The organism is Microbulbifer variabilis (assembly GCF_020524905.1).
In the GTDB taxonomy this organism is placed as follows: Bacteria; Pseudomonadota; Gammaproteobacteria; order Pseudomonadales; family Cellvibrionaceae; genus Microbulbifer; species Microbulbifer variabilis_A.
Genome location: NZ_JAIVKI010000002.1, coordinates 57,672 through 115,342, shown reverse-complemented (window position 1 = coordinate 115,342; position 57,671 = coordinate 57,672). Strand labels below are relative to the sequence as shown.

Below are 57,671 nucleotides of genomic sequence, written 5' to 3'. Positions count from 1 at the left end.
GGTTACCGTGCGCTTTTCTTCCACCACGCGCACTGGATCGCATCTGGCGCAGTGTTAGACTTTTATACTAACGATTACCGGCCCGTCTCTTTTGAGTGGCCTGGGCCGGTAGCCTGCAGAGTATAAATAACAAGAACACTGTGAAATGGAAGACGCACTCCTACGCCAACATATCTCTGAGTACGACCGCTGGAAGAAGAATCTGGATCGGCAGTTCGCCCAGTTCAGTCAGTGGTTACAGCAACATTTCCCCAACTCTGCCGGCGCCTGCCAGGTTGTGCAGCAGGCCCGAGCGCTACTAACCGACGATCAGTTTACTCTGGTATTTGTCGGCGAGTTTTCCCGCGGCAAAACCGAGCTGATCAATGCGCTGTTGGCGCAGACCTATGGTCAGCGTCTGCTGCCCTCAAAGCCTGGTCGCACTACTATGTGCCCAACGGAGATTTTTAGTGATGGCGGAGAGCGCGCCAGCCTGCGCCTGTTGCCTATAGAGACCTTGGCAACCAATACCAGCCTCGAGAGCTTCCGGCGAATTCCGCAGAAGTGGGTCACACACGAGTTCGACGCCAACAACCCCGAGGCGACCCGCGAAGCGCTGTTAAAAGTGGCCGCCACCAAGTCGGTATTGCCGGAGGAGGCCGCCCGTTATGGCTTCGATCGCCGCCACCTGGATGACAAAGGCAACTTGGTAGAGATACCCGCCTGGCGTTACGCACTGATCTGCCTGCCACACCCACTTTTGGACCAGGGCTTACGGATTATTGATACACCGGGGCTCAATGCCCTGGGCAATGAGCCGGAGCTCACCCTCAGCACGCTGCCCGGTGCCCAGGCCGTGGCATTCCTACTGGCAGCCGATGCCGGTGTCAGCGGCACCGATATGAATATGTGGGAGACTCACCTGGCTCCCCTGCGCGAACATCGCGGCACCGCGGTTATGGCGCTGTTGAATAAGATGGATGTGCTCTGGGATGACCCAGACGAAGATGCGCAACAACTACTGCGGCGCATGCGTGCGCAGGTCGCTAAATTGCTATCCCTTCCGCAGGAAAGTGTCGCCGGAGTCTCGGCAAAAATGGCCTTGCTGGCGCGCCAGCAGCAAGATGCTGAACTGCTACGCAAAAGTTGCTTTACTGATTTTGAGAAACTGCTGGTTCAACGCCTGTTGGAGCATCGTCAAAAAGTAGCGGAACACCGTTCGCTGCACCAGGTCCTGACGCTGATGGCGGATACCCGCGATCTACTTAAGCGCCGCCTTAATAGCGGCCGTGCGGCGCTGATGCATTTGCAGCGCAATAGTGCCAGCACTGAGGAGCAGTTGGCCGAGTTGGACCAGTTGCACCAGACTGTGCGCGAACAGCACAAACTCTGCCATCAGGAGTTGCTCACCCTGAAATCCAGTCAGCGTATGCTGATGCGGCAGAGTACTTCGCTGCTGGCGCCTATAACCTTGCAACAGTTACAACTATTGATCGATGAAACCAGCAAAGCATTGCATAAACGCTGGACACCGATGGGCCTCGCCAAGGCAATAGACACTTTTATGGAGGGCGTCGATTGCCAGCTTGCCAATTTGGAGCGGGAAGTGGATCAGGCCAACCGTCTGCTGGACGCAATTTTTGAGCGCTCCAGCTTGAAGAAGGTGGACAGTGCCGAGCAATATTTCACCATTCGCCAATTCCGTATCACCCTGCGTGGCCTGCATCGCCAAGCTGCCCAGTTGCGACGTTCTCCACAGCTTTTGTTGGCACGGCGTAATCGTTTGAGCGAGCGCTTTATCACTACACTGGCCAGCGAGGTAGGGCGCCTCTATACAGAGATGAGTAAGGCTGCGGAAAATTGGCTGGAGCAGGCCCTGGAACCGCTCAAGCAGCACACCCAATACCAAAAACACCTGCTGAACCGTCACTTGATCAAGTTGACCGAGTTGAAGCAGAAGACCCGAAGCCGGCACACGGATTTGCGCACACTTGAGGATGAAGTGCTGCGCAATGATCGGGCGCTGTCGGGGCTGGAGGATTTGCTGCGCCACAACACCTCGGCGCCACAGCCTCTGGCACCGGCGCCTCGCGCGCATAATGTCACTCCGCTGAAACCGGCCCTCACGACTTAAGGTCCTCGCTGGCGGTTGGCAATTGTCATAAGTTGCAGCACTCCCGTACACTTGCTGCAGAGGCAATAGCCGACCGCCAAATAACCCACAGATATTATTACTTTGTCCACGGAAAACCCCAGCGCCTCCTGCGAGGCACCGAATTCAGCTGAAAAGGGCTCTGTAGGTCTTGTAACAGCAAAGAGCCACAAGTTTTGTGAACCTCTGCAGTTGGCCTGCGGGCGTGTTTTACAGGACTACACCCTGGTCTATGAAACCTATGGCGAATTGAATACTGATAAAACCAACGCGGTATTGATTTGCCACGCGCTATCCGGTCATCACCACGCCGCAGGTAGGCACAGCCCCGAGGACAAGCGCCCAGGGTGGTGGGACCAGTATATCGGTCCCGGCAAGCCCATCGACACCAATAGATTTTTCGTGGTGGCGGTCAATAACCTCGGCGGTTGCCACGGATCTACCGGGCCGGTTTCTATCAATCCCGCTACGGGTAAACCCTGGGGCCCGGATTTTCCCTCCTTGCGGGTGCGCGACTGGGTGCATAGCCAAGCCCGCCTGGCGGATACTCTTGGCATAGAGCAGTGGGCTTCGGTAATCGGTGGCAGCCTGGGGGGGATGCAGGCGATGCGCTGGTCTTTGGAGTATCCGGAGCGTTTGCGCCATTGCGTGGTGATTGCCTCGGCGATGAAACTCTCGGCACAGAATATCGCTTTCAATGAGACTGCGCGCCAGGCGATAACCTCGGACCCGGATTTCTGCGGGGGGCGCTACCTGGAGGAAGGTAAACTCCCCCGCGGAGGCCTGGCCGTCGCACGTATGATTGGCCACATTACCTATCTCTCCGACGATGGTTTGGCGCATAAATTTGGCCGCGAACTGCGCTCCGGCAGTTTTCAGCAGGGTGCCGACGAGGAAGTTGAATTCCAGATCCAGAGCTATCTGCGTTATCAGGGCGATAGTTTTTCCAGCAGTTTTGATCCTAATACCTATGTCCTTATGACTCGCGCGCTGGATTATTTCGACCTCGCACGGGAATATAACGACGATCCGGTGGCCGCTTTCTCCCATGCGCGCTGCCGCTTCTTGTTGATCTCCTTCACCTCGGATTGGCGTTTTGCCCCCAGTCGCTCTCGGGAAATTGCCGATGCGTTGATGCACGCCAATCGAGCAGTGAGTTATGCAGAAATTGAGTCGGCCATGGGACACGATGCCTTCCTGCTGCCAAACAAGCGCTACGAGAGTATTTTTCGCAGCTATATGCAGCGGGTGGCGGCGGAACATAAAGAAGGGCAGTCCGCATGCGTATAGACCTCAATGTAATTCAGGAATGGATAACTCCTGCTAGCCGGGTTCTCGACCTGGGCTGCGGTGACGGCGAACTACTGGAGCAGCTTCAACAGAACAAGAACGTTGTGGGTTACGGTCTGGAGATAGATTCAGAACAGATAGAGCGCTGTGTGCAACGTGGAGTCAATGTCGTCGAGCAAAACCTAGATGCGGGGCTTACCAATTTCGCCGATGCCAGTTTCGACACAGTGGTGATGACTCAGGCCCTGCAAACGTTGAGGCATCCACACCTGGTGGTGGGCGAAATGTTGCGGGTAGGTCGCGATTGCATTATCACTTTCCCCAATTTTGGCCAGTGGAAAGCGCGCTGGCACCTGGCTTTTTCCGGGCGTATGCCAGTATCCGATCTATTACCATTCGAATGGTATGACACACCTAATATTCACTTTTGTACTTTCAGGGACTTTGAGGTGCTGTGCAGGCAGAACGATTGGACTATTTTGCACCGACAGGTAGTATCTGAGTCGAAATTAGGGGTGGCCTTTAAAGACTTTTTGCCAAATTTATTCGGTGAGACCGCGATATACCACCTGACTCGCTAAACTAATATCTGCGCCAAGTTTTTGACCCTGGTCTATGGGCAAACAGCAGCTTTGGGTGATTATCGCTCTGGGTTTACCACCAGATCTATACCTTCTGCCCAGCTGAACGGTGCTCATAACAATTGGAGGTGACCCGTGAACCGTATCTTTAATGCCATTGCCGCTCTGGCACTGTTCTTCCTGACCGCTGGCGCCATGGCGCAAGAGGCCCGCATTATTAAGAATTACGAGGACTTCGGTGATTATCGGGTGATTTACTCAGTATTCAACAGTGACTTTATCCAGCCGGATATCGCTCAGCAGTACCAGTTGGTGAGGGCTAAAGATCGCGCCTACGTCAATGTCTCGGTAGTGAAAAAAGATGGTGGCACCAAGGGCCTCAGTGCGGAGATGTCCGGCAATGCGACAAACCTGATTCAACAATCGCGGCCACTGAAGTTTAAAGAAATTCGGGAGGGCGATGCGGTTTATTACCTGGCGCCCTTGCGCTATGAGAATGAGGAAACGCTCACGTTCAACGTAGATGTGACCCTACCCAATGGCAAGACAGAGACGATTTCCTTTCGCCGCAAACTCTAGCCTGTTGCGAGTGATCTGAGTGAGTGACCCTCTCTATCTGTATGGCTGTCAGTGGCGCTGTCAGAGGGGCGCTCTTAAAGTGAATCCTTTGCGGGCCCAGGGCCCGTTTTTTAATTGATACGGCATGTTAAAAAAAATTGTTCTGGCCAGCGGCAACGTCGGCAAATTGCGTGAATTTTCCCAGCTCTTCAACAGCTGGGATATCGAGGTCCTTCCCCAATCCGAGTTCGGCGTAAGCGATGCAGAGGAGACCGGGCTCAGCTTTATTGAAAATGCTCTGATCAAGGCACGCCATGCCAGCCGGATTAGTGGTCTACCGGCGCTGGCCGATGATTCTGGGTTGGCGGTGGATGTGCTCGACGGTGCGCCGGGAATCTATTCCGCGCGATATTCCGGCGAGGGGGCTACGGATGCACGTAATAACAGCAAACTACTTGAGGCTTTAAAAGGGGTTGAAAAAGCGCGCCGCAATGCCAGCTTCCATTGTGCCCTGGCCTTTGTGCGCAGTTTCGATGATCCCGTACCCCTGGTGTGTAGTGCCCAGTGGCGTGGCCGTATACTCGACGAGCCGGCCGGTGAGCAGGGCTTTGGCTACGATCCGCTGTTCTTTGTGGATAATGAAGGTATGACTTCTGCGCAGATGCCGAGAGAGTTAAAAAACCGTATCAGCCACCGCGCTCAGGCAATGGAGGTGTTTGAGGCGATGTGGCGGGAAACGATGTTGGGTGCCGATCTTGCCAAGTAATAACCGTGGCCTGCAGTTGCCGCCACTCAGCCTCTACGTACATATCCCCTGGTGTGTGCGCAAATGTCCCTACTGTGACTTCAACTCCCATCAGGCGACTAGGGATCATACAGATACGGAGTATGCCCTACCGCAGGCGGATTATGTGGCACAGCTGCGTCGCGATTTGATCAGTCAACTGCCTTGGGTGCAGGGGCGCAAGCTCCAGTCCATTTTTTTTGGTGGTGGTACCCCGAGCCTGTTCTCTCCGGAGGCGATCGGCCAAATCCTGGTGATGGCCGAGGAGTTGGTGGGTTTCAGCGAGAATATTGAAGTTACCTTGGAAGCAAACCCTGGCACTTTCGAGCAGGCAAAGTTCACCGGCTATCGGGCTGCAGGGGTCAACCGACTTTCGATCGGTGTGCAGAGTTTTAGCAATAGCCAGTTGCACAATCTGGGCCGTATCCACAGTGGCGAAGAGGCCAGTGGGGCTTTGCAGATGGCGCGGCGGGCCGGCTTCGACAATATCAACCTCGATCTCATGCACGGCCTGCCCGGCCAGACTGAAGCCGAGGCCCTGGAGGATCTGCAGCGTGCTGTCTCCCTGGCGCCGGAGCATATCTCCTGGTACCAATTGACCATTGAGCCCAATACGGCGTTCTATAGTGCTCCCCCCTCAACACCGGGATCACAGCTGATTGCCAGTATGCAGGGTCATGGTCGCGCGTTTCTTGCTTCAGAGGGATACTTTCGCTACGAGGTCTCCGCCTACAGTGGCAGGGGCTTGGAGTCACGTCACAACGTCAATTACTGGGGATTCGGAGATTATCTGGGTATCGGTGCCGGTGCCCACGGTAAGGTTAGTTTGCCTGCGGAGGGCCGGATACTGCGCAGTCGACGCACACGGACTCCAAGAGATTACTTGTCGATCGGGCCCCAGCAGGGAGAGCTGCTCCACCGGGCACTGGCTGAACCCCATACTGATCCGATCGAAGCCAGCGATTTGCCTTTAGAGTTCCTGATGAACGCCCTACGATTGATGGAGGGTGTTCCGGTGGATACTTTCGAGCGTTATACCGGCCTATCATTGGAGGCCTTAAGGCGTCACTGGCCGGGCCTGATGGCCATGGATCTGGTGCAGCCACTGGATCGGCGTATAGCCGCCAGCGCCTTTGGATTTGACTATCTCGATGAGATTCTACAGCGCTTTTTGGAACAGGCCTGATGTCACGGCTGGGCTTGAAAACGGTATCGATGCCCCAAACTCTGGGCTGACCGGCGCAGTACAGCTGTATTCTCACAGCCGGCATCGTGAGAAGATGCGCCTGCGGTGTCCCCGCATCGAGTAACTAAAGAACAGGAAAGCAATATGAGCGAGCACGCAATCATCAACGTAACCGACGCTGAGTTCGAAGCTGAGGTCCTCAAGGCTGAAGGCCCGGTGCTAGTGGACTTCTGGGCGCAATGGTGCGGTCCGTGCAAAATGATCGCTCCGGTCCTGGAAGACCTCGCAAGTCACTATGGCGAAAAGCTGAAAATCGTCAAAGTTGACGTGGATGCCAACAAGGAAACCCCGGCGAAGTACAATGTGCGCGGCATTCCTACCCTGTTGCTGTTTAAAGGCGGCAATGTGGAAGGTACCAAGGTTGGTGCCCTGTCTCGCGCTCAGTTGACCGAATTTATCGATAGCCAGCTTTAATCCCGGTTATTTCATCCTGCAAAGGAGGCAAATTTCTTTGCAGGATGAGAAACAGCCGTTATACTGGCTGTAATTCTGTAATAGTTCAGTCAGCTGAGAATCCAATGACGACCAGCTGAAGAAAACGCCCCTCCATAGGTCCCTGACCATTCCCGGCGTATTTATTCCTCGAATTGAGCTTAATTGAGACGGCTTTTCCATAGCTTTATCGCTGGAAAGCTAAAGCCAATGAGTATTACGCTTTTGAAAGGCATGGAGTCCTGGAGTACCGGGCAAATAGACGAGCAAATCTCTGATTTTCAAACCCCTCCTCAAATTATTTCCGGCGTGTCCGCGCCAATGACAACAGAAACCTTAATAAGCAATTGGTATGAATCTCTCCGAATTAAAAACTAAACCCATTGAAGAGTTGATTGAAATAGCCAAAGCCATGGGCCTGGAAAACGTGGCCCGATCGCGTAAACAGGATGTTATTTTCAATATTCTTAAGCGCCACGCCAAAAGCGGTGAAGATATTTACGGTGACGGCGTATTGGAAATCCTTCAAGATGGTTTTGGATTTTTGCGCTCCGCTGATTCTTCTTATCTCGCGGGTCCGGACGATATCTATGTTTCCCCCAGTCAGATTCGTCGATTTAATTTACGCACGGGTGACTCAATTTCCGGAAAAATTCGCCCACCAAAAGAAGGTGAGAGATATTTCGCTCTATTAAAGGTTAACGAAATTAATTTCGATAAACCGGAAAATGCCCGTAATAAGATTCTTTTTGAAAACCTCACCCCACTTTTCCCCAATGATCGCTTAACACTGGAATGTGGTAACGGCTCTTCCGAAGACCTGATTGGCCGTATTATCGACCTGATTGCACCTATCGGTAAGGGGCAGCGTGGCTTGATCGTGGCACCGCCAAAGGCCGGTAAAACGATTATGCTGCAGAATATGGCCCAGGCCATTACGCGCAACAACCCGGAATGCCACCTTATCGTCTTGCTGATCGATGAGCGCCCGGAGGAGGTTACCGAAATGCAGCGCTCCGTGCGTGGAGAAGTGGTTGCCTCTACATTTGACGAGCCACCGGCACGCCATGTTCAGGTTGCTGAAATGGTTATCGAAAAAGCCAAGCGCCTGGTAGAGCACAAGAAAGACGTGGTGATCCTGCTCGATTCTATCACCCGTCTGGCTCGAGCTTACAACACCACGGTGCCCAGCTCCGGTAAGGTTTTGACCGGTGGTGTGGATGCCCACGCTCTCGAAAGGCCCAAGCGTTTCTTTGGTGCTGCACGAAATATTGAAGAAGGCGGAAGTCTGTCTATTATTGCTACTGCACTGATCGATACCGGCTCGAAGATGGACGAAGTGATTTTCGAGGAATTTAAAGGCACAGGTAATATGGAATTACAGTTGGATCGTAAGATCGCTGAAAAACGTGTTTACCCGGCAATTAATGTACGACGTTCAGGAACCCGCCGCGAAGAGCTGCTGATGCCCGAGGGTGAGCTGCAGCGGGTGTGGATCTTACGCAAGCTGCTACACGATATGGAAGATGTTGCGGCAACCGAGTTCCTAGTGGACAAGTTGAAAGATTTCAAGACAAATGACGAATTCTTCCTGTCCATGAAACGGAAATAATTTTTATATATAAAAGGCGCCCACATCGGCGCCTTTTATATTCAGGTTTGTACAAATTGATTATTTGCGCGAATTAATGTTGAAAAGGCGAGCTATAAGGCATATAAAGTTCCACATCGTGGCGCTGGGTATGAAATTTATAGTAAGGCGCCCGACCGAATTGACCCAGGGGTAACTCCGTAAAAGGGTCAATCTCAAATGGATAATCTGGTGGAGCTGGTTATTCATTTGTGACTGCACGACAGCCCACACATCTAGTGAGAACCTTTTGTGAATATCTATATCGGAAATCTGGCCTACGGCGTAACCTCTGACGACCTGCACGAAGCTTTCGGCGCATTCGGAGAGATCTCTCGGGCTACTGTAATTACTGACCGTGAGACTGGCCGCTCTAAGGGCTTCGGTTTCGTAGAAATGCCTAACGACAACGAAGCGCGCAAAGCGATCGAAGAGATGAACGACCAGCCTCTGTCTGGCCGTAACATCCGCGTGAACGAAGCTAAGCCTCGCGAAGATCGTCCGCGTCGCCCCCGCTTCTAAGCTACGGCTAGCTTAAGATTTTTTCGGCCCGCGGCAAATAGTTTGCGGGCCGTTTCTTCTCCCCTTCTTTTTAGCACCCTTCTCCAGGGGGCCATTCCCTATTTTGTAATTTCTGTTTTACACTGCACGTTGGATTTTTCTTCTCGACCGGCAGCCCATGAAATACAGAGACCTGCGTGATTTTATCCAGTTATTGGAAAAGCGCGGCCAACTCAAACGGATTAAATTCCCCGTAGACCCCAAATTGGAAATGACGGAAATCTCTGATCGCGTATTGCGCGCAGGGGGTCCGGCATTGCTATTTGAAAGCCCTATCGGTTTCGATACCCCGGTACTCGCTAACCTATTCGGCACCACCGAGCGTGTGGCGTTGGGGATGGGGCGTGAGAGTATTGATGAATTGCGTGAGGTCGGCGAGTTGCTCGCTTTTCTTAAGGAGCCACAACCGCCGGAGAATCTCCGCGATGCTTGGGAAAAGCTGCCGGTTTTCAAGCAGGTGCTCAATATGGGGCCTAAGGTCGTCAAGGGAGCGGCCTGTCAGCAGGTGATAGTGGATAAAGCTCAGGTAGACCTCACCAAACTCCCAATCCAGACCTGCTGGCCGGGAGATGCCGCCCCATTGGTAACCTGGCCACTGGTGATTACCCGAGGGCCTGAGAAGAAGCGCCAGAACCTCGGTATTTATCGCATGCAGCTGATCGGTAAAAACCGCCTCATTATGCGCTGGCTCAGCCACCGGGGCGGTGCTCTGGATTACCGCGATTGGTGCCAGAAGCACCCCGGGGAGCCCTATCCAGTGGCTGTTGCACTTGGTGCTGACCCGGCAACCATATTGGGGGCCGTTACCCCTGTACCGGATACACTCTCTGAATACGCTTTTGCCGGTCTGTTACGAGGTGACAAAACAGAAGTGACAGGCGCTCTGCTCAGTGATCTACAGGTTCCGGCCAGTGCTGAATATGTATTGGAAGGTTTTATCTATCCCGATGATATGGCCGATGAAGGCCCCTATGGAGATCACACTGGCTATTACAATGAGGTGGATAGTTTTCCGGTATTTACCGTAGAGAAAATTACCCATCGTAAAAAACCTATTTATCACAGTACTTACACCGGACGTCCGCCGGATGAACCGGCAATTTTGGGGGAGGCACTCAATGAAGTATTTGTGCCCATTTTACAGAAGCAATTCCCAGAAATTGTCGATTTTTATCTGCCCCCCGAAGGCTGCTCTTACCGGCTCGCCGTAGTGACTATGAAAAAGCAGTATCCGGGTCATGCTAAGCGAGTGATGATGGGAGTCTGGTCTTTTCTACGTCAGTTTATGTACACCAAGTTTGTTATCGTCACCGATGATGACGTCAATGCAAGGGACTGGAAAGATGTTATCTGGGCCATGACCACCCGTATGGACCCAGCGCGTGATACGGTAATGGTGGAAAATACCCCGATTGATTATCTGGATTTTGCCTCGCCGGTATCTGGCCTCGGTTCAAAAATTGGTTTTGATGCTACCAATAAATGGCAGGGAGAAACCAATAGAGAGTGGGGTAATCCTATCGAGAAAGATCCTCGGGTGGTCCAAAAGGTCGATGAAATTTGGTCCAAGCTGGGTCTTGAATAATTACTGTCCCAGTATTTTATTTTAATTATTCTCCTATAGAGCGTCCCAATAGACGCTCTGGTTTATGATTTCTTTGCCGTGAATCATTTTTCCCTAGTCCCGCATCTATAAATAAGACTGATGGCGTCGAATCCCGGTATCGGCTTTATTATCGTCTTTGATGGGTTTTTAGGGAGATTCAAATGAAAGTATTTTATGCCGTCGGCCTAATCATTATTGGCGTTTTCGGATTTTGGGCTATATTGCCAAGTCAGCAGGAGAAAAGCGCCGAAATTGCCAATATAGAAGGATTCATACCCGCAATTATGAGAGAGGCGGCCATTCCTGGTATGGCCGTCTCAAGAATAAAAGACGGTAGACTTGTTTTTCAGCAAGTCTATGGAATGGCGGACGTAGAAGCTGGTAAGGCGGTTACCCTGGATACCCCTTTTAATATTGCATCGATTAGCAAGCCGATTATGGGCGTAACGCTATTGCAGTTGGTCGACGATGGAAAGTTGGAGCTCGATCGGGATATCAATGCCTATTTACCATTTAAGGTAGATAATCCACATACAAAGGATGAAAAAATTACGTTAAGAAATCTGGCAAGTCATTCTGCAGGTATTGCAGATTATTATGACGAAGCCACTTACTCTGAAAACCGCGACCCAGAACTCAGCCTTGAGCAACATCTCCGCTCTCTCCTTACCGATGACGGTAGTCTGTACAATAATGGCGAACATTATCTGAAAACTATACCAGGGGAAAGTCGGCGATACAGTAATTTGTCTGCAGGCTTGGCAGGTTTTCTGGTGGAGTCCGTAACAGGCCAAACCTTTGCTGACTATAGCAAGGATACCCTTTTTCACAGCCTGGAAATGGAAAGTGCAAGCTGGAAACTTAATGGAATGGATCTGGATTCTATCGCTGTACCGTATAAAGTAGAGCAATGTGTGCCATTCGTCGGTTTGTGTGCTGATAGTGAATCAAGCAAAATAAATTATTTGGTAGGAAAATATATTAATCCGCCTTTCGAATACAAAAAATTTCATCCATATCCTCACAGTGGAAATCCACAGTATCCGGATGGTGGTGTTCGTGTAAGTATTGTCGATCTCAGTGATTTTCTATTGGCAGTTCTTCATAACCGCAATAAGTCTGGAGCGAAGCTCCTGTCTGATGCTATGTATCAGGAAATGTTTCGTTTACAGTTGCCCAAGTCGGTTTCTGATTCCCAGCGCTTTTTTTGGAGAGATCGAAACGGCCTTGTTGGGCATATGGGATCCGATTTGGGGGTTTTTACTGCTTTGTATTTTGACCCAAATCGTAAGGATGGCTTTATTATCCTGATGAATCGTGACGTGGATAGTAAATCTGCCGGTGCGATGAGGCGTATTGCCAAACGCTTAATGCAAATATGATAATAAACTTTATTGGGTATTCCTGGATTGAATCTGAGACCCCTGAAAGTCCCTCAGAGGATTTTTTGAAGTGATTTCAAAGGCTCTATAGAATATCAATATCTATTTTTTATAGGAAAAGGAGTACCTATTATGATTAAAGTAAAACAAGCCTTTGCTAACTGTTTTTCAATTGTCTTATGTTGTTTTTCGTTGGCAGTGAATGCAGGGGATCTCAATCTGAAGAGTGGGGAAGTATTCGAGCAAATGAAATCACTTCGAGGAGACTGGAAAAAAGAAGGAGACACTGCTGGAAATTTTTATATTAATTTTTCTCAGACGGCTAGAGATACCGTTATGGTGGAGAATTGGTTGTATAAGGGGGAATCTCATTCACTGACTATCTACCATATGGATAAAGGCAACTTATTGGCTACCCACTATTGCCCTCAGGGCAACCAGCCTCATTTGCAGCTTACCTCAAGTGATAAAAGTGGGCAGATTGAGTTTTCCTTTAAGGATGCTACTAACCTTGAGGATTTAAACGAGAACCATCAGCATAGCTTGGCTTTCGAGTGGCTAGAGGATGACAAAATCCTTCGCACAGAGAGCTATATGGAAAATGGAGAGTTAAAGCCTTCAAGCATACGCCTAGTACGCAAATAAACTGTCAGATCTACATTTTCTGCATATCAATCTGTTCTACTCTGAATAAAAGCTGGCAAAGATTTTTATGCCAGCTTTTTTTGTGCGGCTAACTCAACGAGATGTAGCTTAAGTAGTATGATGTAATGTCATCTATACTTCGATGCTATGTTGTAGGTTAATTATACAAATAGTCATAAAAGTTAACATTAGGTGACATTTCCATTTGGCTCAAAACGGCCGATATATTCTGCATCATGATGGCCTTGGGGATTAGGCCAAATAACTACAAAATGAGGGAGGGGTGAACAATGGAGTTGATTCTTTTTGTAATCATAATGGTAGCGGTTTTGGTTCTGCCATTAAAGATGGCTGCTGCCATGATGGGGGCAAGAAATACTGGGGTTTTTTACTGTCTGTTTGCACTTTTACTGGCGCTGATTGTACAGAGAATTGTGGGGGGAATGCTGCCCGGTGTAAGTGACAGTGCCGGGATTCTTTTGACTATTCCACTGGCTGCAATCGCTTATATGCTAGTACTGGGAACGGGATTTTTGAAGGCGATTATTATTGCCATCCTGCAGGGGATTATTACTTTTTTGGCCATGTTACTTTTTGCCGGTATGTTTGCAAATATCTAATATTCCCAGACATAGTGTTTCTGAATTATCTGGATCAGGTACTGCTTAGTGAATTCTATTTAATAGCCCTCCCTGTACCTGATCCAAATCAGTCGTTTCGTTTTTAGAAAGCTTCTCTTAAATTTTCCTTACTGTATCTCACCTTCAAATCTAACCATGCAAGTCGGGTGTCACTCGTACAAGTCTTAAGAACACTCTTTGTGCAGAGGGTTTGGCTGTAATTTGTGAAAATATATTAATCCTAGCCTTGTGCTTGTTTGAAAGAGGTATGATTAATAGCAGGCTTGCAAAGGTTGAATTAATGAAAAACCGGCTGGGTTTCTTCATTGAGGAATTGGACTAGAGCCTTGAAATAATCATTGAAGGCCTCGAACTGTGGCAAATGTCCGACACCATCGAGCTCTATTAGCTTCGCATTTGGAATTACGGCGGCTGTCTTTTTGCCCAATAGATCGTAACGCCCCAGATTTTTTCTGATAGGTTCAGCGGCGCGGGCACGGCCAACCGCGGTTCGATCCCGCGTACCGATAATCAGGAGAGTGGGTACTTTGAGGTCGGGAAACCCATACAAAACCGGCTGAGTAAATACCATTTCTGAGGTGAGGGCATCAATCTTGGCTATATGTTTGGAATCTGGACCCAGGATCCATCCGGCCTGGATATCCAGTAGTGGGTTATAGGATTCCTGCCATTTCCCATCAAAATAGGTTCTAGACATATAGTTCCTAATCCCTTCCGGCGTTTGTGCCTGTTCCCTGAGTATCGCTTGTTCCAGAGGCTCATAGGGTACGAGGCGTTTCCAATCCTCCAGACCGATAGGATTTATTAAAACGAGCTTCTCTATCATCTCTGGGAACATAAGTGAGAAGCGTGTCGCCAGCATACCTCCCATGGAGTGGCCAACCACAGATACTTGACCCACTTTAAGCCTTTTGAGAAGTGCTTTGGTATCTGCAGCCATACCGTGAAGGTTGTACTGCATTAATGGTTTATCCGATTTGCCGAAGCCGATTTGGTCCGGTGCAATCACCCGGTAACCCTGTTCCGTGAGCGCGACGATGCTGTCTTTCCAGTAGGCGGCGGAAAAATTCTTTCCATGTAGAAGTAGCACCGTGCCTCTGGCAGGTGCAAGCGTGCCTGAGGGGACATCCATATAGGCCATGGCGGCAGGTTGCCCTAATTTGGACAGTCCCAAAGTCTTAACTGGATAGGGATACTCGTAGCCGCTCAGTAACTTATCCTGTGGCTGGATAGGGGGAGCAGCGGCTAGTGTAAAACTCGAAAGTAGAGCCGAAAAGATTATGGTGATAGCTGAGAGGCATTGTGGCGGCAGTGTCATGGAGCGAGCCTCAAAACGGATGCGGAAGCTCACTATGGGCCAAAGAGTGTTAAGGTGAAAGGGCCCAGGCTATCTGGGCCACAAGAAAGCCAATTAGGCATGCACTCCTAGAAGGGGTTTGTCCTGGCTGGGCATGGGTACAGGCGGCAGGTCTGGAACTGCCTGCAACAGTCCCTCCTCAAAGAGGCGTGCGGCTTTGTCTTTTTCACCGAGAGCCTGGAACAGTCGTGCTAATTCCGCGGAGGTCACTGGATCCTGACGCAGTAACAGGCTTTTCTCAAAATATTGCTGTGCTTTGCCCCAAAGCTCATTGCGCATGCTCAGGCGTCCGAGACAGGTGAGTAGGTCGGCGCTCTCACCGTATTCCTTTAGCCAGCCCTCTGCGGCGGAGAGCTGTGCAGCGGCATCTGCTCCTGTGAGGCGGCCATACAGGCTGGCCAGCTTGGGAGCCCACTCGCGGTTAAGCAACCAACGCAGGTGCTTTTCTGCTTCGATGTCATCGCCACTTTGATGCAACAGGTGAGCGTAGAGGCTGCGGAGTTCCACGTTGCGCTGCCAGCGGCCATTCAGGCCGTGCCAGATACTGTGTAGCCTCTCTCTATCGTTGCGATTTGCGGCTTCGTTGAGTTGATGTTCGTAGACTTCCCGCTCCAGTTTTTGCAGGTCTTCCTCGGGCATATTGGCGCTTTTTTCCAACTCAGGTAGCAGCTCCCTCAAACTGCTCCAGTCACCCAGAGAGTAGTAGGCCTGTTTGAGCATTTGCAGCAGGGCCGGATGCTTGGGCTCCAGCTGCTTAGCCCGCTTGAGACTGGCGATACACTGTTCGTAGTGCTTGTCCTGCAGCTGCATGCGGGCCTGGCTCAAGGCCACTGCCAGGCGGGTGTCTTCGCCACAGGCCTCAGCTTTTGCCAGTAACTCGTTGGCTTCCTCGCGAAACCCTAGTTCGTGAGCACTGCGTGCGGCGGCGAGGTAATTAATCAGCGGCGCTTCTGAGCGTGGTGCGCTTTTCAGGAGTTGCCGACGCGCTCGAGACCAGTTGCCCTCCATAAACTCTACCAGGCCACTGGTAAGGCGTCGGCGGGCGACTCTTTGGCGGCCGAAGCGCAGGCGATCGACGCTGCCGCGTACAGCGCGAAACAGGCTGCGGGCTATCCAGGTGAGAACAAATATGGCGAGTAACAGGGCAACGAGTGCGACTATCGCGAACCAAAGGTTCATCTCATAACCTTTATTCAACTCACCGCCGAAGCCGATCACCAGATACCCCGGATAATTCTGGTTGATCTGCGGCAGCAGAGCGCCGAGAAGGAGCAGGGCAACGGCGGCAAAAAGGACTTTCCTCACTGGGTGACCTCCTCCATAGTGCCGGCATCAAGCCCGGAGGTTTTGTGAAGCCGCTCAATATAATTGTACAGGGCGACTTGTGAGGCACTTAGGTCTGGCATTTGGACTTGAATGGGCTGTTCACTGAGTTCCGCCAATTGCTGTGCCAGTGCGTTACGCTGGGCATTGGCAGTGCCATAGGTCAGGAGCAACTCGCGGGCACTTTTCAGGGCGTCTTTGTAAACGGTTGAGTCGCCGCGCAATAGGGCCAACTGTGCCTGCTCCATGTTAAGACGCAAAGTTTGGCGAAAGCGGGTTTCGCTTTGTGGGGAGAGCATTACCGGGTTGATATCGCCGTCAATAGGGCGAATAGAGTCGCGCAGGAAGGTGGTAAAATGCTGCCAACTGCGCTCCCACGTGGATTGGTTTTCCTGAGCCGGCTCCGCTTTTGCCGTCTCTTTTTGAGGCTGGGCCATATCGAACTGTGGCTGGATTGAGGCGTGAATCAACTGTTCTTCCAGGGCGCGCAGGCGCAAGTAGAGCCCTTCCCGGTCGATATTTTCCACCAATTTTAGAGCGGTAATATCCCGTGCCAGTTGTTGGCGCACTCCGTACAGGTCTGGAAGGTTTACCTGGCGCAAAATGGTATCGACCTTTTCGACTAGACCCAGGGCGGCGCGGCTATTGTCTTCCAACATCAGGCGCTGATTGGCCATACGCAACAAATAGTCGGCCTCTGCCAGCTGCCAGTCCTCACGGCTCACGTTTCCCAGCTCGCTGAGGCGGTTGCCCTGTGCGGTGAGGCTGCGCTGCATGCCCGCCAGTTGTTGTTGCAGCTGTGCGATAGTGCGGGCTTGCAACTGAATTTGATTGCGTAGAGCGGTATCTGTCTGCTGAAGCTGATCCAATTGCTGGCTTTGTGGAGAGGGTGCTGGGACTTCTGCTTGCCGGGATTCTCCAGGGCGGGACTCGGCTGTCGGTGCTGGGACCGTCGAAGTAGCTGGGGTAGTTTCTTCTGTGGCTTGGCTAGGGGTATCTGGCCTTGCAGAAATATTTGATGTTGTTATTTCGCTTTGGGGCTCGGCTTTCTCAGTGGGTACAGTCTGTTTGGAGGGGAAAAAGTCGAGCTGAGTAATACGATTACGCAACTGGGGCCAGCTGTACCAGGCAAAAGCGATCAGGGCGATGAGCAACAGGATAAAGACCAGCCACCACCAGTGGCCGCCGCTCTTTTTAGGCCTAGCCTCCATAGGAGTCTTATCGTTTTTGCCCTGTGCTGCCTTGGCAAAATTGCTCTTGCTCTCCCCTTTGGCCAGTGTGTCGGAAGTGAGTTCGTTGGCCGGGGAGGCGGAGTTATCCTTGGATTTTTCGTTGGTCATGGGCATGGAGCGCAGCTGGTAATTGTCGTCGGATTATAGCGAGTGGCGCCGGCCATAATAGCGCGGGTGGCTTCGTTTTGAGATTTTTAACCCAACCGGGCTGAGAATTCGAGAGTAATTCAGTCTAGCGCCTTGAGTAATGCCTCTAGCATAGCGCTGTCTCCGGCATTTAGGGCAGTGTAGGTTTGGATAAAGCCTAATGTCCGGGCCTGTTCTGCGACTCGCGTACTGGGGCAGATAAGGGCAGTCCGTAGTAGTCGTGTGCAATTTGAGCGCTCTATACAAGCGTGTAGGTTCGCAAGTGTCTCGCCACTATGGACGGTGATGGCATCCGGAGTAAAAGCATACTCGGCTAAATCTGTCGGGGCGTTTGCGGGTAGAGACCTGCGGTAGAGTTCACAGTAATCCACACGCGCACCGCGAGCGCGCAGTGTGTCGCCAATCAGAGTGCGTCCACCTGCGCCGCGAAAAATCAGCACCCGATGCCCGGAAATTTCTTGTAGGGCGGGCAGGGCGAGCAGGTCTTCAGAATTCATGTGCTCGCCACCATGTTCGCAGGAAATACCGCGTGCCAGCAGGGCCTTTGCCGTGGCCGCACCAATGGCGAAATAGCGCGGCCCCTGGGGTAACTGAGGCCAGTAATCTTCCAGCCAGTCGACGGCGTAGCGAACGGCATTCTGGGAGACGAAAATGGCGAAGCCCACTTGGTCGAAATCGAGAATGCGTTTTTTAATGGCCTGCTGAGCAGCCCCCTCTGTGAGGGGATCAATCGCCAACATGGGAATACTGTTAACCGCCGCACCCTCGGCACGCAATAGCGAATCCCAGGTGTTGGCTTGGTGTGCGGGGCGTGTGGTCAATATTCGCTTGTTATACAGGCTTTTGGCCATAATTGATCTGTCCTAGGCTCAAATCGCGGCGAGGATTTTCTCAGCCCCCTGTTCCAGTAATTGTTCTGCGAGTTGAATTCCCAGTGCTTCACCATCTTTTGCCGCACCGCGGATTTCGGCGCGGATCATGGTGGTGCCATCGGGGCTGCCGACCAGGCCGCGCAACCACAGAGTGTCGTCTTCCAGTTCGGCATAGCAGCCGATGGGAACCTGGCAGCCGCCGTTAAGACGCTTGACCAGCGCCCGCTCAGCACTGAGGCGTGCGGCGGTTTCACGGCAGTGCAGGGGGAGTAACAGGGCTTCCAGCTCGCTGTTCTTGCGGGATTCGATACCGACGGCGCCCTGGCCTCCGGCGGGTAGCAATACCGTGGAAGGCAAAAAGCTGCGGATGCGCTCGCGCATTTCCAAACGCAGCAGGCCGGCGGCTGCAAGAATAATGGCGTCGTATTCTCCCGCGTCCAGTTTGGCTAGGCGGGTGTTCACGTTACCGCGCAGGAACTTGACTTCAAGATCGGGCCGGTGAGCAAGAAGCTGGCACTGGCGGCGTAGACTCGAGGTGCCTACCACCGCGCCTTGGGGCAGTGCTTCAAAACTGGCAAACTGGTTGCTAACGAAGGCATCGCGCGGATCTTCTCGCTCACAAATAACCGGCAGGTAGAGGCCTTCGGGAAATTCCATCGGCACATCTTTCATGGAATGCACGGCGATATCCGCGCGCCCTTCCAGCATGGCCACTTCCAACTCTTTCACAAAGAGCCCCTTGCCGCCCACCTTGGTCAAGGGAATATCCAGCACCTGGTCACCCCGGCTTGTCATTGGCAGCAGTTCCACCTCTAACTCGGGGTGTTCCTGCTGAAGGCGGTCCTTGACGAAATTGGCCTGCCAGAGAGCCAGGGCGCTTTCGCGGGTGGCGATACGGATGCGGGAAATGGGCATAGGGTTCGGTCACTCGGTTGTATGGGCGGACAATTCTATCAGAGCGCTGGCAGCTGTGGCTCAGATTGCACAGGCATCGGGAGCGAATATCAGGCGCGTGCGCGCAGCCAGTCCTCGAGGATGATGCGCGCGGCGATGGAATCCACGGGGTTATCGGCATAGTTACCGCGGTGACCGCGCTCCGCGGCCTCTTCCTTTGCCGCGCGGGTGCTGAGACGTTCATCAATCATTTCCACCGGCAACCCGGTGCGCCCGTGCAGGCGTTGACCGAATTTACGGGCACGCGCGCCGAATTCACTTTCACTGCCGTCCATATTCAGCGGTAGACCCACGAGCAAATATTGCGGCCGCCATTCATCGATCAGTTGCTGCACCTTGTCCCAGTCCGGCTTGCCGTCCTTTGCTGGCAGCGGCGGTAGCTCTTTGGCGCTGGCGGTCAGACTCTGCCCATAGGCGAGACCGATGGAACGAGTGCCAAAATCGAAGGCGAGGGCGGTAATGGGTTTGTTCATCAGGGGAAACATCCGGTTCTGGAAAATCAATCTCGAAGCGGATGATAACCGGGATAGGCTAAGCGTGTCCGGCCTGTGAGCCGAGCCCTGAGAGGTCGATACCGTGGCGTGCCGCGGCGCTCTGCCAGCGTTTTTCCACTGGGGTGGCAAAAAGAATTTCGGGTTCCGCCGGCAGAGTCAGCCAGGCGTTTTCCGCCAGTTCCTGTTCCAGCTGTCCCGGCCCCCAGCCGGCGTAGCCCAGGGCCAGCAAAACATCGTCGGGGCCGTGCCCAGAGGCGAGGGATTCGAGAATGTCTTTGGATGCGGTGAGGCTAATCTCCAAATTGATCTCGGTGGTCGAGTCGAATTGTACGCCGGCACCGTGCAGAACGAAGCCCTGTTCCGGGGAGATGGGGCCGCCTAACAAGACCGGTTCTTCACCCCTCTGGCTGGAATCCTGCAGCGACAGTTGCTCGAAAACTTCTCTCCAGTGCACCTTACTGGGGGCGTTGATCACTATGCCCATAGCGCCTTCCTGGCTGTGCTCAACGATCAGGGCGATGCTGTGCTTGAAGCGCGGATCCTCCATACCGGGCATGGCCAGTAGGAATTGGCCGCGCAAGCTGCCGAGGGTCAGGTCGCTGTCAATGTTCGAGTTGGGCATAGTTGGATTCTAGGTCGCTTGCGTGCAAAGCAAGTTTAGCCGCGCTCGGGCAGCTCACCTGCGGTAGTGGAGAACCCGGTCATTTCGAAACGCCAGGTACGAATGATTTCGAGACGGTCGGCCTCTTTGCGAATTTCCGCGGGGAAAGGTGCAAAGGGAGCCGCCAGGCGCACAATCTGTTGGGCGGCATCGTCGAGGATACGCTCACCAGAAGAATCCAGGATGATTACTTCCTCCACGGCGCCTGTGGGCAGTAGACGCACCATCATACGCAGGCTGCCGGTGATTTTCTGTTGCAGGGCCTCCTCGGGAAAGTTGTCACTGCCCACGGCCTCAACTTTTTGGCGCCATTCATGTAGATAGGCGGCATCCGCTGAGGCCTTGGTTGCGACAGAGGTAAGCCTGCGCACCCGCGGACGCTGGGCGATAGTCTGGCGGATCTTGTCCAGGCGTGCCTGAAGACTGGCAATTTTAGGATTGGTCTTGGCCAAGTCATTGGGCGCATCGCCGCGTTTCTCATCGGAAAGCTTTTCTTCGGCGGGCAGTTCTGGAGCCTGCAAAGGACTGTCGCCGATGGTTGTGATCAACTGACGGCGTTGGTCAGCGGGTCGCGCAGCCTGTTGTTGTGGCAGCGGATTGACATCGTGAATTTGCGTATCGGCAAATTCGGCGTGGCGGTTGCTGGATAACTCCTTTGGAGTATCCGCCGTGCCGCTGGCCTGTTGGTTGTGTTGGGCCAGGTAGTCGGCATCCTCCGGTGCTTGTGGGGAATTATATTGGGATAGGGTGACTTCCAAAGTTGGTGCTGCCTGTCGTCCTTCTGGCGTAGCAATGGCCACGCCAAAAATCAGAAGTGCGTGAATGGCGCCAGCGAGAAACAGAGAGAACGCAAAACGCTCACGCTGTTCCGCATTACTTGGCGTCGTATTGGCGGTGGAATTCATTGTCTGTTATCGGTTACTGCTTTTTTATCGCCGAGCGTTACGCTCGGCTTCCCACCCGGTCCGTTCACTGACAAACAGCCCTGGGAGTCGTTCGAGTTAAAGGCGAAGTCTAACGCTTTTGTGCCAAGCGGTGTGTGATGGCGCTCATTAGTCGCGCACCGATATAAGTGTCGTAGGCTGCATCAATCTCGCGTACGCAAGTTGGGCTGGTGACATTGATTTCCGTTAGGTAATCACCGATGACATCTAGGCCAACAAAAAGTAGCCCTTTTTCTTTTAAGGTGGGGGCGACCTGCTCTACGATCCATCGATCACGATCCGTCAGTGGCCGCGCCTCACCGCGACCACCAGCGGCTAAGTTGCCACGTGTTTCGCCCGCCTCGGGAATTCTGGCCAGGCAGTAGGGCACCGCTACACCATCGACTACCAAAATGCGCTTGTCACCATCTTTGATTTCGGGAATGTAACGCTGCGCCATGATTTGTTGGCGACCGTGTTGAGTGAGCATCTCCAGAATGGCCCCTAAATTGGCGCCGTCGGGTTTGCAGTGGAAAATACCAGCTCCACCCATGCCGTCCAAAGGTTTGAAAATGACATCGTGGTGGGTTTTGTGAAATTCACGCAGGCGCTGCATATCCTTGCTCACCAAAACAGGCGGGCAGCACTGCGGAAAAGTGGTCGCGAAAATTTTCTCATTGCAGTCGCGCAGGGACTGCGGTTTGTTAACCACCAAGGCACCTTCGCGCTCGGCGGCCTCAAGGATGTAAGTGGAATAAATGTACTCATTGTCGAAAGGTGGGTCGACACGCATCAAAATCGTATCGAGTTCACCCAGGGGCATCTCTCTGGCTTCCTCGAGGCTGAACCAGCGCTCGGCATCGTCAAAAACCTTAAGAGGTCTGCCCCTGCCTATGGCGCGGCCATTATCCAAATACAAGTCGCTTTGCTCAAAATAAAACAGCTGGAAACCGCTGTCTTGTGCGGCCTGTAACAGTGCTAGTGTCGTATCTTTCTTAAAATTGATCTGGGCGATGGGGTCCATCACCACACCGAGGGAATAATTCATCTGAGCTTCCGTAGTTGAAGGGATATTTAATCCCACGCCGCGGTGGTTGTGGCTGGTTGAATAATTGCCACTGCCAACTTGTTGGGCTGATAAGGTAAGAGCAGCTTCGCCGAGGTGCAACTTTATTAGTTCTGTCGGCTGGGTTTGGGCGAAAAGTGGTGATTATTTGAACCACAAAGTCGGCGGTGCTTCCGCGCGGCTAGATTCACCTGGGGTTCTGTGATAAAAGTTCCACCCAGTGTGCGATCTTGGCAAAGTGAGACACCCAGGCCCCGCAAGCGGCTCAAAAAAGGGTGCAGATAATAAATTTTCGCGTGCCCGAAAATAAGTAAACAGGGGATTCAAAAAAGACTATGGAGCTTAACTGGGAAAGTCTAACTGTAATGGTGATTGACGACAGTAAGACAATTCGCCGCACCGCCGAGACTCTGCTGCAAAAAGCGGGTTGCACAGTCGTCACCGCGACAGATGGTTTTGATGCGCTGGCGAAAATCGCGGACTCCCGTCCCGATGTCATTTTTGTCGATATCATGATGCCGCGCCTGGATGGCTATCAGACCTGTGCACTGATTAAGAACAACAGCGAATTCCGCTCCACTCCGGTAGTTATGTTGTCGAGCAAGGATGGTTTGTTCGATAAGGCAAAAGGCCGTGTTGTTGGCTGTGATCAATATCTGACAAAGCCGTTTAGTAAAAGCGAATTGCTGGGTGCAATTTCCGCCCATGCAAAACCGCACCACGCAGCCTAAGTGATCACTAACAAAAAGTAAGGTTTTTATTTAGAACCACTATCTTCGCTTTTTGGCGGGGAAGATGATTTAACAGACACACCTCTCATTCCTTCTGCCTGGTAAGGGAGGTTCTGTAGTCTGGCAGTGCATTGGCAGTAAGTGCAGACTTGGCATATGCCATAAAAGATAAATACAAAAAATCGCCAAGCACTGTCATTTATAGCGCAGTTGCCAATTAGAAGAAGTCATGGGGGACATGATGGCAAGAGTACTAATAGTAGATGACTCTCCTACCGAAACACACAAGCTGACCACAATACTCGAAAAAAATGGCCATGTCGTAATCACCGCGCCTAACGGTGAAAACGGGGTGAATGTTGCGCGTACTCAGCGCCCAGACCTGATTTTGATGGATATTGTGATGCCCGGCCTGAATGGTTTTCAGGCTACTCGCCAGCTGAGCAAGGATGGCAGCACAGCGGGGATACCGATTATTATGGTGACCACCAAAGATCAGGATACCGACCGGGTGTGGGGCATGCGCCAGGGTGCAAAAGCTTATCTCACCAAGCCCGTCGATGAGGGCAAATTGTTGAGTGCTATCGAGGAGGTGTTGGCCTGACGGCCAGCTGCTCAACGTGCAGTCACAAACACCCTATCTAGCACTTGTTGATATCGCTCGGCGAGCCAAAGCGCAGGCTGCAGGCCTGCCCGGCCGCCGAGAAATCAAACCCTACTGGACCGGAATCGGTTTTTCTCTACTCGACCACAATTTTGTCGCTTCGATGGATGATGTTGTGGAGTTGCTCGAATTGCCGCAGCACACCTTTATCCCTGGAGTACAGCCCTGGGTAAAAGGCGTTTCCAATGTGCGCGGCCGCCTGTTACCCCTGATTGATCTCGCAGCCTTTTATGGCGGTCATCTCACAGGCCCACGCCAACAGCGTAGGGTCTTGGTGTTAGAGCGGGAAAAAATCTACGTGGGGTTGATTGTCGACAGGTTGCATGGAATGCAGCATTTGGCATTTGAATATGCCCATGAAGCGCCGACAGATTTGCTTGAGCCATTTGCGCCCATGGTGCATGGCCAGTTTATTTTACAAAAGGAACGGTGGTTGGTGTTCGACATGCGGGCTCTGCTCAAAGACCCTCATTTTATGGACGCCGCTGCTCGCTGAAGTCTGATTGGATTTTTCGACATCTCACATTTTTTGAGATGCTGGGGGGACCCACAAGTGGTGCAGGGATGTTCGCACTGGCTGAGGGCCATTGTCATTAAAGCGTTAAATATTAAGTGGTATTAAACTGGCCTCTTGCTTGGGCCCGCTAGGAGTAAACTATGAAAACAGGCTCCCAGAGTTCCTTTTCCGCGTTCCGCAGTAACCCTGCCGCGCTGGGTTTGGGTCTGCTGGTACTCGCCGTACTGGCGGGGCTGATTGTCAGTATCTATTTGGTGCAGACCCGCAGCGATCGCGATAAAGAGTACCTGCAGCAGGTAGCTGAACTGCGCGCACTTTCTTACCAGCTGGTTTCCTATGCACCGGCGGCGACTTCTGGTGATGATGAAGCGTTTGCCGAGCTGGAAAAAGTTTCCGAGCAGATGGCTAACGCCTGGAATCAGTTGCAGGGGATGGATAAGGGCAGTCGCAAGGCACTAGATGCCGAACTCGCCACTTACGGTACTGTTTGGCGCAAGCTGCGCGAGCAGGTCGATACCATTATCAGCAACAAGGAAACTATCGTATTCCTTAACGATATTGCTTCCACCCTGAGTGACTCGCTGCCGGAACTGCAGGCCGAGCACAATAACATCGTGGAAATACTGCTGGCCAATAACGCACCGGCCAATCAGGTAGAGCAGGCTCAGCTACAAGTTTGGCGGGCAGAGCGAATCGGCCGAAACATCGACAAGATGCTGCAGGGTGGTGACGATGCCGAAGCTGCAGCAGATCAGTTTAATACTGATGCCAGCCTCTTCGGTAAAGTGGTAGATGGCATGAAGAGCGGCGATGTGGTGATGGGGATTTCCCGCATTACCGATGAGGAGGCGCGTCGCTCACTCGATGAAATTACTGAATTGTTTGGGTTCGTAAGCACTTCTGTAAGAGACATCTTCGAAGCGACTCCCGCACTGTTTGCTTCGCGTCAGGCCACCAACGGTATTATTGCTTCCTCACCGCAACTGCTTGAAGCTCTGAGCACCCTGAACGACAGAATTGTGAACCTGGCCGATGAGCGCCAGCCCAACAATATGACCATTTCTATTTTGGCCGCAGGGTTTGTGCTGTTGATTTTTGCCATGATGGGAATGGCTTTCTCCGGTACCCGCCGCAGCCTGATGGAGGAAGCCGATACCAACGAGCGCAACCAGCAGGCGATTATGCAGCTGCTGGATGAGCTGGCCGACCTCGCCGACGGTGACCTGACTACCTCGGCAACGGTAACCGAAGCCTTTACCGGTGCGATTGCGGACTCTATCAACTTCACCATCGACCAGCTACGTGTGCTGGTATCTCGAATCAACGGTGCAGCACAGGAAGTATCCGGCCTGTCTCAGGAAACTCAGCAGACAGCCCTGCATCTGGCCGAGGCCTCCGAACATCAGGCCCAGGAGATTGCCGGGGCCTCCGCCGCGGTGAACGAGATGGCGGTCACCATTGACCAGGTATCTGCCAACGCCTCCGAGTCCGCGCAGGTTGCCGAACGCTCGGTACAGATTGCCAGCAATGGTTCCAAGGTGGTGCAAAACACCATCAAGGGCATGGACAATATCCGCGAGCAGATTCAGGACACCTCCAAGCGAATCAAGCGTCTGGGTGAATCCTCCCAGGAGATTGGCGATATCGTGAGCTTGATTAACGACATTGCCGACCAGACCAACATCCTCGCATTGAACGCCGCTATTCAGGCGAGCATGGCTGGTGATGCCGGCCGAGGCTTCGCCGTGGTTGCGGACGAGGTACAGCGACTGGCGGAACGCTCAGCCGCTGCGACCAAGCAGATTGAAGGCCTGGTGAAAGCGATTCAGTCTGACACCAATGAAGCGGTAATTTCTATGGAGCAGACCACCACCGAGGTGGTGCGCGGTGCCCGTTTGGCACAGGACGCCGGTGTTGCTCTGGAGGAGATTGAGAACGTATCCAGCAACCTGGCCTCGTTGATTCAAAACATCTCCAACGCGGCCCGCCAGCAGGCCTCTTCTGCCGGTCATATTTCCAACACCATGAACGTGATTCAGGAAATTACTTCGCAGACCTCTGCCGGTACACAGGCTACTGCCCAGTCCATTGGTAACCTGGCTCAAACCGCCAGCGCGCTGCGCGAATCCGTTGCCGGCTTCAAGCTGCCGCAGGAGGAGGGTGTGGATACCAATAGTGAAATGTACGACGTGGAGTTGCCGGAGATGGATACGGACACTTTCACGCTCGACAGTGAGGAAAGCAATTCCTTGGAGTCCCGTGAAGACCGGGCTCTGGCCTAACCCACAAAATAAAGCCCGGCGCCCTTGCTGGCTGCCGGGTGGAGAGGGCGCACGGAACACTTCCGCAAGACCGCGAACCCTGGCTCGCGCCGGGTAGAGCGCCTGCATCAGAGAAAGAATTATTGGGGACTTGGCGTGAGTCACGACAATCCGAACTTCATGGCCCTGGACTGGCTGATAGGTGAAATTAACGAGACCCTGGCGCAAGCGCGTCAATTTCTCGAGACTTTTGCCTCGGATCCGCAAGCCGGCGAGACCCTGCTGCAGAACAGTTTGTCCCTGGTGCACCAGGTACACGGCAGCCTGCATATGGCGCAGCTCGATGGTGCGGCGATGCTGGCTGAAGAGATGGAACATTTGCTTCAGTCACTGGCCGGCGGCACTGTTGAAAATACCGATGAAACGCGCGAGTTTATGATGCGCGCCCTGTTGGAGTTGCCTCTCTATTTGGAGAAGGTGTCATTTCAGCGCAGGGATAACGCGGTATTGTTGCTGCCACTTCTCAACGACTTGCGTGCGGTGCGCCGCGAGCGCCTAATTACCGAAGGCGCGCTCTTCTCTCCAGACCTTTCCTCTTTGAGCCGTATTGCCGGCAAGCGCCAGCCTTTGACCGCGGACAATGCACGCCTGCAGGAACTGGTAGGCAAGCTGCGCAAGATGTACCACGTAGCCGCGGCGGGTTTAATCCGCGATGTGAACAGTGGTGAGAGCCTCTCCTACCTGGTGAAGATTGTCGAAAAACTGCAGCTTCTCTACAGCGGCAGCCGTCGCCAATCCCTATGGGAAGTCCTGCTGGGTATCCTGGAAGCTCTGGCCGATCACCGCATCACTGTGCAACCTGCACTGCGTCATTTGTTGCGCCGTATCGATGTTGAATTCCGCTTGTTGCAGGGTCGTGGTGCCAGGGTACTGGATGCCGAGCTGGACGCCGATTTCCTGTGCAACCTGTTGTTCTATGTTTATTTGGCCGGCCCAAATGGCACTCGTTGTCAGGGCCTTTACCAACGCTTCGCCCTGGATAAGGCCGTGCCGGGCACTCCCAGGCCGGATACCGAAGATGTCCTGGCGATGGGGCCAGATGCACTGGGCACTGCTATAACCGCGCTGCGAGAAGAATTGCAACTGGTGCGCGAGGCCCTGGAACCCAGCGGTGCTGCCTCCGAATTGCCTCCACTCAGTGAGACTGCAACCATAGCCAAGCGGATTGCGGATACTCTCGGTGTACTGGGTCTCGAGGCGCCACGGGGCCGTGCCCGTGGCATCTATGAATGTCTGCGCGATGCCTCGCGCGGTACCGATGTCGAGGAGTACCTGATGCGCGCCGCCGGCGAGCTAGTACAACTTGATTCGGCCCTGGCGGCTACTGTCGATCGCAATAAGCGCTGTGACGATGACCAGCCGATAATGGGGGATGCTACAGACTCGGTGTTGCGCGAAGCGCGCCTGGGCTTGGAGGCGGTAAAAGAGGCGGTCATGGAGTATGTGGCCAGCCATTGGGACATCAGCTATTTGAGCCGCGTGCCCCAGCGCCTGCAAGAAGTCTGCGGCGGACTGGAAATGGTGGGCTACCAGCGTGCGAGCAAAATTATTGCCGCTTGCAACAGCTATATCAGCGACGCACTGATCGACCGGGCAGAGCAGCCTGAGTGGCGTATGCTCGATACCCTGGCCGATGCGATTACCAGTGTTGAATACTATTTGGAGCGCCGTGTCGAGGGCTTGGATGATACCGAAATGCTGCTGGCTCTGGCCGAAGACAGTATTGCTAACCTCGGTATCCCCTTTGTCGTTGAAGAAACTGATGATCCAATAGAAGAGACAGAGTCCGCTCGCGCAAATATGGCGAACGAAGAGGGCAGTGATGTCCTGGAGTTATTGACACCGGAAATTTTCGATACTGCGGACTCTGACGAGAGTGACGAAAATAAAGCGTTAGAGCGATCCTCCACCGTAATCTCCGGGCAAATTGAGACGGAGATCGCGACAGCTCCAATCGTTGATTCGCCGGCGGAAACTCATGGGTTTGAGTTAGGGGAAACTTCTGTTTCAGAAGTTTCCGTTACTGAAGAAAATCGCAGCAATGAAGATGCTTGGTTCACACCGGCTGAAGAGCCTCTTGAACCTGAGTTGATCTCCGAGGCCCCGGCAATAGCGACTGAGGACTATGTTTCGGTAGTACCGGCGGTTGAGAGTGAAGATACGCTGTTGCCAGCCGAGACTGAGCTGCTTGAGGAGACTGACCCGACTGCAGAAACGGTTGAGAGCGAGCCACAGCAGCTTGTCGAGGACAGTGAGAGTTTAATCGATGATGAGATCATCGAAATATTCCTCGAAGAGGCCAACGAAGTACTCGCCCATATCGGCAACTATTTCCCGGAATGGGCGGCCAATTTTGCCAACACAGATGCCTTGGTGGAGTTCCGCCGCGGCTTCCACACCCTGAAGGGTTCCGGCCGCATGGTCGAGGCACTGGATATCGGCGAGTTGGCCTGGGCAGTGGAGAATATGCTCAATCGGGTAATCGATGACAGCATCAAGCCTGAGCGGGCTCATGTGTTGTTGATTGAACGGGTATACCAGAAGTTGCCATCGATGGTCGAGGCATTCCGCCTCCGTGAGGGTGACCCGGATAAGTCCCTTACCCTGCAGTTGCAGGCTTGGGCGGAGCAGCTCAGCCAGGGGCATATCCCTTCAGAGCTACTGGCTGAGGATGCAAATACAGTACCCCTGGCAACTGCTGATGAAGAGGAGTGCAACGATGAGCGGGCGCAGTTGTGGGAAATTTTTGCCCAAGAGGCAGAAACTCACCTAAGCGTTGTCGATGACTACCTCGCGGATATGCGTGCAGCAGCCCCGGTTTACGGCGTGCCCAGCGATCCCCTGCACCGTGCCCTGCACACACTGAAGGGCTCCGCACATATGGCGGAGGTCAAGGTGGTCGCCGAGATGATGGCGCCTTTGGAGCGCTTCGCCAAAGAGTTGCGTATTTACCAGGTGCCTATCGATGCGGATATCTTCGATCTGATCGGTGATGGTGCTAGTTACGTGCGTCAGGTTTTGGCTCAGATCCGCGCTGAAGAGCCCCTCGTGGTCGAGAGAGCCGAGCAATTCCTCGCTCGCGTCGCTGAGTTGCAGGAACGCTCTGTGGGTCATCTGATCCGCGAGCGCGAAGCCAATGAGCCGAGAGCCGTAGATCCACAACTTCTTGAAGTATTGATGGCTGACGGTATGCGTGTCCTGCTGGATGCAGACCAGATGCTCAATCAATGGCGTGCAAATCCCACCGATCAATCCCAGGTAAGTGAAGTAGCCGAAGAACTCCATGTTCTGCAGGAGGCAGCCAGTCGCGCTCAGTTACCAACCCTGGCAGAGCTGGCACAGCTACTGCTGGAGGTTTATCACAAAGTTTTGGATGGTCAGTTAGAGGAAGAGCCCGCCCTGTGGGCTTCCCTTGAGCAGGGCCACAATGAGCTACTGGACCTTGTCGATGCGGTCGCCGCCGCCCAGGACTTGCCCGAGGTCAGCGAGGCGGTTGAGGAGGCATTGCGCTATCTGGCAGAAGGCGAGCCGAGCGAAGAAACTCACGAGGAAGACTACGACCTGAGCGAACTGGGTATTGAGGCCCAACCCTTCGACTTGGTCGATATAGACACTGTAGTGGAGGAGCAAGGGGATTCCGCCGAGGAGGTGCAAGCTCCCGCACTGGAATTGGAATCTGCTTCTGAGGTGGTTTCTGAAACTCTGTTGGATGTCGAACTGGAGTCCGCACATTCAATTGAGCTCGAAAACGTTGATGCCCCAGTGGCAGAGGTGACGGTAGAAAGTGCTGAGGAACCCGAGGAAGTTTCGTCCGAGCCGGCCCTGGAAGATTTGTATGAGGCACTGTTTGAGCTGACTGAATCCAGTGCGGCCTATGATGATGAGGCTGGTGCACCTGCTCAGAGTGCGCCAGAGCCGAGACAGGAAGGTTGGGATTCTTCTCTTAGCATACCCGATGCTGACAATGTGCCTGCATCGCAAGTGAACCCTGTAGAGCAGCAGCGTCTGCTGGCGGAAATCGATCCCGATGTGGTCGATGTGTTTATGGAAGAGGCTGGCGATCTCACCGATGAGTTGGAGGAGTTGATCCAGGCTTGGGAAGATACCCCACATAGCATCGAGCATGCTGAGGCGCTCAAACGAGTGTTGCATACCTTCAAGGGTGGCGCTCGTATGGCCGGCTTAATGGGGCTTGGCGAAGTAGCGCACCGCTTTGAAACCGCGATTGAGGGCATGCGCGGTATTGTTAAGCCCTCGGCACAATTCTTTAGTGACGCACATTTTACCCATGACCGAATTGCCGATGGCGTGGAAACGGTGCGCGCCTGGATGGTGGGCGAGCAGCTGGAGGCATTTGTCCAGCTCATCAGCACAGACTGGGCGGATAGCGGGGCGTCGATAAACAATGCGTTTGAAACTGTCGGTCAAGAAATAGCAGGAGAGGATTTCCCCAACACTGAGGTTGGATTGGAAGTTTTCTCTGATGAATCCCATGGAGAAGTTGACGATCGGGAACTATTGCCTGCTATTGGTGGTGAGAGCCTAGCCTCTGAGTTGAGGCCAGGGCCCACCGAATTACTGCCAGAGCCTGTGCAAACAGCGGATGCCGGCAATGTTCTGCCATTTATCCGCAAGCCTGGAGGGGGGCAAAATGAAGTGTCCGCGCCCACCAGGAACCAACCTCAGGAAATGGTGCGGGTTGCAGCGGAGCTACTGGAAGAGCTGGTAAACCTGGCCGGTGAGACCGCTATTTCCCGAGGCCGTCTCGAAGAGCAGATGAGTGAGTTTGGCCTGGCCCTCGATGAGATGGACTCAACCCTGTTGCGCCTTAACGAGCAGCTGCGCCGTCTGGATCGGGAGACTGAGGCGCAAATCCTGTTCCGCCAGGAGCAGCTGGCCGAACAGGATGGTGATTTTGATCCGCTGGAGATGGACCGTTACTCATCTATCCAGCAGCTGTCCCGCTCTCTGCTGGAATCCACCTCCGACTTGATGGAGCTGCGCTCCACCCTGGATAACAAGGCCCGCGATACAGAGACGCTGTTGTTGCAACAGTCTCGTGTAAACACTGAGCTGCAAGAGGGGTTGATGCGTAGCCGCATGGTGCCCTTCTCGCGTCTGGTGCCCAGGCTGCGCCGTATTGTACGCCAGGTGAGTGCTGAGCTCGGTAAGCAAGTGGAGCTGGTGTTCTCCAACGTGGAGGGGGAACTGGACAGATCCATGCTGGAACGCATGGTGGCGCCCCTGGAGCATATGCTGCGCAATGCGGTAGACCACGGCATTGAAATGCCTGATATACGTCGCGCGGCGGGCAAGGCCGAGCGCGGGCGCATTGATGTGGTCCTGACCCGTGAGGGCAGTGAAGTGGTACTGACTATCCGCGACGACGGAGCCGGGGTAAACCTGATCCGTGTGAGGGAAAAGGCGGTAGAAAACGGCCTGATGCGCGCGGATGCGGAGCTTTCCAATAGCGAAATATTGCAGTTCATCCTACAGGCGGGTTTCACCACCGCGGAAAAAGTAACCCAAATTTCCGGCCGCGGTGTGGGTATGGATGTGGTTTCCGCCGAGCTCAAGCAGATCGGCGGCAGTGTGCATATCAATTCCGAGGCGGGTGCCGGCACGGAATTTGTCGTACGTCTGCCGTTCACGGTATCGGTTAACCGCGCGCTAATGGTGAAGATTGGCGAGGATCTATTCGCTCTGCCACTCAATACCATTGAGGGTATTGTGAGGCTCAGCCCCTTTGAGTTGGAGCACTATTACCGCTCTAGCGATGCTCGCTTTGAGTATGCCGGCGAACTGTATGAGGTGAACTACTTCGGCACCCTGTTAAAGTCTGGTGCCCAGCCGAAGCTCAGTGTCGATGACATGCAGTTACCGGTATTGCTGGTGCGCTCCGAAGGCCACGCCATGGCCCTGCAGGTGGATGCTATCCGCGGTAGCCGCGAGATTGTAGTGAAAGGCCTTGGCCCGCAGTTTGCCGGAGTACAGGGGGTCTCCGGAGCCACCGTAACTGGTGATGGCAGTGTGGTGGTGATTCTCGATGCCCACGCCCTCTTGCGTCGCCAGGTAACCGAGTTGGCACGCCCGGATATGCCGCAGCTGCAATTACAAACAGAACAACAGCCTGAGCGGGAAGAACGCCAGCAGACCGTTATGGTGGTGGACGATTCCGTTACCGTACGCAAGGTGACCACACGCTTCCTGGAACGCGAGGGTTATCTGGTAAGTACAGCCAAAGATGGTCAGGATGCGGTGATTCAGTTGCAGGATAAAGTTCCGGATCTAATTCTGCTGGATATTGAGATGCCGCGTATGGACGGCTTTGAAGTGGCGCGCCATATCCGCTCTAGCAGCCGTCTGCGTGATATTCCTATCGTGATGATCACCTCCCGTACTGGCAGTAAGCACCGCGATCACGCTATGTCCCTTGGCGTCAATCATTACCTCGGTAAACCTTACCAGGAGGATGTATTGCTCGAGGCAATTCGCGAATATACCGGCACTTCGGCCGTTGGCAGCTGAGCGGCTAAGAAATGAAAGGCTATATGCAAGAGGTAGGCAATGAGTGAAGTTGAAGCGCTGCCACTAGATGTTCCTCAGGAGGTGAGCAGCTTGCTGTTGCCCTTACAGCGGAGACAGATGTTGGTGCCTGTAGAGAGTCTATCCGAGGTGATCGCCATGCAGGTACCAATGGCAGTCTACGATGTGCCCGAGTGGTACCTCGGGGATCTGGTCTGGCGTGAGCAACGGCTGCCGTTGCTGTCTTTTGATGTGATGCGCGGAGAAGCGCTCGGTGGTTCTTCAGAGAGCGCCCGTATCGCGGTGCTCAATAGCGGTAATCCCAATGGGGATCTACCTTATTTCGCCCTGGTACTACAGGGCACACCGCGCCTTGTTCGCGTGAAGCCTGATGAACTGGCACTACGCGAACATACCTTGAACCCTGGGGAGTTGATGCATGTGGCGCTTTCTGGTGAAGAGGCAGTTATTCCCGATTTGCAGGGGTTGGAGCGGGCTTGTATCAGATACCGAGAGTCGGATTAATGGCAGAATAACATGTAGTGGGCATGCCTCTGTAGGACAAGCAATTAGAAAAAGAACGATAAAAGTAAAGGGGCCATAGGCCCCTTTACTTTTATCGGCCAACCCACTCATTGAATGGGCTTTGCGGCTGACATTTATGTTTTAGAACAACTCTTCCGGTGGGGGTTCGCTCGGCTGATCACGGCCGGGCATATCCATATCCTCATCGGTGTATCGGGAGCGGTAGGGGTTGTAGGCTTCCCGGCCAGGCACCCTATTGGCACGGAATATCTCAAACATGCCGCCATAGGAGGTGCGCAGACCGTTCTTGGGGTTGATACGCACGGTCACAATGCCATCAGGTTGGGGCAAATGGCGTTCTGGTAATCCCTCCAGGGCAGCGCTCATAAAATCTATCCAGATAGGCAGCGCCGCAGAGCCGCCGTATTCATTCTTGCCCAGCTCGCCATAGGAGTCGAAACCCACCCAGGCACTGGTGGCTAGGTAGGGGCTGTAACCCGAGAACCAGGCGTCCCGTGGGCCGTTGGTAGTACCCGTTTTGCCGGCGATATCGCCGCGTTTCATAACGAGAGCACGGCGCCCGGTACCTTTTTTAATCACGTCCTTGAGAATGGAATCCATGATGTATGCAGTTTCAGGAGTCATGGCGCGCGGTGCCAGGGGGCGTGCCTGGGGCTCGGATGAATCCAGTGGGCCCACAGGGAGAACTTTCAGCTCGGGAGGCTCTTTACCTTGGTCTGGCCCCTCCTCACCCGCCTGTATTGCCGTAAGGTCCAGAGGCTCCTCTTTGTGGAAATCACGTGGTTTGTTGCCTGGCTCAGGGCAGTCATTGCATACCGTGAGGGGCAGGGCCTGGTATAGGGTTTCCCCGTTTACGTCCAGAACCCGGTCTACCAGGTAGGGCTCCACGCGATAGCCGCCATTGGCGAAGGCGGCGTAACCTCGCACCATTTCCAGTGGGGTTAGAGCGGAACTGCCTAGGGCTATGGTTAGGTTGCGTGCCAACTTGCTGCGGTCAAAGCCAAAGCCCTCGACAAAACCGAGGGTGTAGTCGAGCCCCAGTGCTTGCAGCAGGCGAATAGATACCATGTTACGCGACTTATACAAAGCCATACGTAAGCGAGTCGGGCCTAGGAAGGTACCGCCATCGTTCTCGGGACGCCACACATCTTGCAAGTTGGTTTCCTCGAAAATGATTGGCGCATCGTTAATTACACTGGCGGCTGTATAGCCTCGTTCGATAGCCGAGGCATAGATAAACGGCTTGAAGCTGGAACCTGGCTGCCGCGCCGCTTGGGTGACCCGGTTGAAATGGCTCTGACGGAAATCGTACCCTCCCACCAAGGCCCGTATAGCCCCGTCCTGGGGATCGATAGAGACCAGGGCGCCCTGGGCTGAGGGCACCTGGGTTAGCTCCCATTCCTCTGTAATTTGCGTTTCCTGGGGGTTGGAATTGCTTTCCTCGGATTCGGCAAATGGGTCGGTTTGGGGGCTGTCCTCAAATGTGCTAACAAGTTGCGTGGAGTCACCTGTATCGGTAGCTTCATCCTGGTTGCCGATAACCTCTGTATGTTTTACTTCTATTCGGCGCAGGCGCACCACATCGCCGGGCGCAAACATCTTCTCTGCGGATTGCAAGCGTGGCCCCCGAGAGCTCTCTGTGACATAGGGGCGAATAGAATCCAGTCCATTCTCCCAAGGGACCTCTACAACACGGCGGTCGCGAAGCTGCACTTGTAAAAGCTTGGGTTCCACTGCAGTAACCACCCCCGGCTCGAGTCCACCGAGCACAGGAATTTCATTGAGCAGATCTATTAATTGGTCGCTATCGTGCAATAGTTCTGGTGGTAAACGCTGCTCAGGGCCACGATATCCGTGGCGTGCATCGTAGGTCTCAAGACCATGTTGCAGTGCCTTGCGGGCCTGGTCCTGAAGGCGGCTGTTGATCGTGGTGATGACCTGGTAGCCATCGGTATAGGCACTGTCACCAAATAGATCCACAGCCTCCTTACGCGCCATCTCGGCGATATAGGGAGCATCCAGATCCAAATCACGACTGTGGTAGCTGGCAGTTACTGGGGCGGTAATGGAATGCTTGTACTCATCCTGGTCGATATATCCCAGATCTAGCATGCGCTTCAAGATCCAGTTGCGGCGTACCAGGGCTCGGGAAGGGTTGGCGATGGGGTTGAAAGTGGAGGGGGCCTTGGGTAACCCCGCCATCATCGCCCATTGCGCCATACTCAGGTCTTTGATATCCCGACCGTAGTAAACATGTGCAGCTGCCTGGAAGCCATAGGCGCGGTTGCCTAGGAAAATTTTGTTGATATAGAGTTCCAGAATCTCATCTTTGCTGAGTTCGCGCTCAATCTGCAGCGATAAAAGGATCTCGTTGAATTTGCGGATAAAGCGCTGTTCGCGACTCAGGAAAAAGTTGCGCGCCACCTGCATCGTCAATGTGCTGCCGCCGGACTGAATGGTGCCAGTCTGCACCAGTTGCGATGCCGCACGCATCAGGCCCCTAATAGATACCCCACTGTGGGTGTAGAAACTCGCATCCTCAGCCGCCAGGATAGCCTTGATAAAAGGTTCCGGCGTTTGCTCTATGGTGATGGGGTTGCGGCGCTTCTCCCCAAATTCGCCAATCAGTTTCATGTCCTGTGAGTAGACCCGTAATGGGGTCTGCAGGCGGATGTCGCGCAGGCTTTCGACTGAGGGCAGCCCGGGTTTCAAATAGAGGTAAATGCTGGCGAAAACCATGGCTGTGCCAGCTGTTCCGGCGAGGCAGAGCCAGAGCAGTGCTAGTAGACGATTTCGGGCTTTTACTGTCATGAAACTGCTTCTGTGTACTTCATTTGTGTGATTCGGTGAATAATTATACGAATATTGTGCGCTATTACCTATGCAAATGCCGGTTGAAGCGGTAATTTAAAGTGCTATAACATCAAACTTTCATAACCCACGGAAAAGATAAGAAAAATGGGGATTTTCCCTTTTCTGGATAAAGGCCCAAAGGCCATGTTGGGACTGGATATTAGCTCGACTGCAGTAAAGTTGCTGGAGCTAAGTCGCAATGGCGATAAATATCGAGTCGAAAGTTACGCCGTGGAACCTCTGCCACCAAATGCGGTAGTGGACAAGAACATCAATGATGTCGGTGCCACAGCGGAAGCGATCCGCAAAGTAGTGCGCCGTTCCAAGACCCGCTTGCGCCGCGCGGCTGTAGCCGTATCCGGTTCTGCTGTGATCACCAAAACCCTGGAAATGCCCGCAGACCTCTCCGATGAGGATTTGGAAGCGCGTATCGCCCTGGAAGCGGATCAATACATTCCTTATCCCCTCGAAGAGGTGAGCCTTGACTTCGAAGTACAGGGGCCTTCTGAGAAGGGTAATGATCAGGTGGAGGTGCTGCTGGCGGCGTGCCGCAGCGAAAATATCGAGCAGCGGGTTTCAGCCCTCGGTGAGGCCGAGCTGGAGGCTGGTGTTGTCGATGTTGAAGCCTATGCCATTGAACGCACTTATACCTTGCTGGAGGATCAGTTTCCTCCTCAGGAGCAGCTGGTTGTTGCGGTAGTAGATATCGGTGCGACCATGAGCGCTTTGTCCGTATTGGTAGATGGCAAGACAGTTTACACTCGTGAACAGCTTTTCGGTGGTCGCCAGCTCACAGATGAGATACAGCGGCGCTACGGCCTCTCCGCCGAGGAGGCATCCCTGGCTAAACATCAGGGGGGCAGTGGGCTACCAGATGACTACTTTGCCGAGGTATTGGAACCGTTCCGCGATGCGGTTATTCAGCAAGTTACCCGTGCACTGCAGTTTTTTTACTCCTCGACCTCTTATAGCGATGTTGATTACATACTACTTAGTGGTGGTGTTGCCGCAATGGAAGGGCTGCCCGGCCTGGTCGGCGAAAAGTTGGGTAAACCGACTGTAGTGGCCAATCCCTTCTACAAAATGGCGACCTCTTCAAAGGTGAATCAAAAGGCACTCGCTAAAGAGGCCCCGGGCCTGATGATCGCTGCAGGACTCGCCATGCGGGAGAAGGACTACTGAGATGGCTAAAATTAATCTACTCCCCTGGCGTCAGGAATATCGAGCACAGAAGCAGAAAGAATTTCAGCAGGTACTAGTGCTGGTAATTATGGCTGCGGCGTTGTCGGTTTTTTTGTGGATGAAAACGGTTGACCAACAGGTTGCCTTGCAAAATGAGCGCAACCAGATATTGCAGGTCAAGATTGACGCGCTCAATAAACAAGTAAGCGAAATTAAGGATCTGAAAAAGCGTCGCCAGGAATTGATCGATCGTATGCGCGTTATTCAGGAGCTTCAGGGGAACCGCCCTCTGGCAGTGCGTTATTTTGATGAGCTGGTACAGGCAACTCCGGAAGGACTTTGGCTGACCTCCCTTGAGCGTAAGGGAAATGGCCTAAGTGTGTCTGGAATCGCCGAGTCAAATAATCGGGTCTCCTCCTTTATGCGCAACCTGGATCAGTCGAACTGGTATGAATCCCCCAATCTCACCGATGTCACCGCAAGCCCAGCTTTTGGCGAACAGGCCAGCGCATTCCAGCTCACCGTGCATTTAAGCGGGCGCAAGAGTAAAGATGAAGGTCATGGCGTGGCCAACTAAAGGGAAATAAAAATGGCATTGGCGGATACGCTTAAACAGCTTCAAGAGCTGGATGTTAATGATTTAGATTTTAGCCGTATGGGAGTTTGGCCTCTAGCAGGGCGTTTAACTCTATTAGTGCTAGTTGTCGCTGTCTTGGCTTGTGCAGGTTATTACGCTTGGGTGGGAGATCTTTACGATAAGCTCGAGTTTGCCAGTAAAAAAGAGCAAGAATTATTCGGTCAGTTTGAGCAAAAACAATTTGAGGCTGCCAATCTGGATGCTTATCGTGCCCAGCTTGTGGAAATGGAGGAAACTTTTGGTGCTTTATTAAAGCAATTGCCGAAGGACACAGAAGTTCCTGGATTGCTTGAAGATATTGATGAATATGGGCGAGGCAGCGGATTAGCGATCGAAAAAGTGGAACTGGAAAAAGAGTTGGTAGGTGAGTTTTATGTTGAATTACCTATCAAGATACAAGTTCAAGGTGGATATCACGAATTTGGATCGTTTATTAGTGGAATAGCCGGTATGCCAAGGATTGTGACATTGCATGATTTCACTATCTCTACCAACCGAGATGGTGCTGGCATGCTCAACATGTTAATTAATGCGAAGACCTATCGCTATAAGGATCAGGGAGAGGAGGGATGAAAAAGTACCTTTTCCCTGCGTGTCTCTTGGTTACCTCAGGGTGTAGTTTAAATACCGATCATAGTGATTTATTTGAAAAAATGGCTGAAGTTGAGCGTAGGCCAAAGGGACAAATAGAGCCAATACCTACTTTTACTCCCTATAGCCCGTATGTTTATAGTGCAACAGCAATGCGAAGCCCTTTCGCTAGACCAGTGCTTGAATCAGAGCAGAGATTAGTTGGCCGAAGACTAGACATAGCACCTGATATGAGTCGGCAGCGTGAATTATTGGAGCGAATTAATTTTGATGCTTTATCCATGGTTGGCACTTTGTCGAGGGATGGGCAGTTGTGGGCTTTGATTGATGATGGCGAAGGCGGGATTCATAGAGTAACCGTGGGTAATTACTTGGGGAAAAATCACGGGAGAGTGGTGAATACAACAGCTTCACAGCTCGATGTATTGGAAATTGTGCCAGATGGCACTGGTGGCTGGATAGAGAGGCCGCGAGCACTGACGTTGAAAGAAAAGGGCAACGGATAATGATTAACAAGCAGTTCGCTAAGTGTTTGGCGCCGTTTCAGCTTTTGCTGTTCGCCATCATAATGATGATACCTGTGGCGCTGCAAGCCCAGGCCAACCAGTTGAACGATATACAGTTTTCTGAGTTGCCCGGCAGTCGCGTACAGCTACGTTTAACCTTTAGTGATGTACCTCCAGAGCCCACGGGTTATACGATTGAGCAACCTGCGCGGATTGTGATGGACTTTGCTGGCGTCGAGAGTGCACTGCCCCAAAAAAAGTTCTCGCTTGGAATAGGTGGGGCAAGAAGTGCGGTAGTTGTTTCTAATGATGCCCGTACTCGACTTATTGTGAATTTGGATCAGCTGCCCATCTATACCAGTGAGCGCAAAGGCAATCAACTGATAATGGAGATTGGAGCAAATACTGCAACTACAGGGGCAGTCGCAGCTTTGCCTAGTGAAGTTTCTCATGATGGCGGATTGGATTTGGGGGGGGAGAAAAATTTTCGCGCATTAGATTCTATCGCGGTGAACAATGTTGATTTTCGTCGCGGAGAAGAAGGGGAAGGTAAAGTTATCGTTAGTCTTTCCAACCCGGCCGTAAATATTGATGTTGAGCGTACCAACGGCAAAATCTATTTAACCTTTCTGGGTGCAGAATTGCCTGAATCTCTTCGCCAGCGACTTGATGTGACCGACTTTGCAACCCCAGTAAATGCGATTACGGTAGATAGCGATGGTCACAATACCGTAATTGCTGTTGATCCTACAGACACAGATTATGATTATCTTGCATATCAAGCGGATAACCAGTATGTACTTAGTGTAAAGCCCCTGTCAGCAGCGGAAATTCGTGAGAAGGAAAAAGAGTTTCAATTCACAGGGAAAAAGCTCTCTCTAAACTTCCAAGATATTGAAGTTCGCTCTGTACTACAAATTATTGCTGATTTTACTGATCTCAATTTAGTAGCCAGTGATACAGTTCAGGGTCGCATTACTCTGCGTCTTGATGGAGTGCCGTGGGATCAAGCCCTGACTCTGATTCTTAAGGCCAAGGGCTTGGATAAACGCCAGGAAGGTAGTGTTATCATGGTGGCTCCTGCTGCTGAAATTGCTGAGCGTGAGCGGCAGGAGCTAGAAACTCGTAAGCAACTCGAAGAGTTGGCACCGCTGCGTACTGAATATATTGCGGTTCGCTATGCTGATGCGGGTGAACTATTCAATTTATTTTCCGGAAAAGGCAGCGATGCCTCAGGTCAAGGTGGCTTTGCAGGGGGAGGCGCTGATGGCGCTAATAAAAATGCGAGTATTCTTTCATCGAGAGGTAGTGCCATTGTTGATGAACGTACAAACACAATTATTCTCACCGATACGGAAGAAAAAATTGCCCAATTTCGTGAGCTGATAGAAGTTATTGATGTTCCAATCCGACAGGTCATGATTGAGGCTCGAATCGTCACTGCCAATACTGATTTTAAACGAGAGCTTGGTGTGACCTGGGATTATATTGGTACAACTGAGCTCACTGACGAAGCCCTCGGAGTTGTTTCAGGAAGTCAAAATGGAGTAGGGGTAGGCGGTACAGGACAGAATCTTGAGACAACACTAAGCGGACACCATCCTTTAATGGTAGACCTAGGGGTTGCATCTCGAGCGGGTAATATTGCATACGCAATATTAAAAAATGATTTCTACTTGGGCCTGGAGCTCTCTGCGATGGAAGATGTGGGTATGGCAGAAATCGTATCACAGCCGAAAGTTGTAACGGGAGATAAGCAGGAAGCAACGATTCAATCGGGGGTGGAAATACCTTATCTTGAAGCTACCTCTTCAGGTGCCGCTTCGGTAACATTCCGTGAAGCGGTACTTGAACTTCAGGTTCTTCCCCAAATTACCCCGGACAACAATATTATTATGGCGTTGAATATTGAACAGAATTCTGTTGGTGATTACTTTAGTGTTAGTAGCAGTAACCAAATTCCATCTATTAACGTGAATACTTTACAAACAAAAGTGCTGGTGGGTAATGGAGAAACTATCGTCCTCGGCGGAGTTTTTGAGAGTAATATGCTCGAAGGAGAAACTAAAGTTCCTCTATTGGGAGATATTCCATACCTGGGTAATTTATTCAAGAAAACTATTAGAACCGATGATAAGCGCGAGATACTGATGTTTATTACCCCCCGTATCATAGAAAACGAGACTTTATTATCTAAGTGATTAACCGCTCCATCTTTCTTGTCGGCCCTATGGGGGCGGGCAAATCTACGATCGGCAAATTGTTGGCGGCTCAATTACAGCTGCCTTTTGCCGATACCGATAAGGTGCTGGAAGAACGCACAGGGGCAGATATTCCCTGGATATTTGATGTCGAGGGCGAAGCTGGTTTCCGTCGCCGCGAAAGTGAAGTTCTGGAAGAGCTCTGTCAGGGCGTCTGCCAGGTTATTGGCACCGGTGGCGGGATCGTTCTTTTAGAGGAAAACCGGAGACTGCTACAAAAGTTTGGTCATGTGGTTTACCTGCAGGCCGGGGTGGAGCAGCTTTTAGAGCGCACTTCCAAGAACAGCAATCGCCCGCTTTTACGAGTGCCCAATCCTCGCGCGCGCATAGAAGAAATTTTGCATGAGCGCGCCCCTCTTTACCGTGAAGTAGCGGATGTTATCTGCGACACTGATGACCTAACCCCCAAGCAAGCATCAGCCCTGGTCACTGAGCGTCTTCTGGCAAGCCTCTCCCAATAACCTTTTTTCACTCTGTGCTAAAGTGCGTCTCATTAACTCAATGCGTTACTTATTGGCGCTAGTGGGAAGGAGAGTATTGTGCACTGTTTTAATGTGGAGCTGGGGGAGCGCAGTTACCCCATTGTGATTGGGTCCAAGTTACTTGGAGACTCTCAATACCTGCTGCCTTATATCCGCGGGCGCCAGATCTGTGTGGTAACTAATGAGACTGTAGCCCCCTTGTATTTATCCCGATTACTGCAGGGTCTCTCTGATTTCGATAAGGTGGATGTGGTCGAGCTACCCGATGGGGAGGCCTTTAAAACCCTGGATACCATCAATCGAATTTTCGATACTCTATTGGAGCAGAGGCACAACCGCACTACCACGCTCATTGCACTTGGTGGCGGCGTTGTGGGGGATATGTGTGGTTTTGCCGCTGCCTGCTACCAGCGCGGTGTCGATTTCATCCAGGTGCCCACCACACTCCTTGCCCAAGTGGACTCCTCTGTCGGGGGGAAGACGGGCGTCAATCACCCTCTGGGCAAAAATATGATTGGGGCTTTTTACCAGCCCCGATTGGTACTTGCCGATATGGATACTTTGGGGACTTTGCCAGACCGTGAGTTCTCTGCTGGTATTGCGGAGGTGATTAAGTACGGATTGATATGCGATGCACCATTTTTTCACTGGATTGAAACTAATATCGATGCGCTGTTATCCCGAGACCCCAAGGCCTTGGCTTATGCGGTGGATCGATGTTGTCGGGATAAGGCGGAAGTTGTCGCCAGTGATGAACGAGAGGCCGGTCGGCGCGCCATATTGAATTTTGGTCATACCTTTGGGCATGCGATAGAGGCAGTGCAAGGCTACGGGCGCTGGTTGCATGGTGAGGCAGTGTCTGCTGGAATGATGATGGCCTTGGAGCTCTCGCATTTACAGGGGAGTGTGGACAACGAATTAATCCAACGTGTTCGTAAGCTGCTGCAAAAGGCGCAGCTGCCTCAGGAGTCTCCTGCCGACATGAGTGTCGATGATTTTCTCGAAGCTATGCAGTTAGATAAGAAAGTATTGGATGGCAGGTTGCGACTGGTGCTACTAAGGTCCCTGGGAGATGCGAAAGTTGTCGATGATACGCCTAGAGAGAAAGTTATAGATGCGCTAAGGAACTGTGGTGCCAGATGACAGGCTCTTCGCGAATGCTCCTTCTCAGGGAGCGCGGTCATTTATAATTCAGTGTATAGGAAATAAATCTGACTTATTTTTGTTTGACAGTTAAAAAAACTGTGAAACATTGAAAAAGTAGTGACAAGCAAGTAATATTGCGCGCCCCCCGATAATAATGGCGGGGCTAGATGACCGCCAATAAGAACAATAAAGGAAGCCCCACAAGAGGGCTTTTTTTATCTCGGGATCTTTTACCTAGGGACCGCAGGAGAGCGTAGCGCGAGCGTTAAGCCATTTTTGCCCATGACAGGCCGCTATCGGCAGTGCCTGTGGTCCCCCAATCGATAGTGACGAGGAATTCTATGGGTAGCAGTCTGTATCAGTTGGATGAATTTAAGGACAACTGTGGTTTTGGTCTGATCGCTCATTTACAGGGGGTGGCGAGCCATAAATTGGTACAGACGGCCATTGAGTCCCTCACCTGTATGACCCATCGCGGCGGCATTGCCGCCGATGGCAAAACGGGTGATGGCTGCGGTTTGCTGCTGCAGAAACCTGATAAATTCCTGCGTGAGGAAGCGCGAAAGTTGTTCGCGGTGGAACTAACTGAGGCCTATGCCGTAGGCTCTGTAATGTTGCCGTTGGATGAAGGTGAGGCGCAGAGTGCCCGCAAAATCCTTGAAGGGGAGCTGCAGGCACAGGGTATGCGCATTGTTGGTTGGCGCACGGTGCCCACCAACCCCGAATGTCTCGGTCCAATTGCCAAGGACTGCCAGCCCCGTTTCGAGCAGCTGCTGATCAACGATGGCGAGGAGCCGCTGGGTGAAGCCCGTTTTAATGCGCGGTTGTATGTGGCCCGGCGCAAGGCCGAGCTGCAGCTGAGCGGTGATGTCTATATCGCCAGTCTCTCTACCAGTGTGCTTTCCTACAAAGGGCTGATGATCCCGGCAGATCTGCCGAAATTCTTCCCCGAACTGGCCGATCCGCGCCTGGAAACCGCTATCTGCGTTTTCCACCAGCGCTTTTCCACCAATACCATGCCGCGTTGGCCCCTGGCCCAGCCGTTCCGCCTGCTGGCTCACAATGGCGAAATCAATACCATTACCGGCAACCGCAACTGGTCGGTGGCGCGGACCAACAAATTTGTCACCGAGCTGATTCCCGAGCTGAATGAGCTGGTACCGCTGGTGAACCGCGAGGGCTCTGATTCCTCCAGCCTCGATAATATGCTGGAGATGCTGTTGGCGGGTGGTATGGAGCTGCACCGGGCAGTGCGAATGCTGGTGCCACCGGCCTGGCAGAACGTTGAGGGTATGGATGCAGATCTGCGCGCTTTCTATGAATATATCTCCATGCATATGGAGCCCTGGGATGGACCTGCCGGTCTGGTGATGACCGATGGTCGCCACGCGGTATGTACCCTCGACCGCAACGGCCTTCGCCCGTCCCGCTGGGTAATTACTAAAGACGATATTATTACCGTGGCCTCCGAAGTCGGTGTTTATAACTATGCGCCGGAAGATGTGGTGGCCAAAGGGCGCCTTGGACCCGGGCAGATGCTCTCGGTGGATACGCTGGAAGGCAAGCTGTACCACACTGCTGATATCGACAATATGCTCAAACGCGCCCAGCCGTATAAGCGCTGGCTGAAGGACAAGGCGCGCCGTATCCGCTCGACTCTGGTAACTGCGCCAGTCGATAACAATTTTTCCCACCAGCAGTTCAAGGTCTACCAGAAGCTGTTCAGCTCTTCCCTGGAAGAACGCGATAAGGTGGTGCGCCCTATGGCGGAAGCTGGCCAGGAAGCGGTGGGTTCCATGGGCGACGATACGCCGATGGCGGTACTGTCTCGCTACAACCGCTCACTCTACGACTACTTTCGCCAGCAGTTTGCCCAGGTGACCAACCCCCCCATAGATCCATTGCGGGAAACGGTGGTGATGTCCCTGGAAACCTGTCTGGGGCGTGAGAAATCCGTTTTCGAGGAGACGCCAGAGCACGCCGACCGCGTGATCCTGTCCTCGCCGGTGCTTTCCCATATGAAGTACACCGCGTTACTGTCGCTGGATCGTCCCGGCTTTGACGCGGAGATTTTCGACTTGAACTACGATCCGGCGGAGCTGGATTTGCACGGTGCTATCGAACGTTTATGTGCCAAGGTTGAAGCCTCTGTCCGTGCCGGTACCGTGATTGTGGTGCTGTCCGACCGCGATATTCGCCAGGGCCATCTGCCCATAGATGCACTCCTCGCCACTGGCGCCGTACACCATCATTTAGTGCATGCCGGTCTGCGCTGTGATTCCAATGTAGTGGTGGATACTGCCAGTGCGCGGGATGCACACCAGCTCGCCTGCCTGGTGGGTGTGGGAGCCACGGCAGTGCACCCCTATTTCTCCTACAGCATTATCAATCACCTGATCGACAGGGGTGAGCTGCTGCTGGATGCGGCGGAAGCGCAGAAGAATTACCGTAACGGCATCATCAAGGGCCTGCTGAAGATTCTGTCAAAAATGGGCATCTCCACAGTGGCCTCTTACCGCGGCGCGCTTTTATTTGAGCTGGTTGGTCTCTCCAAAGAAGTAGTGAACTTGTGTTTCCCTGGTGCACCAACCCGTATCGAAGGTGCTGGCTTTGCCGAGTTGCAGGCAGATATGGCCGCGCGCGCGGATATTGCCTGGAAGTCGCGTAAGCCGGTGTCCCCCGGCGGCCTGCACAAATATGTGCACGGCACCGAATACCATACTTTTAACCCGGATGTGGTGACGGCCCTGCGTCGTGCGGCCAGTACAGGGGACTACTCAGCTTGGCGCGATTACTCCGAACTGGTCAATCGGCGTCCGGTGGCAACCTTGCGGGATATGCTGGTTTTCAAAGAAAACCTCGAGCCGGTGCCATTGGACGAAGTTGAGCCGGTCGAGCAGATTGTGCGTCGCTTTGACTCCGCGGCTATGTCCCTGGGGGCTCTGTCTCCTGAGGCGCACGAATCCTTGGCCCAGGCTATGAACCGTCTGGGCGGGCGCTCCAACAGCGGGGAGGGTGGTGAAGATCCGGCCCGTTTTGGCACCGACAAAGTCTCCAAAATTAAGCAAATCGCCTCTGGCCGCTTTGGTGTAACGCCACACTACCTGGTCAATGCCGAAGTACTGCAGATCAAGGTGGCTCAGGGTGCTAAGCCCGGCGAGGGTGGTCAGCTGCCCGGCGGCAAGGTGAATGACCTGATTGCACGGCTGCGTTATTCAGTGCCCGGTGTCACCCTGATTTCACCGCCACCGCACCACGATATCTACTCCATCGAGGATTTGGCCCAGCTGATCTACGACCTCAAACAGGTTAATCCGGATGCGCTGGTGTCGGTGAAGCTGGTGTCCCGTCCAGGGGTTGGCACTATCGCCGCCGGCGTGGCAAAGGCCTACGCGGACTTGATTACCATCTCCGGCTACGACGGTGGCACCGCCGCAAGCCCCATCAGCTCTATCCGCTATGCCGGCTCACCGTGGGAATTGGGTCTGGCGGAAACGCACCAGACCCTGCGTGCCAATGACTTGCGCGATAAGGTGCGGGTGCAGACCGATGGCGGCCTCAAAACCGGTTTGGATGTGGTCAAGGCGGCAATCCTAGGCGCGGAGAGTTTCGGCTTTGGCACAGCTCCGATGGTTGCCATCGGCTGTAAATATCTGCGTATCTGTCACCTGAACAACTGTGCCACCGGTATCGCTACCCAACGTAAGGACCTGCGCGACGAGCACTATATCGGCACCGCTGAGATGGCGATGAACTTCTTTCGCTTTGTTGCAGAGGAGACTCGCGAGTGGATGGCGAGTATTGGTGTGCGCACCATGGAGGAACTGGTTGGCCGCGTGGATTTATTACGAATCCTGGAGGGCGAAACCGACAAGCAGAAGAAACTGGATCTGTCGCCGCTGTTACATACCGATGCGCTGCTCGATAGCAAACCGCAAACCTGCCAGCAGGCCAAGAACGAGCCCTGGGATAAGGGCGAGTTGGCTGAACGCATGGTGGAGGAAATCCTACCTGCGATCGAAAGCCTGTCTGGTGGTGAGTTCAGCTTTAAAGTGACCAACTGCGACCGTTCCCTGGGGGCGCGTCTCTCCGGAGAGATCGCCAAACGTCATGGCAACCAGGGCATGGTAGAGGCGCCGATCAAACTCAACCTCAAAGGGGTTGCGGGGCAGTCTTTCGGTGTCTGGAACGCCGGGGGCCTGGAGATGTATCTCGAAGGGGATGCCAACGATTATGTGGGTAAAGGCATGGCCGGCGGCAAGCTGGTTATTCGCCCACCTGAGGGCAGTGAGTTTGCCTCCCAGGACACCAGCATCGTCGGTAATACCTGCCTTTACGGCGCCACGGGCGGTAAGTTGTTCGCTGCAGGCCGCGCCGGCGAGCGCTTTGCCGTGCGCAATTCCGGCGCCTTTGCCGTGGTGGAAGGCGCAGGCGATCACTGCTGTGAATATATGACCGGTGGAATGGTCGCGGTGCTGGGGCGCACCGGCTACAACTTTGGTGCCGGTATGACCGGTGGTTTTGCCTATGTGTTGGACCTGGAGCGCGATTTCTTCGACCGTTGCAACCACGAGCTGATTGAGCTGCGCCGTATCAGTAGTGAAATTCTTGAGCCGCACCAGAGTCACCTGCGCGAGGTAATCGAAACCTATGTCGCGGAGACCGGTAGCGCCTGGGGTGAAGAGCTGCTGGATAACTTCGACGATTACCTGAGCCGATTCTGGCTGGTTAAACCCAAGGCGGCGAGCCTTGCGGATCTTCTTTCTGACGTGCGCAAGCGCGGCGAATAAAGCTGGGGAGAGACAGTATGAAAGACAGACTGAACAATGATTTCCAGTTTATCGACGTGGCCCGTATAGATCCGCCGAAGAAAGATATCATCACCCGCACCAGCGAGTTTGTGGAGATTTACCAGCCATTCAGTGAAAACCAGGTGGCGAGCCAGGCGCACCGCTGCCTGGACTGCGGCAACCCTTATTGCGAGTGGAAATGCCCGGTGCATAACTATATTCCCAACTGGTTGAAATTGATCAGCGAGGGGAATGTGATCGAGGCGGCGGAACTCTGCCACGAGACCAACACCCTGCCGGAAGTATGTGGACGCGTTTGCCCCCAGGACCGCCTGTGTGAGGGCGCCTGTACCCTCAACGATGGTTTCGGCGCCGTGACTATCGGCAATGCGGAAAAATACATCACCGATACCGCCTTCGCCCTGGGCTGGCGCCCGGATCTCAGTCATGTGGAAAAGACTGGTAAAAAAGTCGCGATTGTTGGCGCAGGCCCCGCCGGACTGGGCTGCGCCGATATCCTGATACGCAATGGTGTACAGCCGGTGGTCTTCGACAAGCACCCGGAGATCGGTGGCCTGATCACTTTCGGCATCCCAGAATTCAAGTTGGAAAAATCGGTGATGGAAAAGCGCCGCGAGGTGTTTGTCGAGATGGGGGTGGAGTTCTGCCTCAATACCGAGGTGGGCAAGGACATCAGTTTCGAACAGTTGCTCAACGACTATGATGCCGTCTTCCTGGGGATGGGCACCTACAACTACATGAAGGGTGGCTTCCCCGGTGAGGATCTGCCCGGCGTACACGACGCCCTGCCGTTCCTGGTGGCCAACGTCAATCGCAACATGGGCTGGGAGAAGGACCCTGCGGAATTTGTTTCGGTGGAAGGCAAACGCGTAGTGGTGCTGGGTGGTGGTGACACCGCCATGGATTGTAACCGCAGCTCTATCCGACTGGGAGCCAAGAGCGTGACCTGTGCCTATCGCCGCGATGAGGAAAATATGCCGGGTTCTCGCCGCGAAGTGGTCAATGCCAAAGAGGAAGGCGTACAGTTCCTGTTCAACCGTCAGCCGGTAGAGATTGTTGGCGATGGTAAGGTCTCTGGGGTGAAAGTGGTCACTACCGAGCTGGGTGAGCCCGATGAAAACGGCCGTCGCCGCCCGCAGGTGGTACCCGGTTCCGAAGAGGTAATCCCGGCAGATATTGTACTGGTCGCTTTTGGTTTCCGCCCGAGCCCGGCGGAGTGGTTTACCGAGCACAATATCGAAGTGGCGGACTGGGGTGGTGTGGTCGCCCCGGAAGAACAAAAGTACAAGTTCCAGACCTCCAATGAGAAGGTCTTTGCCGGTGGTGATATGGTGCGCGGTTCCGACCTGGTGGTGACAGCCATTTGGGAAGGGCGCCAGGCCGGCGAGGGTATTCTCGATTATCTGGACATCTGATTATCTCCGTTGCGAATGGGAGGCTTTACGCCTCCCATTTTGTTTATTAGCCCCAGCTCTCAACCTGCCCGAGTGATATTTTTGCCACTCTGTATCTAGTGGCCCCGCCCCCTGTACAATGGCCGTTTTTTTAGCCCGCTCGGTGTACCTATGTCTGATACCAAACCGTCCGAATTGAAAAACGACCGCTTTCTCCGCGCTCTGCTGCGCCAGCCCGTGGATCGAACGCCAGTGTGGATGATGCGCCAGGCGGGCCGCTACCTACCCGAGTACCGCGCCAGCCGTGCCGAGGCTGGTAGCTTTATGGATCTGTGCCGTAATACCGAATTGGCGTGCGAGGTCACCCTGCAGCCACTGGAGCGCTACCCTCTCGATGCGGCCATTTTGTTCTCCGATATTCTCACCATTCCCGATGCCATGGGCCTCGGTCTGTATTTCTCCGAGGGAGAGGGGCCCAAGTTCCATAAACCACTGCGCACTGCCGCTGATATCGAGGCATTGGAAGTGGTCAACAGCGAACGGGATCTGGACTATGTGATGAATGCGGTGTCCACCATTCGCCGCGAGCTGAATGGCCGCGTGCCGCTGATCGGTTTTTCCGGCAGCCCCTGGACCCTGGCCACCTACATGATCGAGGGCGGCTCCAGCAAAGACTTTGCCCGCAGTAAGGAAATGCTCTACAACCGCCCCGAGCTGATGCACCAGCTGCTGACCGTACTCGCCGATTCGGTGACCGACTACCTGAATGCACAGATTCGCGCCGGTGCCCAGGCGGTACAAATCTTCGATACCTGGGGCGGTGCCCTGAGTCACAGCGCCTACCGCGAATTCTCCCTGCAATATATGCAGCGCATTCTCAGTGGTCTGATCAAAGAAGCCGATGGCCGCCGGGTGCCCGCTATCCTGTTCACCAAAGGGGGTGGTCAGTGGTTGGAAGCGATGGCGGATACCGGTGCTGATGCCTTGGGGCTCGACTGGACCACCGATATCGGCAGTGCCCGCGCCCGAGTTGGGGATCGCGTTGCCCTGCAGGGTAATCTGGATCCCTCCGTGCTCTACGCCAGCCCGGAGCGCATCCGCCAAGAAGTGGAAGCTGTGCTGCAGTCCTACGGCCAGGGTAGCGGCCATGTTTTCAACCTTGGCCACGGTATTACCCCGAAAGTCGACCCAACCCACGCAGGCGCCATGATCGAGGCAGTGGTTGAGCTTTCCGCAAAATATCACGCTTAACTGTGGCATCTAGTGTCTGAGTCTGTGAATACAGTCTCACTTTGTATAGGTGCTCGCCAATATCTCTCCGTGATATAAATGTGCGCTTGCCCGAGGGGCCCCAGATATAGAGCGGGGGCCCTTGTTGAGGGCGGTCTCCAGGCATTTATTACAGTGGTCGGTACCTCCCCAAGTGGCACTCGAACAGGCAAAAATCTCCGTCGGTGATCTCCAGCGCGGCATGTTTGTGTCCAGGTTAGACAAGCCCTGGGCCCAGACTCCATTCGCGCTACAGGGATTTTATATCCGCGATTTGGAGGAGATTCGTCAGCTGCAGAAGTACTGCCGTTTTGTCTATGTGGACGTGCACAAGACGGTAGGTAGTGCCGGAGTTACATTACGCCGCTTGGTCGGTGCTAGTGGTGCAAGTTCCAAAGGGCAGGGTCGAGCTGCCATACGTGTCACCATTCCCTGCCGCCCGGTTGCGGTCTCCCACAAAGCTTACCCACCGCCTCAGCCCGCCCAGCGCGAGGCCGGCAACGCGCGCAAGTTGCACGGACAGATATTACGCGGCATGGGTGAAGTTATGGGGCTGGTGGCCAGCAACCGGCCATTACCAGTATCGCAGATGAATCGGGTCGTAGAGGATCTGGTTGAGAGCGTGCTGCGTAGCCCGGATGCCTTTGCCTGGCTGGCGCGTGTGCGGGATAGGGATGAGCACACTTACAGCCACTCGGTGCGCGCCAGTATCTGGGCGGTGCTGTTTGGCCGGCATATCGGCTTGGCTCGGCACGAGCTAGTGCAGCTGGGGGTGGCCACCCTGTTAAAGGATGTGGGCAAGTTATCGATTCCCGCAGAAGTGCTGCAGATGCTCCAGCGCGACCCGCGCAGCGAACTGGAGTACCGCAAATTTGTACAGCACAGCGTGCAGATGCTATCGGCGGATGCCCAGGTCGACCCCCAGGTAATCGATATTGTGCGCGCTCATCGCGAGCGACACGATGGTGGTGGTTATCCCGGCGGTTTGCGCGGTGACAAGATTCCCGTATTGGCGCGCATGTGTGGCATCGTGACTTTTTACGATGAAGCAACGAACCCCCGTGGCGTCAGCCAGCCCATTGCGCCTTCCAAGGCCGTGGCGGAACTCTATGATCTGCGCGGCATCGCCTACCAGGAACAGCTGGTTGTCGAATTTATTCAGGCGATAGGTCTCTATCCCACCGGTACCCAGGTAGAACTCTCCAGTGGCGAAGTGGGTGTCGTGGTAGAGCAGACTTACGACCGGCGTTTGCGCCCGAAGGTGATGATTGTGCTGGACGCGCACAAGCGCCAACTGAGCAAACCGCACCTGTTTGACCTGGCAGCTGCGGAAGACCGCGCCGAAAAATTGATCGAGCGGGGCAAGATGCGACCGGAGGAAAAGATCAGCATAGTGCGGGATATAGAGCCAGGAGCTTACCCCGAAGTGAATACCTCGGCAGTGCGGGACAATTATCTTTTCAATAGTGGTGGGCAACTGTCCCGCTTCTTTTCGCGTCTGGCCAGGTAATTTATTTCCAGAGGGAGGCCCTGAGAGCAGCGCAGCTTGCCGCTCTCAAGGAAAATTAGTCGGCGTCAGCTATCATGCTGCCGAAATACTCACCCATTCGCACAGGGGTTTCCGCCTCAAGGCTGTCCAGCCAGCGTACCTGATCTGCCCCAAACAACATGACCACTGTGGAACCCAGTTTAAAACGCCCCATCTCCTCGCCTTTTCGCAGGTGAACCGGTGCATTATCCCGATAGTTGGTGCTGCGTATCTCGCGGGTATGGGGAGTCACCTGACCGGCCCAAACGGTCTCGATTCCGGCAACGATCATGGCGCCTACCAAAATCATGGCCATGGGTCCAACGACCGTATCGAATACACACACCAGGCGTTCGTTGCGGGCGAACAGGCGCGGTACGTTTTCGGCGGTCACGGTGTTGACCGAGAACAGCTGGCCCGGTACATAAGTCATGCTGCGCAGTGTGCCGTCGATAGGCATATGCACCCGGTGGTAATCCTTGGGTGACAGGTACACGGTGGCGAAGTGGCCGTCGTTAAACTGGGCCGCCAACTCGGGATCACCGCCCACCAGTTCCAGCAGGCTGTAGTCGTGCCCCTTGGCCTGGAACACGCGTCCATTGTGGATAGCACCTAGCTGACTAATAGCGCCGTCTGCGGGACAGGCTAGGCTACCTTCGCTACTGACAATCGGCCGTGCGCCCTCTTTGAGTTCGCGGGTAAAAAAGTCGTTGAAAGTGCGATAGGCGGTGCAATCGGTCTCTTTGGCCTCCTGCATATCGACACCGTACTTCTCGACAAACCAGCGGGTAAAGGGGTCCTTGATCGACTTGATCTCGGTATTCGCCAGCCAGCCCGCAGCGCGGGAAAGAGCGTGCTGCGGAGTCAGGTATTGCAGGGCGGTAAAGAGTTTTGGATTCATACGGGTACAACGTTTTCCGGTAATGCTTACTGTTCGACGGGCGTATTGGGCAGGTTGCCCCACTCACTCCAGGAGCCTGGGTAGGCGCGAATATCAAAACCCAGGGACTTACCCACCAGCCAGGTAAAGCCGGAGCGGTGATGACTCTGGCAGTGGGTGACGATTTTATGTGCTTCATTGATGCCGAGCTTGGCGAGTAGCTCGCGCGCATCGGTGCGGATACGCAGGTCGCGCTGAGGGTCCATCAGCTGGGTCCACTCGCAGTTGATCGCGCCGGGAATATGACCACCCTTGGTAGCCAAGACCCTTTCTCCGCAGTATTCCTGGGGGGAGCGGGCATCCCAAACGAGGAAGTCGGGGTTGCCCAGATGCTCCTGGATTTCCTGGGCATTCATGGCGGCATCGGTATCGATCGAGATCTCGATATCGCTTGGGGTAACCTGTGATTCCTCAGTGGTCAGCGGCAAGCCGGCGCCGCGCCAGGCGTGCATGCCGCCGTTTAAGTAGCTGTAATTGCGGTGGCCAACACACTCCAGGGTCCACAGGAAGCGTCCGGCCCAGCCGCCGCCCTCATCATCACAAGCTACTACGTGGGTTTCCGGGCGCAGGCCAATAGCGCGAAAAACTCGGGTCAGCTGCTCGGAGCTGGGGAGTTTACCCGGCGCAGGGGCAGTACCCGCCATCAGTGCCTGAAATGGCAGGTGCAGGGCGCCGGGGATGTGTCCGTTCACATAGTTTTGCAGGGAGCTGAGGTCGACAACCAATAATTCCTCGTGCTCCAGCTCGGCGGCGAGCTCTTCCGCCTCAATAATCAGGTTCAAAATTTATTCTCCGATTCCAGGCTGTTGCGCAGGTGTAAAAAGCTATTCATTCGGCGCTCACTAATGTCGCCGTTGGCCAGTGCCTCGTGAATGGCACAGCCGGGTTCGCCCTGGTGGCTGCAGTCGCGAAAGCGGCAGTGACCGATAAAGGGGCGGAATTCCACAAATCCCTCCAGTAGCGCGGCCTCCTCCATATGCCAAAGGCCAAACTCGCGGATGCCGGGAGAGTCTATCAGATCGCCCCCGCTGGGCAGGTGAAACAGTTCCGCCGCGGTGGTGGTGTGGGTGCCCTTCAGGGTTGCCTCGGACAGGGCGCCGGTACGGGCGCCGGCGCTGGGTAGCAGGGCATTGACCAGCGAAGATTTACCCACACCGGACTGTCCGACAAAGACGCTGCTGCCCTTGGCCAGGATTTCGAGCAGATGTGGCAGGCCTTCGCCGGTTTTAGTGGAAAGACGCAGCACTGGGTAGCCGAGGTCGGGGTAGGGGGCCAGTAGGGTATCCAGTGCCTGGCGATTGCCTTCGTCGATGAGGTCAATCTTATTCAACAGTAAAATTGGCGCTATGCCGGTGGTCTCTGCAGCGACCAGATAGCGGTCGATGGCATTGGCGAACGGCTCGGGGTAGGGGGCTATAACAATCACAATGCGGTCGATATTGGCCGCTACGGTTTTCAGGTCCCCGTAGCGATCCGGCCGCTGCAGCTCTGAGTTGCGCGGCAACCGCGCGCCTACAACCCCATAGCCGCCATCGCTATCGTTGGTGGCAGGGCGCCAGGCGACGCGATCGCCGGTCACCAGAGTGTCGATATTGGCGCGCATGTGGCAGCGCTGGCGCAGGGAGGCATCACTCTCACTTTCCACCAAAATCTGGGTGCCATAATTGGCGATGACCAGACCTGTTTGCTCCTGGGCCAGCTGACCGTCGTCCAGAGCTTGTTCCGCGGATTCTTCACGTTTGCGCGCACGGGCCTCGCGTTCCTGCTGGATCTTGGCGACGCGCCACTGTTGGCGGCGGTTTAATTTGCGTTTACTCATGCACTGGCACCTGGAGATTAGCGGCGGATTATAGCCATTGCCGGGTAGTTGGGGTAACTTGCGCGGAAAGTTTGAGGAGACCCGCTGTGGATCAGAACAACCTGATCTGGATAGATCTGGAGATGACCGGCCTCGATCCGGAAAAAGAGCGTATTATCGAGATCGCTACCATTGTGACCGATTCCCGGCTGAATATACTCGCCGAGGGCCCTGCGATGGTGATTCACCAGAGCGATGCACTGCTCAATGCCATGGATGATTGGAATACCGAGCAACACGGTGGTTCGGGCCTGGTGGCAAAGGTAAAGGAATCGAATATTTCCGAGCGAGAAGCGGAGCGGGAGACCCTGGAGTTCCTGCGCCACTGGGTGCCGGAAGGCGCCTCGCCCATGTGCGGTAACTCTATCGGCCAGGACCGCCGCTTTTTGGTCAAATATATGCCGCAGTTGGAATCCTATTTCCACTACCGCAATTTGGATGTCAGCTCGGTGAAAGAGCTGGCCAGACGTTGGCGTCCGGATGTATTGGATGGGGTGAAAAAGCACAGCAGCCATTTGGCTCTAGACGATATTCGCGACTCCATCGAAGAGCTGCGTCACTACCGCGAGACTTTTTTCCGACTCAATTGAGCTTCTCCTTTTAAATTTTATGGGCTCAGGTTGCGCGTTTGATCTTACGCTTGCGTTTGCGTCCACTACGCAGCCGCCCCAGGGCCCAGTCGATATGCTCCTGTACCAGTGGCGTGGCCGTTTGCTGCGCCTTTTCCAGGCACTCGAAAACCTCCTCGCTGGCCGCGCCGTTACCGAGTGCCACTGCCAGGTTGCGCTGCCAGCGCTCGTAGCCGATGCGACGGATTGGCGAGCCCTCCGTCTTGCGCAAAAACTCCTCCTCGCTCCAGTTGAATAGCGCTAGCAGCTCGCCATTGTCGAGGCCGTGGCGCGGGTGGAAATCCTGCTCTGCGGTGGGTTTCGCAAACTTGTTCCAGGGGCAGATTGTCTGGCAATCGTCGCAGCCGAAAACCCGATTGCCGATGGGCTCGCGGAATTCCTCCGGAATAGGCCCCTTGTTTTCGATGGTTAGGTAAGAGATACAGCGCCCGGCATCTAAGGTGCGCGGGCCGATAAAGGCATCGGTTGGGCAGACTTTTAGGCAGGCCACACAATCGCCGCACTCATCGGCAAAATCTCCCTCATCGACAGGCAGGGGCAGATTGGTATAGATCTCGCCGAGGAAGAAAAAAGAGCCGGCCTTGGAGTTGATCAACAGGCAGTTCTTACCGACCCAGCCGAGGCCGGCCTTGCGCGCCAGTGCCCGCTCCATTACCGGTGCGCTGTCGGTAAAGGCGCGGCCCTTGGAATCGATACCCTGTTCGGCACAAAAGGCGTCGATCTTCTTGGCCAGACTGGCCAGGCGCTTGCGGATCAGCTTGTGGTAGTCGCGCCCATTGGCGTAGCGGGAGACGTAGGCCTTACTGGAATCCTTGAGAATTTTGATCGGCTGGGTATCCGGTGGCAGGTAGTCCAGGCGCACACTGATGGCGCGCACGGTTCCTTCCTCTAAAAGAGACGGGCGCCAGCGCTTTTCCCCGTGGGCGCCCATCCACTCCATATCCGCGTGGTAGCCCTTATCGATCCAGGCGCGCAGGCGCTCACCATCCTCCTCCAGCTGGCAGTCGGTAATGCCAACCTGCTGGAAGCCCAGCTCCCGTCCCCAGAGTTTGATCAGGTCGGCTAATTCGGCGAGCAGTGATTCGGTCATAGATAAAGCGGCTCGATATCCCATGCAAGCACAATGACTGGCCGGGGCGGTATACTTTGCTGTCAGTGCAAGTGGCAGCGATACAATCGCCCATTTTGCCACAGATGACATCTTCACCACATTGCGGGAGCCGCATGGATACGCCACAACCTCTGTACAGTGCCGAATCGGTACGGGAACTCGACCGACAAACAATCGCCGCGCTGGAAATCCCTTCTATACAATTGATGAAGCGCGCGGCCCGCGCCGCTTTTACCCATTTGAGCGCCCGTTGGGCGGATATCGGTCGCCTGCAGGTATTCTGTGGCGGTGGCAATAACGGCGGTGACGGCTATGTGATTGCGGCTCTGGCTGCGCAGAAGAAGATTCCGGTGACGGTATTTGCTTGTACTGAGCCCGAACACTTGAAAGGCGATGCCCGCGAGGCCCATGCCTTCGCCGTTCGCGAGGGCGTGCAGGTGCTGACCTCACTAACCGAACTGGACAGTGCCGATGGCAACACCCTGATCGTGGATGCACTGCTGGGGACAGGGTTTAGCGGTGAACTGCGTCAGGATGTGGCCCATGCCATTGAGCGAATTCGCAAGAGCCCCGGTCCGGTTTTCTCTGTGGATATTCCCTCGGGTTTGAGTGCCGATAGCGGTAGTGCCGGTCTGGCCGTCCAGGCCGATATG

46 protein-coding genes (1 of these 46 only partly in view) are annotated in these 57,671 nt (G+C 54.0%); 32 read left to right on the top strand and 14 right to left on the bottom strand.

Annotated elements, in window-relative coordinates; all coding sequences use genetic code 11:
- Positions 1–145: 145 nt before the first annotated feature.
- The 13 genes from LC073_RS03440 (at position 146) to LC073_RS03380 (ending at position 13,466) form a co-directional block, all read left to right on the top strand.
- The gene (locus tag LC073_RS03440) at positions 146–2,113 is read left to right on the top strand and encodes a dynamin family protein (RefSeq protein WP_226643522.1); all 1,968 of its coding nucleotides are present in this window, start codon (positions 146–148) and stop codon (positions 2,111–2,113) included.
- A 102-nt stretch (positions 2,114–2,215) separates the two neighbouring features.
- Positions 2,216–3,421, top strand: a complete 1,206-nt coding sequence (gene metX, locus LC073_RS03435; protein ID WP_226643520.1) for a homoserine O-succinyltransferase MetX — start codon at positions 2,216–2,218, stop codon at positions 3,419–3,421.
- Complete coding sequence (metW, locus tag LC073_RS03430; RefSeq protein ID WP_226643518.1) at positions 3,412–4,002, top strand: methionine biosynthesis protein MetW; 591 nt, start codon at positions 3,412–3,414, stop codon at positions 4,000–4,002. The genes metX and metW overlap by 10 nt, the downstream gene beginning before the upstream one ends.
- 135 nt (positions 4,003–4,137) lie before the next feature.
- Positions 4,138–4,581 carry a DUF4426 domain-containing protein gene (locus LC073_RS03425; protein ID WP_226643516.1) on the top strand — a complete coding sequence of 148 codons (444 nt, stop codon included), beginning with the start codon at positions 4,138–4,140 and terminating at the stop codon, positions 4,579–4,581.
- Between the two features lie 124 nt (positions 4,582–4,705).
- Positions 4,706–5,326: an RdgB/HAM1 family non-canonical purine NTP pyrophosphatase gene (gene rdgB, locus LC073_RS03420; RefSeq protein WP_226643514.1), complete on the top strand. Its 621-nt coding sequence runs from the start codon at positions 4,706–4,708 to the stop codon at positions 5,324–5,326.
- Positions 5,307–6,530, top strand: coding sequence for a radical SAM family heme chaperone HemW (gene hemW / locus LC073_RS03415; protein ID WP_226643512.1), 1,224 nt, complete (start codon positions 5,307–5,309; stop codon positions 6,528–6,530). Before rdgB ends, hemW begins: the two co-directional genes overlap by 20 nt.
- A gap of 144 nt (positions 6,531–6,674) precedes the next feature.
- Positions 6,675–7,004 carry a thioredoxin TrxA gene (gene trxA, locus LC073_RS03410; protein WP_226643510.1) on the top strand — a complete coding sequence of 110 codons (330 nt, stop codon included), beginning with the start codon at positions 6,675–6,677 and terminating at the stop codon, positions 7,002–7,004.
- A 370-nt stretch (positions 7,005–7,374) separates the two neighbouring features.
- Complete coding sequence (gene rho, locus LC073_RS03405; RefSeq protein WP_226643508.1) at positions 7,375–8,634, top strand: transcription termination factor Rho; 1,260 nt, start codon at positions 7,375–7,377, stop codon at positions 8,632–8,634.
- A 270-nt stretch (positions 8,635–8,904) separates the two neighbouring features.
- Positions 8,905–9,174, top strand: coding sequence for an RNA recognition motif domain-containing protein (locus LC073_RS03400; protein WP_226643507.1), 270 nt, complete (start codon positions 8,905–8,907; stop codon positions 9,172–9,174).
- Between the two features lie 157 nt (positions 9,175–9,331).
- Complete coding sequence (gene ubiD / locus LC073_RS03395; RefSeq protein WP_226643505.1) at positions 9,332–10,798, top strand: 4-hydroxy-3-polyprenylbenzoate decarboxylase; 1,467 nt, start codon at positions 9,332–9,334, stop codon at positions 10,796–10,798.
- A 182-nt stretch (positions 10,799–10,980) separates the two neighbouring features.
- Positions 10,981–12,201, top strand: a complete 1,221-nt coding sequence (locus LC073_RS03390) for a serine hydrolase domain-containing protein (RefSeq protein ID WP_226643503.1) — start codon at positions 10,981–10,983, stop codon at positions 12,199–12,201.
- 132 nt (positions 12,202–12,333) lie between these two features.
- Complete coding sequence (locus tag LC073_RS03385) at positions 12,334–12,846, top strand: hypothetical protein (protein WP_226643502.1); 513 nt, start codon at positions 12,334–12,336, stop codon at positions 12,844–12,846.
- Positions 12,847–13,136: 290 nt separating this feature from the next.
- Positions 13,137–13,466 carry a hypothetical protein gene (locus LC073_RS03380; protein WP_226643500.1) on the top strand — a complete coding sequence of 110 codons (330 nt, stop codon included), beginning with the start codon at positions 13,137–13,139 and terminating at the stop codon, positions 13,464–13,466.
- Between the two features lie 298 nt (positions 13,467–13,764).
- Here the strand turns inward: LC073_RS03380 and LC073_RS03375 are convergent, their stop codons facing one another.
- The 9 genes from LC073_RS03375 to gshB form a co-directional block, all read right to left on the bottom strand.
- On the bottom strand, positions 13,765–14,805 hold the full coding sequence (locus LC073_RS03375; RefSeq protein WP_226643498.1) for an alpha/beta fold hydrolase: 1,041 nt from the start codon (positions 14,803–14,805) through the stop codon (positions 13,765–13,767).
- A gap of 93 nt (positions 14,806–14,898) precedes the next feature.
- A complete protein-coding gene (locus LC073_RS03370) occupies positions 14,899–16,149 on the bottom strand; it encodes a heme biosynthesis HemY N-terminal domain-containing protein (RefSeq protein ID WP_226643497.1) in 1,251 nt (416 codons plus the stop codon).
- Positions 16,146–17,513 (bottom strand): uroporphyrinogen-III C-methyltransferase, encoded by a 1,368-nt coding sequence (locus LC073_RS03365; RefSeq protein ID WP_226643494.1) that lies wholly within the window; start codon positions 17,511–17,513, stop codon positions 16,146–16,148. Before LC073_RS03365 ends, LC073_RS03370 begins: the two co-directional genes overlap by 4 nt.
- Before the next feature lie 113 nt (positions 17,514–17,626).
- Complete coding sequence (locus LC073_RS03360) at positions 17,627–18,397, bottom strand: uroporphyrinogen-III synthase (RefSeq protein WP_226643492.1); 771 nt, start codon at positions 18,395–18,397, stop codon at positions 17,627–17,629.
- Positions 18,398–18,415: 18 nt separating this feature from the next.
- Positions 18,416–19,333 carry a hydroxymethylbilane synthase gene (gene hemC, locus LC073_RS03355; RefSeq protein WP_226643490.1) on the bottom strand — a complete coding sequence of 306 codons (918 nt, stop codon included), beginning with the start codon at positions 19,331–19,333 and terminating at the stop codon, positions 18,416–18,418.
- An 89-nt stretch (positions 19,334–19,422) separates the two neighbouring features.
- Positions 19,423–19,845, bottom strand: coding sequence for a Holliday junction resolvase RuvX (gene ruvX, locus LC073_RS03350; RefSeq protein ID WP_226643488.1), 423 nt, complete (start codon positions 19,843–19,845; stop codon positions 19,423–19,425).
- 58 nt (positions 19,846–19,903) lie between these two features.
- Positions 19,904–20,488: a YqgE/AlgH family protein gene (locus LC073_RS03345; protein WP_226643486.1), complete on the bottom strand. Its 585-nt coding sequence runs from the start codon at positions 20,486–20,488 to the stop codon at positions 19,904–19,906.
- Positions 20,489–20,523: 35 nt separating this feature from the next.
- Complete coding sequence (locus tag LC073_RS03340; RefSeq protein WP_226643484.1) at positions 20,524–21,432, bottom strand: energy transducer TonB; 909 nt, start codon at positions 21,430–21,432, stop codon at positions 20,524–20,526.
- A gap of 109 nt (positions 21,433–21,541) precedes the next feature.
- Positions 21,542–22,498 carry a glutathione synthase gene (gshB, locus tag LC073_RS03335; protein ID WP_226643482.1) on the bottom strand — a complete coding sequence of 319 codons (957 nt, stop codon included), beginning with the start codon at positions 22,496–22,498 and terminating at the stop codon, positions 21,542–21,544.
- A 353-nt stretch (positions 22,499–22,851) separates the two neighbouring features.
- Here gshB and pilG point away from each other — a divergent pair, with 353 nt between their 5' ends.
- The 6 genes from pilG (at position 22,852) to LC073_RS03305 (ending at position 33,799) form a co-directional block, all read left to right on the top strand.
- Complete coding sequence (gene pilG / locus LC073_RS03330; protein WP_020413651.1) at positions 22,852–23,247, top strand: twitching motility response regulator PilG; 396 nt, start codon at positions 22,852–22,854, stop codon at positions 23,245–23,247.
- A 241-nt stretch (positions 23,248–23,488) separates the two neighbouring features.
- The gene (gene pilH, locus LC073_RS03325) at positions 23,489–23,851 is read left to right on the top strand and encodes a twitching motility response regulator PilH (protein WP_226643480.1); all 363 of its coding nucleotides are present in this window, start codon (positions 23,489–23,491) and stop codon (positions 23,849–23,851) included.
- A gap of 16 nt (positions 23,852–23,867) precedes the next feature.
- Positions 23,868–24,407 carry a chemotaxis protein CheW gene (locus tag LC073_RS03320; RefSeq protein ID WP_226643478.1) on the top strand — a complete coding sequence of 180 codons (540 nt, stop codon included), beginning with the start codon at positions 23,868–23,870 and terminating at the stop codon, positions 24,405–24,407.
- 161 nt (positions 24,408–24,568) lie between these two features.
- On the top strand, positions 24,569–26,710 hold the full coding sequence (locus tag LC073_RS03315; RefSeq protein WP_226643471.1) for a methyl-accepting chemotaxis protein: 2,142 nt from the start codon (positions 24,569–24,571) through the stop codon (positions 26,708–26,710).
- A 159-nt stretch (positions 26,711–26,869) separates the two neighbouring features.
- Positions 26,870–33,277 (top strand): Hpt domain-containing protein, encoded by a 6,408-nt coding sequence (locus LC073_RS03310; RefSeq protein WP_264190368.1) that lies wholly within the window; start codon positions 26,870–26,872, stop codon positions 33,275–33,277.
- 39 nt (positions 33,278–33,316) lie between these two features.
- Entirely contained in the window at positions 33,317–33,799 is a 483-nt protein-coding gene (locus LC073_RS03305; protein ID WP_226643467.1) for a chemotaxis protein CheW, read from the top strand.
- A gap of 141 nt (positions 33,800–33,940) precedes the next feature.
- On the opposite strand, the gene LC073_RS03300 is transcribed toward LC073_RS03305, so the two are convergent.
- The gene (locus LC073_RS03300) at positions 33,941–36,631 is read right to left on the bottom strand and encodes a penicillin-binding protein 1A (protein ID WP_226643465.1); all 2,691 of its coding nucleotides are present in this window, start codon (positions 36,629–36,631) and stop codon (positions 33,941–33,943) included.
- A 147-nt stretch (positions 36,632–36,778) separates the two neighbouring features.
- Between LC073_RS03300 and LC073_RS03295 the strand changes: the two genes are divergently transcribed.
- From LC073_RS03295 to LC073_RS03245, 11 genes are all read left to right on the top strand, one after another.
- Positions 36,779–37,855, top strand: a complete 1,077-nt coding sequence (locus tag LC073_RS03295; protein WP_226643463.1) for a pilus assembly protein PilM — start codon at positions 36,779–36,781, stop codon at positions 37,853–37,855.
- A 1-nt stretch (position 37,856) separates the two neighbouring features.
- The gene (locus LC073_RS03290) at positions 37,857–38,432 is read left to right on the top strand and encodes a PilN domain-containing protein (protein WP_226643461.1); all 576 of its coding nucleotides are present in this window, start codon (positions 37,857–37,859) and stop codon (positions 38,430–38,432) included.
- Between the two features lie 12 nt (positions 38,433–38,444).
- Positions 38,445–39,065 carry a type 4a pilus biogenesis protein PilO gene (locus LC073_RS03285; RefSeq protein ID WP_226643459.1) on the top strand — a complete coding sequence of 207 codons (621 nt, stop codon included), beginning with the start codon at positions 38,445–38,447 and terminating at the stop codon, positions 39,063–39,065.
- Entirely contained in the window at positions 39,062–39,589 is a 528-nt protein-coding gene (locus tag LC073_RS03280) for a pilus assembly protein PilP (RefSeq protein WP_226643457.1), read from the top strand. The genes LC073_RS03285 and LC073_RS03280 overlap by 4 nt, the downstream gene beginning before the upstream one ends.
- Complete coding sequence (pilQ, locus tag LC073_RS03275; RefSeq protein WP_226643455.1) at positions 39,589–41,790, top strand: type IV pilus secretin PilQ; 2,202 nt, start codon at positions 39,589–39,591, stop codon at positions 41,788–41,790. Before LC073_RS03280 ends, pilQ begins: the two co-directional genes overlap by 1 nt.
- Entirely contained in the window at positions 41,787–42,311 is a 525-nt protein-coding gene (aroK, locus tag LC073_RS03270; RefSeq protein WP_319004704.1) for a shikimate kinase AroK, read from the top strand. Before pilQ ends, aroK begins: the two co-directional genes overlap by 4 nt.
- A 78-nt stretch (positions 42,312–42,389) precedes the next feature.
- Positions 42,390–43,475, top strand: coding sequence for a 3-dehydroquinate synthase (aroB, locus tag LC073_RS03265; RefSeq protein WP_226643453.1), 1,086 nt, complete (start codon positions 42,390–42,392; stop codon positions 43,473–43,475).
- Positions 43,476–43,819: 344 nt separating this feature from the next.
- Positions 43,820–48,268 (top strand): glutamate synthase large subunit, encoded by a 4,449-nt coding sequence (gene gltB / locus LC073_RS03260; protein ID WP_226643450.1) that lies wholly within the window; start codon positions 43,820–43,822, stop codon positions 48,266–48,268.
- A 17-nt stretch (positions 48,269–48,285) separates the two neighbouring features.
- A complete protein-coding gene (locus LC073_RS03255) occupies positions 48,286–49,704 on the top strand; it encodes an FAD-dependent oxidoreductase (RefSeq protein ID WP_226643448.1) in 1,419 nt (472 codons plus the stop codon).
- A 150-nt stretch (positions 49,705–49,854) separates the two neighbouring features.
- On the top strand, positions 49,855–50,934 hold the full coding sequence (gene hemE, locus LC073_RS03250) for a uroporphyrinogen decarboxylase (RefSeq protein WP_226643446.1): 1,080 nt from the start codon (positions 49,855–49,857) through the stop codon (positions 50,932–50,934).
- 124 nt (positions 50,935–51,058) lie between these two features.
- On the top strand, positions 51,059–52,462 hold the full coding sequence (locus LC073_RS03245; protein WP_226643444.1) for an HD-GYP domain-containing protein: 1,404 nt from the start codon (positions 51,059–51,061) through the stop codon (positions 52,460–52,462).
- Positions 52,463–52,517: 55 nt separating this feature from the next.
- On the opposite strand, the gene asd is transcribed toward LC073_RS03245, so the two are convergent.
- The 3 genes from asd to rsgA are packed head-to-tail and all read right to left on the bottom strand — an operon-like array spanning position 52,518 to position 55,239.
- Positions 52,518–53,381 carry an archaetidylserine decarboxylase gene (asd, locus tag LC073_RS03240; protein ID WP_226643442.1) on the bottom strand — a complete coding sequence of 288 codons (864 nt, stop codon included), beginning with the start codon at positions 53,379–53,381 and terminating at the stop codon, positions 52,518–52,520.
- A 26-nt stretch (positions 53,382–53,407) separates the two neighbouring features.
- Positions 53,408–54,202 carry a sulfurtransferase gene (locus tag LC073_RS03235; RefSeq protein WP_226643431.1) on the bottom strand — a complete coding sequence of 265 codons (795 nt, stop codon included), beginning with the start codon at positions 54,200–54,202 and terminating at the stop codon, positions 53,408–53,410.
- Positions 54,199–55,239, bottom strand: a complete 1,041-nt coding sequence (rsgA, locus tag LC073_RS03230; RefSeq protein WP_226643428.1) for a small ribosomal subunit biogenesis GTPase RsgA — start codon at positions 55,237–55,239, stop codon at positions 54,199–54,201. The genes LC073_RS03235 and rsgA overlap by 4 nt, the downstream gene beginning before the upstream one ends.
- A gap of 86 nt (positions 55,240–55,325) precedes the next feature.
- Here rsgA and orn point away from each other — a divergent pair, with 86 nt between their 5' ends.
- Complete coding sequence (gene orn / locus LC073_RS03225; RefSeq protein ID WP_226643426.1) at positions 55,326–55,868, top strand: oligoribonuclease; 543 nt, start codon at positions 55,326–55,328, stop codon at positions 55,866–55,868.
- 25 nt (positions 55,869–55,893) lie between these two features.
- On the opposite strand, the gene queG is transcribed toward orn, so the two are convergent.
- Positions 55,894–56,997: a tRNA epoxyqueuosine(34) reductase QueG gene (gene queG / locus LC073_RS03220; RefSeq protein ID WP_226643424.1), complete on the bottom strand. Its 1,104-nt coding sequence runs from the start codon at positions 56,995–56,997 to the stop codon at positions 55,894–55,896.
- 134 nt (positions 56,998–57,131) lie between these two features.
- On the opposite strand from queG, the gene LC073_RS03215 reads away from it, so the two are divergent.
- Positions 57,132–57,671, top strand: partial view of an NAD(P)H-hydrate dehydratase gene (locus LC073_RS03215; protein ID WP_226643422.1) — the 5' end (the start) only. 942 nt of this gene lie beyond the right edge of the window; the window shows 540 of its 1,482 coding nt (coding positions 1–540); the start codon lies at positions 57,132–57,134; the stop codon falls past the right edge of the window.

What these genes read in the sequence shown, in the direction of transcription:
- LC073_RS03440 (WP_226643522.1), top strand. Translation starts at nt 146, where the DNA reads ATGGAAGACGCACTCCTACGCCAACATATCTCTGAGTACGACCGCTGG.
- metW (WP_226643518.1), top strand. Translation starts at nt 3,412, where the DNA reads ATGCGTATAGACCTCAATGTAATTCAGGAATGGATAACTCCTGCTAGC.
- rdgB (WP_226643514.1), top strand. Translation starts at nt 4,706, where the DNA reads ATGTTAAAAAAAATTGTTCTGGCCAGCGGCAACGTCGGCAAATTGCGT.
- trxA (WP_226643510.1), top strand. Translation starts at nt 6,675, where the DNA reads ATGAGCGAGCACGCAATCATCAACGTAACCGACGCTGAGTTCGAAGCT.
- rho (WP_226643508.1), top strand. Translation starts at nt 7,375, where the DNA reads ATGAATCTCTCCGAATTAAAAACTAAACCCATTGAAGAGTTGATTGAA.
- ubiD (WP_226643505.1), top strand. Translation starts at nt 9,332, where the DNA reads ATGAAATACAGAGACCTGCGTGATTTTATCCAGTTATTGGAAAAGCGC.
- LC073_RS03390 (WP_226643503.1), top strand. Translation starts at nt 10,981, where the DNA reads ATGAAAGTATTTTATGCCGTCGGCCTAATCATTATTGGCGTTTTCGGA.
- LC073_RS03385 (WP_226643502.1), top strand. Translation starts at nt 12,334, where the DNA reads ATGATTAAAGTAAAACAAGCCTTTGCTAACTGTTTTTCAATTGTCTTA.
- LC073_RS03380 (WP_226643500.1), top strand. Translation starts at nt 13,137, where the DNA reads ATGGAGTTGATTCTTTTTGTAATCATAATGGTAGCGGTTTTGGTTCTG.
- LC073_RS03375 (WP_226643498.1), bottom strand. Translation starts at nt 14,805, where the DNA reads ATGACACTGCCGCCACAATGCCTCTCAGCTATCACCATAATCTTTTCG.
- LC073_RS03365 (WP_226643494.1), bottom strand. Translation starts at nt 17,513, where the DNA reads ATGCCCATGACCAACGAAAAATCCAAGGATAACTCCGCCTCCCCGGCC.
- LC073_RS03360 (WP_226643492.1), bottom strand. Translation starts at nt 18,397, where the DNA reads ATGGCCAAAAGCCTGTATAACAAGCGAATATTGACCACACGCCCCGCA.
- hemC (WP_226643490.1), bottom strand. Translation starts at nt 19,333, where the DNA reads ATGCCCATTTCCCGCATCCGTATCGCCACCCGCGAAAGCGCCCTGGCT.
- ruvX (WP_226643488.1), bottom strand. Translation starts at nt 19,845, where the DNA reads ATGAACAAACCCATTACCGCCCTCGCCTTCGATTTTGGCACTCGTTCC.
- LC073_RS03345 (WP_226643486.1), bottom strand. Translation starts at nt 20,488, where the DNA reads ATGCCCAACTCGAACATTGACAGCGACCTGACCCTCGGCAGCTTGCGC.
- LC073_RS03340 (WP_226643484.1), bottom strand. Translation starts at nt 21,432, where the DNA reads ATGAATTCCACCGCCAATACGACGCCAAGTAATGCGGAACAGCGTGAG.
- gshB (WP_226643482.1), bottom strand. Translation starts at nt 22,498, where the DNA reads ATGAATTATTCCCTCGGTGTGGTGATGGACCCCATCGCCCAGATCAAT.
- pilG (WP_020413651.1), top strand. Translation starts at nt 22,852, where the DNA reads ATGGAGCTTAACTGGGAAAGTCTAACTGTAATGGTGATTGACGACAGT.
- pilH (WP_226643480.1), top strand. Translation starts at nt 23,489, where the DNA reads ATGGCAAGAGTACTAATAGTAGATGACTCTCCTACCGAAACACACAAG.
- LC073_RS03315 (WP_226643471.1), top strand. Translation starts at nt 24,569, where the DNA reads ATGAAAACAGGCTCCCAGAGTTCCTTTTCCGCGTTCCGCAGTAACCCT.
- LC073_RS03310 (WP_264190368.1), top strand. Translation starts at nt 26,870, where the DNA reads ATGGCCCTGGACTGGCTGATAGGTGAAATTAACGAGACCCTGGCGCAA.
- LC073_RS03305 (WP_226643467.1), top strand. Translation starts at nt 33,317, where the DNA reads ATGAGTGAAGTTGAAGCGCTGCCACTAGATGTTCCTCAGGAGGTGAGC.
- LC073_RS03300 (WP_226643465.1), bottom strand. Translation starts at nt 36,631, where the DNA reads ATGACAGTAAAAGCCCGAAATCGTCTACTAGCACTGCTCTGGCTCTGC.
- LC073_RS03295 (WP_226643463.1), top strand. Translation starts at nt 36,779, where the DNA reads ATGGGGATTTTCCCTTTTCTGGATAAAGGCCCAAAGGCCATGTTGGGA.
- LC073_RS03290 (WP_226643461.1), top strand. Translation starts at nt 37,857, where the DNA reads ATGGCTAAAATTAATCTACTCCCCTGGCGTCAGGAATATCGAGCACAG.
- LC073_RS03285 (WP_226643459.1), top strand. Translation starts at nt 38,445, where the DNA reads ATGGCATTGGCGGATACGCTTAAACAGCTTCAAGAGCTGGATGTTAAT.
- LC073_RS03280 (WP_226643457.1), top strand. Translation starts at nt 39,062, where the DNA reads ATGAAAAAGTACCTTTTCCCTGCGTGTCTCTTGGTTACCTCAGGGTGT.
- pilQ (WP_226643455.1), top strand. Translation starts at nt 39,589, where the DNA reads ATGATTAACAAGCAGTTCGCTAAGTGTTTGGCGCCGTTTCAGCTTTTG.
- gltB (WP_226643450.1), top strand. Translation starts at nt 43,820, where the DNA reads ATGGGTAGCAGTCTGTATCAGTTGGATGAATTTAAGGACAACTGTGGT.
- LC073_RS03255 (WP_226643448.1), top strand. Translation starts at nt 48,286, where the DNA reads ATGAAAGACAGACTGAACAATGATTTCCAGTTTATCGACGTGGCCCGT.
- hemE (WP_226643446.1), top strand. Translation starts at nt 49,855, where the DNA reads ATGTCTGATACCAAACCGTCCGAATTGAAAAACGACCGCTTTCTCCGC.
- asd (WP_226643442.1), bottom strand. Translation starts at nt 53,381, where the DNA reads ATGAATCCAAAACTCTTTACCGCCCTGCAATACCTGACTCCGCAGCAC.
- rsgA (WP_226643428.1), bottom strand. Translation starts at nt 55,239, where the DNA reads ATGAGTAAACGCAAATTAAACCGCCGCCAACAGTGGCGCGTCGCCAAG.
- queG (WP_226643424.1), bottom strand. Translation starts at nt 56,997, where the DNA reads ATGACCGAATCACTGCTCGCCGAATTAGCCGACCTGATCAAACTCTGG.